Origin of the sequence: Kitasatospora sp. NPDC058184 (genome assembly GCF_042883725.1) — a bacterium.
Taxonomy (GTDB): Bacteria; Actinomycetota; Actinomycetes; order Streptomycetales; family Streptomycetaceae; genus Kitasatospora.
Window position 1 is genome coordinate 257,827 of sequence record NZ_JBHVVE010000007.1, and the last position, 56,320, is coordinate 314,146.

The following is a 56,320-nucleotide window of genomic DNA, read 5'->3' on the forward strand; positions in this document are numbered from 1 at the left end:
GTCGGGGATGGTCGTGCCGTTGTTGTCCTTGGCCGTGTCGTTGCCCCAGCGGGAGAGGTAGAACGCGGACACCCACTGGCCGCCGGGGCCGGAGTCCGGGTCGGTCTTCAGCCACCAGTGGTTGAAGGCGCTGCCGTTGGAGACCTCGCGGCCCCAGGCCTTGCAGTAGACGTAGTTGGTGCCCTGGTACAGCGTCCCGGTGCTGGTGGTGGAGGTCGGGGAGCCGTACACCGGCGCGTTGGCGAGGGTGTCCACCCAGTACTGGCCGCTGTTCGACGGGGGCGTGGTCGGCGGCGGGGTGGTGGAGCCGGGGCCGTACAGCCGGATGGCGCCGTAGTAGTCGCCGTGCGAGGAGAGCGCCGCCACCTGGACGTAGCCGCCGGAGTAGGGGGCCTCGACTATCCAGCCCTGCCCGAGGTACATCGCGACGTGGTGGATGGTGGAGGCGGTGTTGCCGAAGTACACCAGGTCGCCGGGGAGCAGCGGTGCGGTCCCGTCCGCCCGGTAGTAGCGGGCGACGGCGCGGGAGGTCGGCCACTGGGTCCGGGTGGTGCCGTTGATGACGTCGTCGCCGACCGCCAGGTCGTAGGCGTAGCGGACCATGCCGGAGCAGTCCAGGCCGCGGACGTTGCAGTCGTTGGGGGCGCCGTTGGCGGGGTCGCAGAGGCCGTACGTCGGGCCGGGCTGCGAGCCGTGGCCGCCGCCCCACGAGTACGGGGTGCCGATCAGCCCGCAGGCGGAGCGGACGGCGGCGGTCGCCTGCGGCGCCGCACCGGTGGAGAGCACCCCGCAGGCGGGCGCCGCCTCGGCCGCCCCGGCACCGGCGAAGAACACTCCGACCGACACCAGCAGCGACAGCAGGGCCGCCCACCGCAGCGGGGCGACCAGCCACCGCGACAGAACGTTTACGCGCGTAGTCATGGTCGCGAATACTTCCGGAGCCGCTGACTCCGGGTCAATGGTCCTGTCCCCCATACCTCCTGTGGTCCGCACACTTGCCGGTGTGCAGGTCACGGGCACGACTACCGGCAACAAGGGGGCAGCCCGGCGCGGACGTGCCGCAGCGGCCGCCGGGCCGGGCTGCTCGCCCCCGGGTGGCACCGGGGCGGGCCGTCACACCCCGGCGGCCAGGGCGGGCGTCGGGACGACCCAGAGCTCGGCGGGGCCGTTGATGATGGCGGACTCCAGCCGGGGCGGCGTCGGACGGGACGGGTCCAGGGCGCTGTCGGGGTAGGCGCCGAACAGGCCCTCCAGGGCCACCTCGGTCTCCAGCCGGGCGAGGGGCGCGCCGAGGCAGAAGTGCGGGCCGTAGCCGAAGGCCAGGTGCTCCTTGTCGGGGCGCGTCGGGTCGAAGTCGTCCGGCCGCTCCGGGTGGACCTCCGGGTCCCGGCCGGCCGCGCCGAAGCCGAGCAGGATCGGCTCGCCCCGCCGGATGACCACGCCCTCGCCCAGGTCGACGTCCTCCAGGGGGTAGCGGAGCGGGAGGTGCATCGCCGGGCTCTCGTAGCGCAGGGTCTCCTCGACGACGGCTTCCCAGCCGAGGGTGCCCGCGCGGACCTCGGCCAGGTGGCGGGGGTGGGCGAGGAGGGCCTGGACGGCGCTGGTGATGAGGTTGACCGCGGTCTCGTACCCGGCGCCGAGCATCAGGAAGAGGATGTCGCGGGACTCCTCCTCGCTGCGGCCGGTCCCGTCGCCGGTGTCGACGGCGGCCACGTCGCTGGCGAGGTCCGGGCCGGGGTCGCGCCGCTTGAGCGCCAGCAGCTCGGTCAGCACCACGTTGATCTCCGCGCGGGAGCGCGTCATCTGCTCGTTCGTGGCCGTCGTCGTCAGCAGGGTGTCCATCGCCGTGCCGATGGGCGGCCGCATGTCGGCGGGGACGCCGAAGAGGTCGCAGATCACCGTCATGGTCAGCGGGCGCGAGAGGGCGTGGCGCAGGTCCACGGCCTCGCCGGGGCCGAGCGTACGGAACGCGCCGACCAGGTCGGCGGTGGTCTTCTCGATGCCGGGCCGCAGCGCGGACACCCGGCGGGGCGCGAACGAGGGCGCCATCCGGCGCCGGGCCGAGCGGTGTTCGCCGCCGTAGAGGTTGAAGAAGTTCTGCTGGAACGCGATCGGCCCCATCGGCCAGCCCTCGGGCACCGAGGCCAGCCCGGGCCAGTGCCTGCGCGGGTCGCGGGAGATCCGCGGATCGCCGGTGAGGGCGCGGATCACCGAGCTGCGGGTCACGGACCAGGCGATGATGCCGCCGGGGAGTTCGACCCGCACGGCGGGTCCGGCGGAGCGGAGCTCGGCGTTCTGTCGGTGCGGGTCCCGGGCGGTCATGTCCAGCACCGGGCAGCGGCTGACGTCTGGATCTGGAGCCATGGTGTTGCTCCTCGGGATCTCTCGGGGTGCCCCGGGCGGGCCGTGCCGGGGCACGGTCCACCGTCTCCGGGGCCTGTGCTCCGTTGTAGAGGGGTACGGCGCGGCCGTCAACGGGGCCGCGGCCCGTCCGTGGCGTTCGGCGCCGGTCGCCGCGCCGGGTCTTTCCCCTTTTCCCGGGTGCGGCACGACATCACCGGCGCCCGGGGCGGGCCCGCCCATAAGGCATACGGGCATCGGGAACGCAAATCGGCGATATGCGGAACGGCGGAATGCGTAATGCGCCGTACGGTCGGCCGTCCTGGAATCGGCGGTAAGGCCATGGCTTCACCAGGTAAGTCAAGACTTACCTTCGGGGGGCTTTGACCGTATGGTGTGGCTCGAATCGAAGGAGTCCCCCGTGTCGAATACGAATGATCCCGTTGTGCGCGCGGTTGCGTCGGAGCGCAATTATGTGTCCTCCCTGTATGAATTCCTCACCGAGCGGCTTTCCGAGGCGCGAATGCACCGGGCGGGTCTGCTGAAGGCCCCGGCGGAAAGCGCCGGTGAGGCGTACGAGAGGGAAATCGCCGCCGATCGGTTGGGCAAGGAAATTGGCCGGCTGGAGGGCGCCGAAAAGGGTCTGGTATTCGGGCGGATCGACTGGGCGGACGGCACGGCCCTGCGCATCGGGCGGATCGGGCTGCACCGGGAGGAGGACGACCTGCCCCTACTCGTGGACTGGCGTGCGAACGCGGCGCGGCCGTTCTACGAGGCGACGCCGGTCCACCCGATGGGCCTGCGGCGGCGCCGGCACCTGCGCCTGGAGGAGCGCACGGTCGTCTCGGTGAGCGACGAGCTGCTGGACGGCAGCGCCCCGACCGAGGAGGACGTCGTGGGGGACGGCCCGCTGACCGAGGCGCTGTCGGCCCGGCGCACGGGCCGGATGGAGGCGGCCGTCGCCACGCTGCAGGCCGAGCAGGACGAGGTGGTCCGCTCCGCCCACCGCGGGGTGACCGTGGTGCAGGGCGGGCCGGGCACCGGAAAGACGGTGGTCGCCCTGCACCGGGCGGCCTACGTCCTGTACGCGTTCCCGCGCGCCGCGGAGGAGGGCGTCCTGGTGGTGGGCCCGAACGCCCGGTTCCTCGACTACATCTCCCAGGTCCTCCCCTCGCTCGGCGAGAACGACGTCGTCCTGGCGACCTGCCGGGAGCTGGCCGGAGTGTCGCCGGCCGCGGCGGACCGGTTCGACACGGCGCGGCTCAAGGGCGGCGCCGAGCTCGCCGACGCCCTGGCCGGCCTGCTGCGCGCCTACCAGGCCCCCGCCGGCGACTTCACCGTGCGGGTCGGGCGGGAGCCGGTCCACCTGTCCGCCGAGGAGGTCGCCACGGCACGCGACGCCGCCGCGGCGGCCGTACCGGGGCACAACCCCGCGCGCCAGGTGTTCAAGGAACTCCTGGTCGACGCCGTCACCGACGCGATGCAACGGGACATGGGCGACGTCCTGGAGCAGATCGACGCCGACACCGTCGCGATGACGGGCCTGGACCTCGACCGGTTCACGGGGGCCGGCCGGCACCGCGGCGAGGGCGCGGCCGACACGGGTCCGGCGCACGAGCTGGACCTGGACGCCCTCCGGGCCGATCTCCTCGCCGACGCCGGCCTCGACCGGGCGGTCGAGGCGCTGTGGCCGCGGCTGGCACCCGGCGACCTCGTGCGGGCGCTGCTGACGGACGCCGACGCCCTCGCGGAGCAGCTGCCCCGGCTGACCGCGCCGGAGCGGTCCCTGCTGCTGCGCGGTCCGGACGCCCCGTGGACCGACGCCGACGTGCCGCTGCTGGACGAGGCGGCGAGCCTGGTCGACGGCCCTCCGGAGCGGACGTACGGGCACGTGGTCGTCGACGAGGCGCAGGAACTGACCGCCATGCAGTGGCGGATGATCGTCCGCCGCTGCCCGGCGCGGGCGATGACGCTGGTCGGCGACTTCGCCCAGGCGGGCCCGGTCGCGACGGCACGTGACTGGAAGGAGGCGCTGGCCCCCCACGTCGGACCGCGGTTCAGGCTCCACGACCTGACCGTCAGCTACCGCACCACGCAGGAGATCCTGGAGAGCGTCCGGGGCCTGCTCGCGCGGATCGCCCCGGAGCAGAAGCCCACCCGGTCGCTGCGCGGCGGTGAGAGCCCCCGCACCGTGACCACGCCCCCGGGCGGGTTGGCCACCGCCGTCCTCCGGGAACTCCGGGCCCAGAGCGCCGCGCACCCGGGCGAGCTGCTGGGAGTGGTCTGCGCGGACACCAGGGTGGGCGAGCTGACGGCCCGGGGCATCGCCCACCATGCGCGCGTCGTGCCGGCCTCCGAGGCGCGCGGCCTGGAGTTCGACGGGGTCCTCGTCGTGGACCCGGAGGAGATCACTGCGGCCCGCCCCGGCGGGGAGCGGGACCTGTACGTGGCCCTGACCAGGGCCACCAAGCGCCTCTGCACGATCACCGTCCAGCCCGCCTGACGCGCCCCGGCGCCCGCGCCCGCGCCGTCGCCGCGGGCGCGCCCGGCGCGGGACGGACACCGGGGCGCGGCGTGGGCGGGGGACACCGGATCGCAGAAAACAAGCAAGCGTGATTGCTTTTTTCTGCGGGCGGTGCCACGCTGCTGGCGGTGGCGCCCGTCGAAGGGTGCGCCCAACTCACCGGCAGGGGAGGCGCATTGGTGCGCGACGGCGCGGTACTGCGGATCGGCAACGCCTCGGGGTTCTACGGGGACCGCTTCGCCGCGGTGCGGGAGATGCTCACCGGCGGGCCGCTGGACGTGCTCACCGGGGACTACCTGGCCGAGCTGACCATGCTGATCCTCGCCCGGGACCGGTTGAAGGACCCGTCGCTGGGCTACGCCCGGACCTTCCTGCGCCAGATGGAGGAGTGCCTCGGCCTGGCCCGCGAGCGCGACGTGAAGATCGTGGTCAACGCGGGCGGCCTCAACCCGGCCCGGCTCGCCGAGGAGCTGCGCGCGCTGGCCCGGCGGCTCGGCGTCGAGGCGGCCGTCGCCCACGTCGAGGGCGACGACCTGCTCCCGCGCCGGGCCGAACTCGGCCTGCCGGAGGGCCTGTTGGCCGCCAACGCCTACCTCGGCGGGTTCGGCATCGCCGCCTGCCTGAACGGCGGCGCCGACGTGGTGGTGACCGGCCGGGTGACGGACGCGGCGCTGGTCGTCGGCCCCGGGATCGCCCGCTTCGGCTGGACCCCGGAGGACCTGGACGCCCTGGCCGGCGCCGTGGTGGCCGGACACGTCCTGGAGTGCGGCGCCCAGGCGACCGGCGGCAACTACGCCTTCTTCCACGAGCACGACGTGACCCGCCCCGGCTTCCCGCTGGCCGAACTGCGCGCCGACGGCTCCAGTGTGATCACCAAGCACCTGGGCACCGGCGGCGCCGTCACCACCGGCACCGTCACCGCCCAACTCCTGTACGAGACCGGCGGACCGCGCTACCTCGGCCCGGACGTCACGGCCCGGCTGGACACCGTGCGGCTCACCGAGGAGGGGCCGGACCGGGTCCGGATCGACGGCGTGCGCGGCGAGGCCCCGCCGCCCACCCTGAAGGCGGGCCTCAACCGGCTCGGCGGCCACCTCAACGAGGTGGTGTACGTCCTCACCGGCCTGGACATCGAGGCCAAGGCCGCCCTGGTGCGGCGGCAGTTCGCCGACGCCCTGCCGCCCGCCGCCCGCCCCGCCGAACTGCGCTGGACCCTCGTCCGCACCGACCACCCGGACGCCGCCACCGAGGAGACCGCCTCCGCGCTGCTGCGGCTGACCGCCCGGGACCAGGACCCGGCCAAGGTCGGGCGCCAACTAGGCAAGGCCGCCGTCGAATCGGGGCTGTCCGGGTACCCGGGCTTCCACCTCACCGCCCCGCCCGGACCGGGCACGCCGTACGGGGTGTTCAGCGCCGTGTCCGTCGACCCGAAGGCCGTCGAGCACACCGCCGTCCTGCCGGACGGCCGCCGGATCGCCGTCCCGCCGGCGCCCGTCACCGGCTACGCGGCCCAACCCGACCGGCCCGAAGCCGAGTTGCCCGAACCGCTCCCCGAGGGCCCGACCCGGCGGGCCCCGCTCGGCCTGGTGGCCGGCGCCCGCAGCGGCGACAAGGGCGGGGACGCCAACCTCGGCGTCTGGGCCCGCTCCGAGGACGGCTGGCGCTGGCTGGCGCACGTCCTCACCGTGGAGAAGCTGCGCGAACTCCTGCCCGAGACCGAGGAGTTGACCGTCACCCGGCGCCTGCTGCCGAACCTGCGGGCGGTCAACTTCACCCTCACCGGCCTGCTCGGCGAGGGCGTCGCCGCCCGGCACCGCTTCGACCCGCAGGCCAAGGCCCTCGGGGAGTGGCTGCGCGCCCGCCACCTCGACATCCCGGAGGTCCTGCTGTGACCGTCCTGCCCACCCGCGTCGACCCGGCCGGGCCCGAGTACGCCGGGCACCGCGCCGCGATGGTCGCCAAGCTCGCCGAGCTCGACGCCGAGCACGCCAAGGCGCTGGCGGGCGGCGGCCCCCGGTACGTGGAGCGCCACCGCGGGCGCGGCAAGCTGCTGGCCCGCGAGCGGATCGAGCTGCTGGTCGACCCGGACTCCCCGTTCCTGGAGCTGTCCCCGCTGGCCGCCTGGGGGAGCGACTACCCGGTGGGCGCGGCCCTGGTCACCGGTATCGGGGTGGTCGAGGGCGTCGAGTGCGTGATCACCGCCAACGACCCGACGGTGCGCGGCGGCGCCAGCAACCCCTGGACCCTGCGCAAGGCCCTGCGGGCCAACGAGATCGCGCTGGAGAACCGCCTCCCGCTGGTCAACCTGGTCGAGTCCGGCGGCGCCGACCTGCCCAGCCAGAAGGAGATCTTCATCCCCGGCGGCGCCCTGTTCCGCGACCTCACCCGGCTCTCCGCCGCCGGAATCCCCACCGTGGCCGTGGTGTTCGGCAACTCGACGGCCGGCGGCGCCTACGTGCCCGGCATGTCCGACCACACCGTGCTGGTCAAGGAGCGCGCCAAGGTCTTCCTCGGCGGCCCGCCGCTGGTGCGGATGGCCACCGGCGAGGAGGCCGACGACGAGTCGCTCGGCGGCGCCGAGATGCACGCCCGGGTCTCCGGGCTGGCCGACCACGTCGCGGCGGACGAGGCGGACGCGCTGCGGATCGCCCGCCGGATCGTCGCCCGGCTCGACCACCGCAAGCCCGGCCCCGGCCCGGACCGGGGCGCCGAGCCGCCCAGGTACGACGAGGAGGAGCTGCTGGGCATCGTCCCGGGCGACCTCAAGGTGCCCTTCGACCCGCGCGAGGTGATCGCCCGGATCGTCGACGGCTCCGACTTCGACGAGTTCAAGCCGCTCTACGGCACCAGCCTGGCCACCGGCTGGGCCCGCCTGCACGGCTACCCGGTCGGCGTCCTGGCCAACGCCCAGGGCGTGCTGTTCAGCCAGGAGTCCCAGAAGGCCGCCCAGTTCATCCAGCTGGCGAACCGGCGGAACACCCCGCTGCTGTTCCTGCACAACACCACCGGCTACATGGTCGGCAAGGACTACGAGCAGGGCGGCATCATCAAGCACGGCGCGATGATGATCAACGCCGTCGCCAACTCCACCGTCCCGCACCTGTCCGTGCTGATGGGCGCCTCCTACGGGGCCGGCCACTACGGCATGTGCGGCCGGGCGTACGAACCGCGCTTCCTCTTCTCCTGGCCGAGCGCCAAGTCCGCCGTGATGGGCCCGCAGCAGCTCGCCGGGGTGCTGTCGATCGTCGCCCGGCAGTCGGCCGCGGCGAAGGGCCGGCCGTACGACGAGGACGCTGACGCGGCGATCCGGGCGATGGTCGAGCAGCAGATCGAGGCCGAGTCCCTGCCGGTGTTCCTGTCCGGCCGGCTCTACGACGACGGCGTCATCGACCCGCGTGACACCCGTACGGTGCTCGGCCTCTGCCTGTCCGCGATCCACAACGCCCCGGTCGAGGGCGCGCGTGGCTACGGCGTCTTCCGGATGTGAGGGACCCCAGACGATGATCACCAACCTGCTGGTCGCCAACCGGGGCGAGATCGCCCGCCGGGTCTTCCGGACCTGCCGGGAGCTCGGCATCGCGACCACCGCCGTCCACTCCGACCCGGACGCCGGCGCCCCGCACGTGCGCGAGGCCGACGCCGCCGTCCGGCTGCCCGGCGCCGCGCCCGCCGACACCTACCTCCGCGCCGACCTGCTCGTCCGCGCCGCGCTCGCCGCCGGGGCCGACGCCGTCCACCCCGGGTACGGATTCCTCTCCGAGAACGCCGACTTCGCGCGGGCCGTGCTGGACGCGGGCCTGGTCTGGGTCGGCCCGCCGCCCGCCGCGATCGCCGCGATGGGCTCCAAGACCGCCGCCAAACGGCTGATGGCCGAGGCCGGGGTGCCGGTGCTGGGCGCGCTCACCGAGCCCGCCGAGGCCGACCTGCCGCTGCTGGTCAAGGCCGCGGCGGGCGGCGGCGGGCGCGGCATGCGGGTCGTCCGGAGCCTGGCCGACCTCCCCGGCGAACTGGCCGCCGCCCGCGCGGAGGCGGCCAAGGCCTTCGGCTCGGACGAGGTGTTCTGCGAGCGCTACCTGCCCGCCGGGCGGCACGTCGAGGTCCAGCTGCTGGCCGACGCCCACGGCACCGTCTGGGCGGTCGGCGACCGGGACTGCTCGCTGCAGCGGCGGCACCAGAAGGTGATCGAGGAGGCCCCGGCCCCCGGCCTGCCGCCGGAGGTCCGCGCCGAGCTGCACGCGGCGGCCCGCGCCGCGGCCCGGGCGATCGGCTACACGGGCGCCGGCACCGCCGAGTTCCTGCTCGCCGGGGACGGCCGGTTCTTCTTCCTGGAGATGAACACCCGCCTCCAGGTCGAACACCCGGTCACCGAGGCCGTCACCGGCCTGGACCTGGTGGCCCTGCAACTCGCCGTCGCCGAGGGCGCCGAGCTGCCGCCCGGCCCCCCGGCCCCCGGCGGCCACGCGATCGAGGCCCGGCTCTACGCCGAGGACCCGGCCAAGGACTGGCAGCCGGCCACCGGCACCCTGCACCGGTTCGAACTGACGCTCCCGTACCAGGAGTTCACCTGCGTCGAAGCGGGCTCCGGCACCGGCCTCCGGCTGGACTCCGGCGTGGAGTCCGGCAGCGAGATCACCCCGCACTACGACGCGATGCTCGCCAAGGTGATCGCCTGGGGGCCCACCCGCGCGGCCGCCGCCCGCCGGCTCGCCGACGCGCTCGCCCGCGCCCGCGTCCACGGCCCGGCCACCAACCGGGAGCTGCTGGTCCGGGCGCTGCGCCACCCAGCCTTCCTGGCCGCGGACCTGCACACCGGCTTCCTGGCCGAGCACGCGGCCGACCTCACCGCCCCGGACACCAAGGGCGTCGACCGCGCCGCGCTGGCCGCCGCCCTCGCCGACGCCGCCGGCCGCCGCGGCGCGCTGCCCTCCGGCTGGCGCAACCTGCCCTCCCAGCCGCAGCTCAAGCGCTACCGGGCCGAGGACGGCACCGAGGCGGCCGTCCGCTACCGGCACACCCGCACCGGCCTGCTGGCCGAGGACCACCCGGACGTCGAGCTCGTCGAGGCCGCGCCGGACCGGGTCGTGCTGTCCGAGGGCGGGCTGCGCCGCACCTACCGCGTCGCCCGGTACGGCGACCGGGTGCACGTCGACACCCCGGCCGGCGGCACCGCGCTCACCGCCCTGCCGCGCTTCCCCGAACCCGTCGTCCGCACCGACCCCGGCGCGCTGCTCGCCCCGATGCCCGGCACCGTCGTCCGGGTCGCCGCCGCCGTCGGGGACACCGTCACCGCCGGCCGGCCGCTGCTGGTGCTGGAGGCGATGAAGATGGAGCACCGCGTCGTCGCCCCGGTCGACGGCACCCTCGTCGAACTGCGCGCCACCCCCGGCCGGCAGGTCGAAACCGGCACCCTGCTGGCCGTCGTCCGGCCCACCGAAGCCTGAGGAAGGACCCCGCATGTCCATCGGCAGTCAGCTCCTGGAGACCCCCGAACGCCAGACCCTGCGCCGGGCCGTCGGCGACCTCGGCCGCCGTTACGGCTCCGCCTACTACCTCGCCAAGGCCCGGGCCGGCGAGCCCGCCGACGAACTGTGGGCGGAGGCCGGCAAGGCCGGCTACCTCGGCGTCAACCTGCCCGCCGAGTACGGCGGCGGGGGCGGCGGCATCACCGACCTCGCCATCGTCCTGGAGGAGCTCGGCGCCGCCGGCTGCCCGCTGCTGATGCTGATCGTCTCCCCGGCGATCTGCGGCACCGTGATCGCCCGCTACGGCACCGCGGAGCAGCAGCGGCGCTGGCTGCCCGGCCTGGCCGACGGCAGCCGCAGGATGGCCTTCGGCATCACCGAACCGGACGCCGGCTCGAACTCGCACCGGATATCCACCGTCGCCCGCCGGGACGGCGAGGACTGGCTGCTGACCGGCCGCAAGGTCTTCGTCTCCGGCATCGACCACTCCGACGCGGTGCTGTTCGTGGCCCGCACCGAGGACGCACGGACCGGGAAGCTGAAGCCCTGCCTGTTCGTCGTCCCGCGCGACACCCCCGGCTTCGAGTACCGGGCGATCCCGATGGAACTCGTCGCCCCGGAGAAGCAGTTCCAGGTCTTCCTGGACGACGTCCGGCTGCCCGCCGACGCCCTGGTCGGCGACGAGAACGCGGGCCTGCTCCAGCTGTTCGCCGGTCTCAACCCCGAGCGCGTCCTCACCGCCGCCTTCTCGCTCGGCCTCGCCCGCCAGGCCCTCGGCAAGGCCGTCGAGTACGCGAAGACCCGCACCGTCTGGTCCACCCCGATCGGTGCCCACCAGGGCCTGGCCCACCCGCTGGCCCAGTGCGCGGTGGAGATCGAACTGGCCCGGCTGATGACCCAGAAGGCCGGCCTGCTCTACGACGCGGGCGAGGACCTCGCCGCCGGGGAGGCCGCCAACATGGCCAAGTACGCGGCGGGGGAGGCCGCCGCCCGGACGGTGGACCAGGCGGTGCAGACCCTCGGCGGCAACGGCCTGACCCAGGAGTACGGGCTGGGCGCGCTGCTGACCGCCACCCGGGTCGGCCGGGTCGCCCCGGTCAGCCGCGAGATGGTGCTCAACTACGTCGCCCAGCACACCCTCGGGCTGCCGAAGTCGTACTGAGCGGCCGCCGCCGGTGGTCCTGAGCGGCCGCCGCCGTACCCGCCACCCCGGTCGGCCACCCGTTCGGTGTCGCCCGCCAGGGTGGTGCCGGCGCAGGCCTTGACGTAGCCTTCGCCGCCGGGCGCGGCCGGCGCGGCAGGAGCGGGACGGGGCCGGACAGGGGCCCCACAGCGGGGAGTTCCGCGGGCGGGGCCGCTCCCGGAGGCGGGCGGCCGTGGTGCGCGCCCTCCGGTCGGGCGCCCCCCGGGAGCGACCGTGCCACGGATGGTCCATTACGGGTTCCCCACAATGGCCGAGCCAGGCCCCCTACTGTCCGTATGCTCCTGAACGCGCCCCGCACGGAACTGCTAGCCGGTTTTGTTGCTACGTCAACTTCCATACTGGAGGCCCACCTTGGTGTTCCGAAGCGAGTTCCCCGACGTTGCCGTGGTCGACCTGCCGATCCACGAGGCGGTGCTCGGCGCCGCGGCGAAGCACGGCGACCGCCCGGCCCTGATCGACGGCGTCACCGGCGAGACCACCAGCTACGCCCAACTCGCCGACGCCGTCGAGCGGGTGGCCGCCGGACTGGCCGAGACAGGCGTCCGCCGCGGCGACGTCGTCGCCCTCTTCAGCCCCAACTCGACCGCCTACCCGATGGCCTACTACGGCGCGACCAGGGCCGGCGCCACCGTCACCACCGTCTCGTCCTTCGCCACCCCCGCCGACCTCGCCGGCCAGCTGCGCGACAGCGGCGCCCGCTGGCTCGTCACCGTCTCCCGCTTCCTGCCGACCGCCCGTGCGGCCGCCGAACTCCTCGCCGAACAGGGCCGCCCGCTGGCCGAGACCGTCGTCCTGGACGGCGCCGAGGGCCACCGCTCGCTCGCCGACCTGCTGGCCGCCACCGGCCCCGCCCCCGAGGTCGCCATCGACCCGGGCGAGGACATCGCCGTGCTGCCCTACTCCAGCGGCACCACCGGCCTGCCCAAGGGCGTGATGCTCACCCACCGCTCGATCGCCACCAACCTCTCCCAGTGCGACGCCCTCTACCGCCCCGCCGAGGGCGAACGGGTCCTCGCCGTCCTGCCGTTCTTCCACATCTACGGACTGGCCGCGCTGCTCAACCAGCCGCTGCGCTGCGGCGCCACCGTGGTCGTGCTGCCCCGCTTCGACCTGGAGCAGTTCTGCCGCACCGTCCAGGAGCACCGGGTGCAGGCCCTGGTGGTGGCCCCGCCGATCGCCCTCGCGCTGGCCCGGCACCCCGTCGTCGAGCAGTACGACCTCTCCTCGGTCGAGTACCTGCTGTGCGCCGCCGCCCCGCTCGACCACGAACTCGCCGACGCCTGCGCCCGGCGCCTGGGCCTGCCGCACCTGCTCCAGGGCTACGGCATGACCGAGCTCTCCCCGGTCACCCACGTCGTCTCCCCGCGCGAGGGCGACCCCTCGCCCGGCTCGGTCGGCCGGATGGTCCCCTCCACCGAGCTGCGGATCACCGCCCTGGACGGCTCCGACGGCGACCTCGGGCCCGGCGAGCCCGGCGAGCTGCTGATCCGCGGCCCGCAGGTGATGAAGGGCTACTTCGGCCGCCCCTCCGAGACCGCCGCGGTGGTCGACGCCGAGGGGTGGCTGCACACCGGCGACGTCGGCTTCGTGGACGAACGCGGCTACCTGTACATCGTCGACCGGGTCAAGGAGCTGATCAAGTACAAGGGCTACCAGGTCGCCCCCGCCGAACTGGAGGCCGTCCTGCTCGGCCACCCGCAGATCACCGACGCCGCCGTGATCGGCGTCCCGGACGCCGAGGGCACCGAGTGCCCCAAGGCCTTCGTGGTCCGCGCCCCGGGCAGCACCCTGACCGCCGAGGAGGTCACCGGGTACGTCGCCGGACAGGTCGCCCCGTACAAGAAGGTCCGCCTGGTGGAGTTCGTCGACACCGTCCCCAAGTCCGCGGCCGGCAAGATCCTGCGCCGCGAACTGCGCGCCCGCGAGGCCGGGCGCGCCGCCGCCCGCTGACCGGCCGGGGCCGCCCCGGCGGCCGGGGACCGGGGCGCGTCTGTGAGGATCGTCCCGCCGCGCCCCGACCGGCACCCGCCGCGCCCCGACCGGAACAGGAACCGCCCGCCGCCATGACCAGCCACCCCGCCGCCCGCACCCCGCAGCAGGACCGCAGCCGAGCGACCAGGGCCCGGCTGCTCGCGGCGGCCGTGGACTGCCTGGCCGAGCTCGGCTGGCACGGCTCCACCGTCACCGTCGTCGCCGAACGGGCCGGGGTCTCCCGGGGCGCGGCCCAGCACCACTTCCCGACCCGCGAGGACCTCTTCACCGCGGCCGTCGAGCACGTCACCGCCGAGCGGCTGGCAGCCGTCCGCGCCCACGCGGACGAGCTGCCGACCGCCGGCCCCGACCGCACCGGGGCCGTGGTCGACATGATCGTGCGGCTCTACACCGGCCCGCTGTTCCGCGCCGCCCTGCACCTGTGGACCGCCGCCGCCACCGAGGAGGCGCTGCGCGAGCGGATCATCGCCCTGGAGGGCCACGTCGGCCGGGAGGCCCACCGGGCCGCCGTCGAGTTCCTGGACGCCGACGAGAGCCGCCCCGGGGTGCGCGAATCCGTGCAGGCCACGCTGGACCTCGCCCGCGGACTGGGCCTCGCCAACCTGCTCACCGACGACAGCCACCGACGTTCCGGCGTGATCCGGCAGTGGGCGGGCGTTCTGGAGAGTACGCTGCGGCCGGTACGCCCATGACGCCCGTACACCCGGAGCGACCGGACGCCCCCTGACCAAAGGGGTCGCCGGGCGGCCGATGTCCGTGCAGTCTGGAGAAGAATCCCGGCCGGCACCGACCGCGAGGCCCACCCGGCCGGGCACGAGCCGAACCGGGGTGCTGCCTGATCATGCACGGACACGAGTGGGACGCGACCGCCGCCGACCCGGCACCGGGCCGTGCCCCGGTACGTCCCGAGGGCGCGAACCCCGAAGGCCACCGGCTCGTCCCGCTCGCGACGGCGCTGCTCCAGGACGACGGACTGATCCTGCACTGGAGCGAGGACGCCGAGGCCCTGCTCGGCTACTCCGCCGAGGAGGCCGTCGGCAGCTACGCCGCCCAGCTGCTCACCGACGGGTCCGACCGCTCCGAGGTGCTCGGCCTCTTCCAGCGGATCATGACCGGCAGCGGCTGGTCCGGCGTCTTCCCGGTGCGCCACCGCGACGGCCACAAGGTCGAGCTGGAGTTCCGCACCTACCCGATAGCCGGCCCGGCCGGCACCCTGCTGCTGCTCGCCACCGCCTCCGACACCCGCGCCCTGCACGCCGTCGAGGCCGACCTCGCGGTCCTGGACGGCATCTTCGGCCGCTCGCCGATCGGCATGGCCGTCTACGACACCGGACTGCGCTACATCCGGATCAACGAGGCACTCGCCCGGATGAACGGGGTGCCCGTCGCCGCCCACCTCGGCCGCCGGATATCCGCCGTCCTGCCCGGCATCAACAGCGCCGAGATCGAGCAGATCATGCGCCAGGTGCTCAAGACCGGCAAGCCCGTCGTCGACGCCCGCTCGCACGGCCGGGTCCCCGGCGACCCCCGGCGGGACCGCGCCTGGTCCGCCTCCTACTTCCGGCTCGAGGACTCCACCGGCCGGATCTTCGGGGTCTGTTCCTCGATCATCGACGTCACCGAGCGCTTCCAGGCCGAGGCCCGCGCCGCCCGGGCCCAGGAACGGCTCGCCACCATCGCCGAGGCGACCGCCCGGATCGGCACCACCCTCGACCTCCAGCGCACCGCCGAGGAACTGATCGAGGCCGTCGTCCCCCGGTTCGCCGACTTCGCCACCGTCGACCTGCTGGAGCCGGTGCTGCGCGGCGCCGAGCCCACCGCGATCCCCTCCGACCGGAACGTCACGCTCCGCGCCGTCGCCGTCGGGGAGTCCTACGAGAGCGGCCTCGCGCACGCCGTGGACGTGGTCGGCGAGACCTCCGAGTACGCCCCCGACCGCAGCTACACCCAGTGCCTGCGCGCCGGGAAGCCGCTGCTGCGCACCCACGTGGACGAGGACGTGCTGCGCGGGCTGGTCTCCAGCGAGGACCGGGTGGCCCCCGGGATGGCGGCGGGCATCCACTCGTACCTGATGGTGCCGATCACCGCCCGGGGCATGGTGCTCGGCGGCTCCGAGTTCATCCGGATGCGCAACCCCGAGCCGTTCACCGCCGCCGACGTCGCCCTCGCCGAGGAACTGGTCGCCCGCACCGCGCTGGCCCTCGACAACGCCCGGCTCTACCGCCGCGAGCGGGAGACCGCCCTCACCCTCCAGCGCAGCCTGCTGCCGCAGGAGGTGCACCGCACCCTCGGCCTGGAGATCGCCTACCGCTACCTGCCCAGCAGCGTGGTCAGCGAGGTCGGCGGCGACTGGTTCGACGTGGTGCCGCTGTCCTGCGGGAGAGTCGCCCTGGTGGTCGGCGACGTGATGGGCCACGGCATCCGGGCCGCCGCCACGATGGGCCAGCTGCGCACCGTCGCCCGGACCCTCGCCACCCTCGACATGCCGCCGGAGCAGGTCCTCACCCGGCTGGACGAGACCGCCTCGGGAATCGGCGAGGGCCAGTTCGCCACCTGCATCTGCGCGGTGTACGACCCGCTGGAGCGCACCGTCCAGGTCGCCTCGGCCGGGCACCTGCCGCCGGTCCGGGTCGCCCCCGACGGCACCGCCGCCAGGGTGGACGTGCCGCCCGGGGTGCCGCTGGGCGTCGGCGGGGTGGCCTTCGAGTCGATCGAGTTCACCATCCCCGAGGGCGGCATGGTCACGCTCTACACCGACGGCCTGGTCGAGCGGCGCGGCGAGGACCTGGACACCGGGATCGACCGGCTCGCCAGCACCCTCTCCGGCCCCGGCCGGACCCTGGAGGAGAACTGCGACGCCGTCCTCGCGGCGCTGGTCACCGACGGCACCGAGGACGACATCGCGATGATCATGGCCCGGGTGCTGCCGCTGCCCGCCGACCGGGTCGCCACCCTGCCGCTGTCCGGCGGCGGCCGGCTGCCCGGCAGGGCCCGCCGCTTCACCCGCGCCACCCTGGAGGCCTGGGGCCTGGCCGCGCTCACCGACTACGCCGAACTGCTGGTCAGCGAGCTGGTCACGAACGCCCTGCTGCACGCCGACGCCCCGCGCCGGCTGCGGCTGTTCCGCGACCGGGTGCTCACCCTGGAGGTCGCCGACGCCGGCGGCCAGACCCCGCAGCTGCGCCCGTTCGCCGAGCAGGACGAGGGCGGGCGCGGGATGTTCCTGGTCAGCGAGCTGGCCCAGCGCTGGGGCAGCCGGCTCACCCGGGACGGCAAGGTGGTCTGGGCCGAGCTGGAGCTGCCGTTCGGGGTCTCGTAGGTCCCGTAAGGAACGGTGGTTCCGTACACGAGAACGGCCGTTCCCCCCGGGGGGAACGGCCGTTCTCGGTGCGCTGTTACGCCTTGACGCTCGGCTGCGCGGCCGACACGTCGACGGCGCCCTCCGGGCCGGTCCCGGCGCCCGTCTCCGCCCCGGCCGTCGGCTCGGACAGCCCGCGCAGCAGCCGCCAGGCCATCACGGCCGCGCCGACCAGCAGCGCGGCGGCCAGCAGCCCGGCGCTGTTCATGCCGTGGACGAAGGACTCCCGGGCGCTCGCCAGCAGCGGCTGGGCGAGCTCCGGGGACAGGCCCTGCGCCGTCTCGACGGCCGAGCCCAGCGATTCGCCCGCCCGGGCGGCGGCCGCCGGGTCCGTCCCGGCCGGGACCGCCAGCCCGTTCGCGTAGATCGAGCCGACCACCGAGCCCACCAGCGCGATGCCGAGCGCGGTGCCCAGCTCGTACGCCGTCTCCGAGACCGCCGAGGCGGCGCCGGCCTTGTCGGCGGGCGCGGCGTTCAGCACCAGGTCGGCGCCGAGCGTGTAGACCACGCCCTCGGCCGTCCCGACCAGCAGGAAGGAGGCGGCCAGCAGCAGGTAGGTGGTGTCCTGCTCCAGCCAGCCGAGCGCGCCCACGCCCAGACCCATCGCCAGCAGACAGGCCGTCAGCGCCTTGCGGGCACCGTAGCGGCGGGCGATCAGGGCGGTCAGCAGGCCGCCGACCACCGATCCCGCGAAGGCCGGCAGCTCGGCCAGGCCCGCCTGGAGCGGCTGGTAGCCGCGGACCAGCTGGAGGTACTGCGAGACCACGAAGATCACGCCGGAGAGCCCGATCAGGGAGATCAGCGAGGCCGACACGGCCGCGGTGAACCGCCGGTCGCGGAACAGTCGGACGTCGAGCAGCGGGGTCTCCAGCCGCAGCTGGCGGCGGACGAACACGAACAGCGCGGCGGTGCCCAGGACGAAGGCGACCGGCACGTCCCAGCGGTCCACGCCGTGCGCGGCGGCCTCCTTGACCGCGTACACCGCGCCGATCACGCCGGCCATCGACAGGACGACGCTCAGCACGTCCCAGCGGCCCGGCTTCGGGTCCTTGGACTCCGGCAGCAGCCAGGCTCCGAACACCAGCAGCAGGATCAGCACCGGGATGTTCAGCAGGAACACCGAACCCCACCAGAAGTGCTCCAGCAGCACCCCGCCGACCACCGGCCCGAGGGCGGCCCCGGCGGTGGCGGCCGCACCCCAGATGCCGATCGCGGTGGCCCGCTCCCGGTCGTCCGGGAAGAGGCCGCGGATCAGCGAGAGCGTGGAGGGCATGATCGTCGCCCCGGCCACGCCGAGCAGGGCGCGGGCCACGATCAGCCAGCCGGCGCTCGGCGCGTAGGCGGCCAGCAGCGAGGCGGCGCCGAACGCGGCGGAGCCGGCCAGCAGCAGCTTCTTGCGGCCGATCCGGTCGCTCAGGGCGCCCATGCTGACCAGCAGGCCGGCCAGCACGAAGGAGTAGGAGTCGCCGATCCAGAGCAGCTGGGTGCCGCTGGGGCGCAGCGTCTCGCTGATGGACGGGATGGCGAGGGAGAGGACGGTCGCGTCCAGGGCGACCACGGTCACGGCCAGGACGAGGACGGCGAGGCCGGTCCAGCGCTGGCGGGCGGTCAGGGTGTTCATGGTGTATCGGTGTCCGGCCTGTGGTCGGCGGTGCTGTGGATGGGAGTGTTGCGGTCGGCGGTGCCGACGTTGGCGGCGGCGGGGACGGGCGTCCGCGCGTCCGGTCTGCGCAGCGCGCCGCCGAGGAACAGCTCGGCGAGCGAGAAGGCGGCGTCGCGCGGGGCGAGCCGGCCGTCCTGGATGGACCAGCCGACGCCGGCCACCAGGTCGAAGAAGGCCTCGCTCAGCCAGGCGGCGCTCAGCTCGATGCGGAACACGCCCTGCTGCTGGCCGCGCAGGAAGAGCGCGTGCAGCCGGGCGATCTGGACCTCCCAGAGGTCGTTGATGTCGTCGTTCTCGTAGAGCTGGTTCTCTCCGGCCAGGAAGGCGCAGAGCATGGCGTCCGGCACGGAGGCGTCCACCAGGCGGCGCAGCGCGGCCTCGGCGTCGCCCTCTTCGACCTCGGCGGTGTCCAGCGCGGCGGCGAACCGGCGCAGCCCGAGCAGGCCGACCTCGCGGATCAGCGCGTCGCGCCCCGGGAAGAGCCGGTGCAGCGTGGCGCGGCTGATGCCGGCGGCGCGCGCGATCTCGTCCAGGTGGGCGGTCGGGCGGCGGGAGAGCACGCCGACGGCGGCTTCGAGGACGGTGTCGCGGTCGGTGGCCATGGACCGAGTCTAGTTCATATGAGACACCGATGTCTCATTCTTTTGTTCGAGCTCTCAGGTGAGGCGCAGACCCTCGGCACTCGGACAGCAAAAAACCGGGGACGGTGGGTGTACCGTCCCCGGTTCCGGGGTGCCTGTGCGGTGAGCCCTCGCGGGGCGGCGGCTCAGCTCTGGTTGTAGAAGCCGGTGTCGTCCATCGGGCGGTCGATCACCATGACCTCGACGTCGGCCGGGGTGAGCAGGAAGACCCTCCGGGCGATCCGCTCGATGCCGCCCCGGGTGCCGAAGATCAGCCCGGAGGCGAAGTCGACCATGCGCTTGGCCTCGGCCTCCGACATCTCGGTGAGGTCCATGACCACCGGGATGCTCGCCCGGATGTGCTCACCGACCGTCCGGGCCGCCTCGAAGCCCGTCGGCCGCAGGGAGACGATCTTCGTGGGCGCGGGGGCGGCCGGAACCGTCTCCTGATCGACCCACTCGTCGTCGTACACCGCGGCCGGGTAGTTCCCCGAGGGCATCAGCCACCCGTTGTGGTGCTCGTCGCGAAGTGCTCCCATGCCGCGCCTCCCTGCCTCGTCCCGTCCTGGTCCCCCGGGGGTGCGTGCCGTTCTTGACACGTCATCCACTCGTCGGAACTGTCCGAGTATCGCACTGTTCACCGGTCCCGTGCCCGCTCGCAACCCCCGTACGAGTCGTGCCGCGCCGGAAACCCGGGCGAACCCGGGCACTCCCACTGACGCGGCGCAGCGCCGTACGGTTGCGCGCGTTGACCTTATCGGTCGCGGTCACGGCGTAATTGACCTTCTGTCAACAATGCGGAAACGATTTCACCCGCGGTGTCACCCGCAGGGTCACTCGCCGGTCGATCCGTCGATCAATTCGCGCAGAAGATCCGCGTGGCCGTTGTGTCGGGCGTACTCCTCGATCATGTGGGTGAGGATCCAGCGCAGCGTCACGGGCTGACCGCGGCGCGGCTTCTTGCCGACGGTCTCCAGCGGCAGGCCGGCGGCGGCGCTGCGGGCGGCCTCGACCTCGGCGCGCCAGACGGCGAAGTCGGCCGCGACGTCGGCGGTGTCGACGTCGTCGAAGTCGCCGTCCTCGTTCTCCTTGGTCCAGAAGTGCCCCTCGGGGATCTCCTGGCCGAGCAGGACGGACTGGAACCAGTACTGCTCCACCTCGGCCATGTGCCGGACCAGGCCCAGCAGCGAGAGGTTGGACGGCGGGACGGAGCGCAGCCGCAGCTGGTCGTCCGTCAGGCCCTCGGTCTTCAGCGCGAGGGTGTGGCGGTGGTAGTCGAGGAAGGCGTGCAGGGTGGCGGCCTCGTCGGCCGTCATCGGCGGGTCCACCCGCGGGTCCGGTGCAGTCATGCGCGCCATCCTGGCCTCCGGCGGCGCACCGGCGCGAACGATTTTGTCCTGGTGGGCCGGTCTGAGGGGACGGAGCGGACGGACGGGCCGGGTTCAGCCGGCCGTCGCCCGGCGGCGGGTCCGGGCCGCCCGCCACAGGCCCACCACGCTGCCCAGCACCAGCAGCGCGATCACCCCCGCCGACAGCAGGAAGGCCGCCGAGCCCGGCCGGCCCGCGCTGGCCGCCGCCGTGACGTACACCGCCGTGGTCGGCACCACGCCGATCGCGGTGGCGAGCACGAAGGGCAGGAAGCGGACCCCGGAGAAGGCCGCGCCGTAGTTGGCCGCCTGGAACGGCATGCCGGGCAGCAGCCGCAGCACCAGCACGCTGCGGAAGCCCTGTTCGGTGAACCGCCGGTCCAGCGCCCCGAGCACCTTCCCGCGCAGGTACGGGCGGAGCGCCTCGCGGCCGAGGCCCCGGCCGAGCACGAAGGCCAGGGCGGCGCCGACCGTGGTGCCGAGCACCGCCAGCAGCACGCCCTGCTGGATGCCGAGCAGCAGCCCGGCCGCGGCGTTCAGGGCCGGCCGGGGCACGAAGGCGAGCGTCCCCACCGCGTAGACCAGGGCGAACAGCGGGCCGAACCAGTAGCCCGGCATCCGGTCCGCCAGCCCGCCGGACAGCAGCTCCGTCGGGCTCCACAGCAGGAGCGAGCCGGCCGCCGCCGCGAGCACCGCGACCAGCAGGGCGAACCGCCACCACGGGGAACGCGGCGCGACGGCGGGCACCTGCGGTGCGAGGGGCGGGACGGGAACGGCATCGGGCTCGAACACCGCCCGAGCCTAACCGGTCCCGGGCCCCGGCCCCGCCGCCGTCCACGCCCCGGTCCAAGGCCTGGGGCGGGGGCCGGGATCCGGGTTCAGCGCGGCCGGGCGAGGAAGCCCAGCAGGCGCTGCCACGCGTCCCGGGCCGCGTCGGCGTGGTCGACCGCGGCGAGCTCGAAGAAGTTGTGCGGCGCCCCCGGATAGGTGACGAAGGTGTGCGGGCAGCCGGCCGCGGTGAGCGCGGCGTCGAAGGCCTCGACGGCGGCGGCCGGGATGTGCTCGTCCGCACCGCCCCAGAGGGCGAGGACCGGGGCGGTCAGCTCCGCCGCGAGCTGGGTCGGCCCCGGGGCGCCGTGGATGACGTCCGGGTAGCCGTAGAAGCCGACCGCGCCGGCCAGGCCGAAGCGCGGCGCGGCCGTCCGGAAGGCTTGCCGGCCGCCGAAGCAGAAGCCGAGCGCGACCACCTCGGCGGGCCCGACGGCGCGCAGCCGTTCCAGCGCTGCGGTGATGTCGGCGTCCAAGCCGTCGGGGGTGAGCGCGAGCAGGTGGGGGAGCAGGTCCGGCAGTTCGCCGAATTCCGCCGGGCGCTTTTCCGGGAAGGCTCCGGCGGTGCGGCCGTAATAGTCGAGGACGAGCGCCGGGTGGCCCTGTTCGGCGAGCCGGGCGGCGGTCTGCCGGTAGAACGGGGAAAGGCCCCTGTTGTCCGGCAGGACGAGTACGCCGACTCCGGTGGCGACCTCCGGGCGGGCCAGGAAGGCGCCGAACCGGGTGCCGTCAGCCGAGGTCAGGGTCAGTGGGGTGGCCTCGGCCAGCGGCCACGGGGCGGGACCGGGGGCGGGCGGGGCGGCGTCCGGGTCGTAGCACACGGGGAATCCCTCTCGCGGAGCACGAAAACCGCCGGACGCGGCGCGCCCGGCGGTTCGAGACTTTAGCGGGGAATTCCCTCAGGAATTCACCATCATATCGTGGAGAGATCTTTTCCGGAAGGCTTTTCCGGTGACGTTGCGGTCACGTTCTCGCCGCCGGAATTCCGTTCGGCCAGCCGCAGCGCCCCGGCGCTCAGCAGCAGGGCGAAGGCGAGCGCGGTGACCAGTCCGAAGGAGACGGTCAGCGAGGTGGCCTGGGCGAGGGCGCCGATGACCGCGGGAGCGATCAGGCCGGAGGTGTAGGTGACGGTGGCGACGCCCGCGATGGCCTGGCTGGGGTTGCTGCCGATCCGGCCGGCCGCGGCGAAGGCGAGCGGGACGATCACCGCGATGCCGATGCCGAGGAGCGCGAACCCGGGGATGGCCAGCGCCGGGCTGTCGGCGGCGACCACCAGCAGGCCGCCGACGGTGGCCACGGCGCCGCCGACGCGGGTGGTGCGGACGGCGCCGAGCCGGCGGATCGCCGCGTCCCCGGCGAGCCGGCTGACCGCCATGGTGAGCGAGAAGGCGGTGTACGAGGCGGCGGCGACGGTGGCCGAGGCGCCGGTGACGTCCCGCAGGTAGACGCCGCTCCAGTCCATCGAGGCGCCCTCGGCGAAGACCGCGCAGAAGCCGACCAGCCCGATCACCAGCGAACTGCGCGGCGGCAGCGCGAACCTCGGAGGCTCCTCCGCGTCCTCGTGCGCCCGGATGTCGGGCAGGCCGCGGCAGACCGGCTGGGCGAGGGCGAGCAGGACCAGCGCGGTGGCGGCCAGCTGGAGCCGGGCGTCGAGGTCCAGGTGGGCGGCGAGGATGCCGAAGGCGGAGGCCAGCAGCCCGCCCGCGCTCCACATCCCGTGCAGTCCGGACATGATCGAGCGGCCGAGCCGCTCCTCGATCTCCACGCCCTGGGCGTTCATCGCGACGTCCGCCATCCCGGCTGCGGCGCCGTACACCAGCAGGGCCGCGCACAGCACCGGCAGCGAGGGGGCGAGCGCGGGCAGGGCGAGGGCCAGGCACCAGAGCGAGATCAGCCCGCGCACCGCGGCCCGGCCGCCGTAGCGGTGCACGAAGCGGCCGGCCAGCGGCATGGCGAGGGAGGAGCCGATGGCGGGCATGACCAGGGCCAGGCCGAGCTGGCCGGTGGAGAGGTCGAGGCGGTCCTGGAGCCACGGGATGCGGGTGACGAAGCTGCCGCTGACGGCCCCGTGCACGCAGAAGACCAGGGCGATGCCGGCCCGGGCCCGACGGGGTGCGCTCAGCGGTTCCGGCGGTGGCGGTGGTGGCGCGGTGGTCCCGTTCATGGGGTGTTCCCTCCCGGTCGCGCGGTGTGGGGCGCGACAGTGCCCTGTGACGGTCGATAAACTATCAGGAAGGGACCCTGATAGAAACACTCTGGAAGGATGATCCGCCATGACCATCGCGCGTACGGCCACGCCGAGCACCGCCCGGGCGATCAACGACCGGCTGGCACTCAACCTCCTGCTCGAACAGGGTCCGCTGACCGCGACCGAGCTGCGCGGCCTCACCGGCCTGTCCCGGCCGACCGTCGCCGACCTGCTCGAACGGCTCCAGCGCACCGGCCTGGTCGCCGTCGTCGGCGAGCGCGGGGAACAGCGGCGCGGCCCCAACGCCCGGCTCTACGCGCTGGTCGCCTCCCGGGCCCACCTCGCCGCCTTCGACGTCCGCTCCGGCGGCGTCAGCCTGGTCGTCGCCGACCTGGCCGGGCGCAGCCTGGCCACCGCCGAGGTCCCGGTCGAGGGGGACGGCGGGCCGGACACCGCCGGGGAGATCGTCGCGACCCTGCTGGAGACCGCGCGCGGCGCCGGCGTCGACCGGCTGCACACCGTCGCGGTCGGCGCCCCCGGGCTGGTCGACCCGGCCACCGGGCGGCTGCAGAGCACCGGCAAGCTCCCCGCCTGGCACGCCGAACTCCTCGCCGCGCTGCGGCGGCTGCCCGGTACCGAGGTGATCCTGGAGAACGAGGTCAACCTCGCCGGGCGGGCCGAGTACCGGGTCGGCGCCGCGCGCGACCGCGACACCTTCGTCCTGCTCTGGCTGGGCCACAGCGTCGGCGCCGCCGTGATCCTGGACGGGCGGCTGCGCCGGGGCTTCTCCGGCGGCACCGGCGAGATCTGCTTCCTGCCCGTCCCCGGCACCGTCGGCCTGCCCAGCGCCGACAGCTGCGAGGGCGGCTTCCACGGCCTGGTCGGCAGCGCCGCGATCTGCGCGCTGGCCCGCGCCCACGGGCTGCCCGCCGACCCGGCCGGGGACGCCCCCGCCGCCGAGGCCGCCGTCCGGGCCGCCCTCGCGGCCGGCGAGGCGGGCGGGGGCTTCCTGGACGAGCTGGCCGAGCGGATCGCGATCGGCGCGGCGGGCGTCTGCGTGGTGCTGGACCCCGGCTGCGTGGTGCTCGGCGGCGAGATAGGCCGGGCCGGCGGGCCGGAGCTGGCCGGCCGGGTCGAGCGGCGGCTGGCGCTGCTCTCCCCGCTGAGCACCGAGGTGCGGGCCGGTACGGCGGGCGGCGGCGCGGTGCTCGCCGGGGCGGTGCTCACCGCCGGGGACGCGGCACGGCGCGACCTCTTCGGCGAGCCATAAGGTATGCCGTGGGGCGGCCCTCACATGATCGTCCGTACCGCCGGTACGGCAGGATGGCGCGGGGGCGCCCGCCCCGAGAACCCGAACCACCGTCAGGAGACGCACATGGGCCAGCCCGAGGTGCCGGCCAACCCGTACCGCATCGGCGAGGCCGCGGCGCTGCTCGGCGTCAGCGCCGACACCATGCGGCGCTGGGTGGACGCCGGGCGGGTCGCCGCCGCGCGGGACGAGCACGGGCACCGGATCATCCCGGGGGCCGAACTCGCCGCCTTCGCCCGGGAGTTGGCCCGGCCGGAGAACGCCGAGTCGGAGGGCCGGCCGTCCTCGGCGCGCAACCGCTTCCCGGGGATCGTCACCGACGTGGTGCTGGGCGACGTGGCCGCGCAGGTGGAGATCCAGGCCGGGCCGTTCCGGGTGGTGTCCCTGATCAGCCGGGACTCGGCGGTGGAGCTCAACCTGGTCCCCGGTGCGCCCGCCACGGCGGTCATCAAGTCCACCAATGTGATGATCGAACGCCGCTAGCCGGTCCGGTGGATCCCCGCGGATCCCTCCGCAGCCCCCTGTAACCCCCTTCGTACGAGTCCCGGAACGAACCGAGAGGCGCCCGGATGCCACCCCCGCACCTGCCGACCACCCAGAGCGCCGTGCTCGCGATCGAGGCCGTGGCCGCCCGGCACGGCCGCACCGTCCGCGCCCAGCACGACATCGGCCGCGACCGGACCTTCGCCGGGCTGGTCGGCCCGGACGGTCCGGGCGGCTCGGGCGGCTCGCTCGGGGAGCTGGACGCCATCCCGCACGAGGCGCTGCTGGAGTTCGACGGCCGCCCCGCCGTCACCGTCCGGCTGTTCACCCACGACGAGGTCGCCGTGACCGTCGAGGGCATCGCCTTCGACGTCGACCGCGACCGCGTCCCCGGCTTCCTGAACGCCGTCTGGTCCGACCTGGTGCACGTCAAGGCGCGCACCTTCCCGCCGTCCACCACGCTGATCGTCACCGTCCCCGGGGAGCCGAGCCACCGCGAGGACATCGGCGTCCACAGCCTCACCCCCTGGCTCGCCGGAAGGATCCGATGAACGCCGCCGCCAAGCCGCTCGCCGCCAGAACGCTCGCCGCCAAGCCGCTGGCCGTCGCCCACCGGGGCGACCCGTACCGCTTCCGCGAGAACACCCTGCCCTCCGTCGAGTCCGCGCTCGCCGCCGGGGCCGACGCCGTCGAGGTGGACGTCCAGCTCACCCGCGACCGGGTGCCCGTCCTGCTGCACGACCGCACCCTGGAGCGGCTCTGGGGCGACGCGCGGTCGATCGACCGGGTCACCGCCGACCAGCTGGAGGAGCTGCGGCAGGGGCCGCTCGCCGTCCCCACCCTGGCCGAGGCGGTCAAGGCGGTGACGGCCGTCGAGGGCCGCCGGCTGCTGATCGACCTGGACGACGCGGGCCCGGCCGCCGCCGCCTGGTCGGTCGTCACCGGGCTCGGGGCCGAGGCGGCGGTCGCCTTCTGCGGCCCCACCGCCGCCATGCTCGCGGTGCGCGAACTGAGCCCGGACGCCGAGATCGCGCTCACCTGGAAGCAGCCCCGGATGCCGGTGCGCGCCCTGCTGGACGACCTGCGCCCGCGCTACCTCAACCCGCCGTTCGGCCTGGTCACCCCCGAGTTCACGGCCGCCGCGGCGGAGCGGGGGCTCGCCGTCTCCACCTGGACCGCCGACCTGCGCCGCACCATGCGCCGGCTGCGCGACACCGGGGTCGCCTCCATCACCTCCAACCGGATCGACGTCCTGCGCTCGGTGCTGGACGGCCGCCGCTGACCGGAGCGGTGCTCGGCCGGAGGGCGCCCGGGTCGCCCGTTCGGGTGCTCCCGGCCGATCCGCCGCGCGGCCCGTCGGAACCTCTGCTGAGCTGGGGCGGTTCGGAATCGTCGACGACCCCCGGCGGAGGTGGCCGTGTCCGTGGAGCGCGCGCCCGGCGAGCAGCGGCAGCCGGACGACCGCAGGCCGTACCTGATGCTGCCGCCCGGGCTGCGGCAGGCGGCGGCCTGGTCGGTGGCGGTGATCCTGCTGATCGCCGTCGCCTCGCTGGTGGTCTTCGCGCTGGTCGAACTGCGGGCCGCGACCGTGCCGTTCGTCCTGGCGCTGCTCGGGGCCTCGCTGCTCTACCCGGTGGTGCCGTGGCTGGTGGGCCGGGGCGTGAGCCGGAGTCTGGCGGCCGGGCTGACCTGCGTGGTGCTGGTGGTCGCGGTCAGCGGGGTGATCGCGCTGCTGGTCAACTCGCTGGTGCACAGCGCCCCGCAGATCGCCTCCTCGCTCCAGGAGGCCGGGCAGCGGCTGGCCGACTGGCTGGGCCCGCTGGGGGCGAAGATCCGGCACGGCCTGGACAACGCCAAGGGCGAGACCAACTCGCTGGTCTCCACCCTCACCAACGGCGTGCTCTCCGGGCTCGGCCTGCTCACCCAGCTGATCACCGGCGGGGTGCTGGCGCTGGCCCTGGTGTTCTTCTTCCTCCGGGACGGCCACCGCACCGGCGACGCCATCCGCTCCTACCTGCCCGAGCGCAGCGCCACGACGGTGATCGCCTGCGCGGAGCGGGCCTTCGACGCGATGGCCGGGTTCATGCGGGGCACCACCCTGATCGCGCTGATCGACGCGGGCTTCATCACCATCGGCCTGATCGCCCTCGGGGTGCCGGGCGCGCCCGGGCTCGGCGCGCTGGTCTTCATGGGCGCCTACATCCCCTTCGTCGGGGCCTTCCTGTCCGGCACGGTGGCCGTGCTGGTGGCGCTCGCCGACGGCGGGCTCGGTACGGCGCTCTGGGCGCTGGGCGTGGTGCTCGCGGTGCAGATGATCGAGGGCAACGTCCTCCAGCCGGTCATCCAGAGCCGGACGGTGGAGCTGCATCCGGCCACCATCATGGTCGCCGTGGTGGCCGGCTCGGGCATCGCCGGGATCATCGGCGCCCTGCTCGCGGTGCCGGTCTGCGCCGCCGTGATGGGCGTCATCTCGGTGCTGCGGGGGGACCCGGACGCGCGGGAGAAGTCGGTTGCCGGGCCGTGACCCGTTGTGCGAGCATCGCTAATGCGATTTGAGTCGCGATAGTGATGCGGAGGGGTTGCGTGGAACTGTTCGAGGTGGCCGAGGCGGGGGCCGGGCCGTACGGGGTGGCCGTGGGGCCCGACGGGGGCGTGTGGTTCACCCTGGTGCACACCGGGGAGATCGGGCGGCTGGCCGCGGACGGGACGGTCGAGCGCTTCGGCCTCGGCGCGCCGGAGTGCGGGCCCGCGGTGATCACGGCGGGGCCGGACGGGGCGCTCTGGTTCAGCCGGATGCGGGACCACCGGATCGGTCGGATCACGGTGGACGGGACGGCGACGTCCTACGCGCTGCCGACGGAGGAGGCCGGGCCGTACGGGATCGCCGCCGGGCCCGACGGGGCGCTCTGGTTCACCGAGCTGAACGCCGGCCGGATCGGGCGGATCACCGTGGCCGGTGAGGTCACGGAGTTCCCGCTGCCGCTCGCCGGGGCCTTCCCGTCGCTGATCACGGCCGGGCCGGACGGGGCGCTGTGGTGCACGCTCAACCAGGCCGACGCCGTCGCCCGGATCACCGTCGACGGCCGGGTGACCGTCCACGGGCTGCCCACCGGGGGCACCGCGCCGGTCGGCATCACCGCCGGGACGGACGGCGCGCTCTGGTACGTCGGCATCGGCGGCGGGCTGGTCGGGCGGATCACCGTGGACGGCGAGGTGACCGAGTACCCGCTGGCCGACCGCGCGGCCCGCCCGCACGCGATCGCGGCCGGGCCGGACGGCCGGCTCTGGTTCACCGAGTGGGGCGCCGGCCGGATCGGGGTGCTCGGCCCGGACGGGCGGCTCGGCGGCCACCCCCTCCCGGGCGGGGGCGCCGAGCCGCACGGCATCGTCGTCGCCCCGGACGGCGCGGTGTACGCGGCGCTGGAGCGCGGGCAGCTCGCCCGGCTGGACGGCGTGCCGGGCCAGGGCTGACGGCGCAGCAGCTCCTCCAGGCGCTCGCGGTCAGGGCTGACGCCGCAGCAGCTCCTCCAGGTCGGCGAGCAGGCCGAGGGCGGCGGCCCGGTCGGGGGCCGGCTCCGGGGCGGGGGAGCGTTCGGCGATCACCCGCAGGGCGGCGGCGGCCTGGCGGGCGAACATGGCCAGCAGGTCCAGCTCGGGCAGGCTGGCGCGGGCCTGCGGGGCCGGGTCCAGCACCTCCAGGACGCCGAGCACCCGGCTGCCGTGGGTGAGCGGGGCGGCCATCAGGGCGGTCGGGACGTACGCGGTGGACTCGGCGAAGTCCCGGTCGAAGGTGCGGTTGGCGCCCAGGTCGTCCACCACCATCGGCTCGCCCGAGGCGGCCACCCAGCCGGCGATCCCCCGGCCGGCCGGGAAGCGGCGGCCCACCAGCGACTCCTCGCCCCGGCCGGAGACGGCCTGGAAGACCAGCTCCCCGGCCGCCTCGTCGAGCAGGCACACCGAGCCGGCCTGGGCGCCGAAGATCGCCCGGGCGACGTCCACCACGGACTGGAGCAGCTCGCGGGCCAGCGGGTCGACGGCGGGGTCAGTGCTGAGGGTCATCGGGCGCCTCCGGGGTGGGGGTGGAAGGGACCTGGACGTTGGCCGCGGTGAGGTAGAGCGCGCTCTTCAGCTGGAAGGTGGTCAGCCTCGGCCGCCGGGACAGGATGCGGGCGCAGAGCCCGGCCACGTACGGGGTCGCGAAGCTGTTGCCGGTGGTGCGGATGGTGGCGCCGCCGAGCCAGGGCACCCGGACGTTCTGGCCGGGGGCGAAGAACTCCACCGGCGGCGCCGGGTTGTACAGGTGCAGCTCCGGGTCCTCCTCCTGGTGGCTGCCCACCGAGATGACCGAGGAGAAGCGCCACGGGTAGCTCTCCACCGGGGTGTTGTGGGCGGAGGCGACGATCGCGGTGCGGGCGAAGAAGGCGTCGTCGGCGATCGCGTGCAGCTGCTCCAGGAAGCGGGTCCGGGTGGTGGAGAGGCTGAGGTTGACCACGTCGAAGCCCTGCTCGACGGCCCAGCGCAGCCCGGCGATCAGCATGTCGCCGGTGCCGGTGAAGCGCTCGCCGAGGACCCGGACGCTGTAGAGCTCGCAGTCCGGGGCGGTGCGGCGGATGATGCCCGCGCAGGCGGTGCCGTGCCCGCAGGTGTCGCCGGCGCTGTCGGGGCGGACGGTCAGCTCCCGGGTGACCGGGTCCTTGACCACCGCCCAGGAGCCCTGCACCGGCCCGACCAGCGGGTGGTCGGGCTCGATCCCGGAGTCGACCACGCAGACCCGGACGCCCTTGCCGGTGCCCCCGGCGTCCGATGCCCCGGCGTCGGTGGCGACGGCGTCGGCGAGCACCGGGAGGTCGGCGGGGGTGCGGTCGCGCAGGCTCCAGGTGAGGCCGGCCGGGCCGCTCACCGGGTGCCCCCGAGCCGCTCGGCGCGCCGAACGCCCGGCAGGTGGCCCTTGGCGGCGAACCGGTCCCGGGCGGTGGCGGCGGCCGCCGCGGCCTCGGCGGGGCGGTCGAGCAGCAGCAGGGCGTGCGCCCGGTCGAGCGCGGTCAGCGCCTGGAGCAGCAGCGACTCGGTGGCCTCGGCGGCGGACAGGGCGGCGGCGGTCAGGTCCAGCGCCGGCGCGGCCTCGCCCCGGGCGGCGGCGAGCCGGCCGCGCAGCGCGTCCAGCTCGATCGCGAGCACCGGCGGCAGCGCGGCGACGGCGTCCGCGCCGTCCAGGTGCCGGGCGGCCTGGGCCGGGCGGTCGGTGTCCAGCAGGACCCGGGCGGTGGTCAGGGCGAGGCGCGGCAGCGGGGCGGCGCTGCCCTGGTGGCGGGCGATCTCGGCGGCGTCGGCGAGCAGGTCCAGCGCCTGGCCGCCCTGCCCGAGCGCGGCCGCCGCCTGGGCGGTCAGCGCGGGCAGCGCGATCATCGCCTCGGCCAGCGACAGCTCCCCGGCCAGGCCGTTGGCCTCGGCGAGCAGCAGCTCGGCCTCCTCGGGGCGGTCGCGCAGCGCCAGCAGGACGGCCAGCGGGCCGTTCAGCGCGACCCGGACGGTCCGCCGGCCGGTGCCGTGCTCGGCGAGCAGGGCGCGCAGCCGGAAGGTCGCGTTCGGGACGGGCTCGGGGCCGGCCAGCAGCGAGGCGGCCAGCGCGGCCAGCACGGCGGCCCGGTCCAGCTCGGCGTCGGTGCGGGAGACCTGGCCGAGCGCCCGGTCCAGCAGCTGTTCGGCCTCGGTGTGGCGGCCGGCCAGCAGGTGCTCCTCGGCCAGCCGCAGCCCGGCCCGGGCCTGGCCGAGGTCGTCCCCGGTGTCGGTGAACAGCGGCAGCACGGCGCGGGCGGTCGCGGCGGGCTGGTCCTGGCCGGGCGGCAGGCCGCGGGCGGCCAGCGCGAGCCGGGCGTGCGCGGCGTCCAGCGGGTCGGCGGCCGCGTCCCGCACCTGGGCGAGGACGGGCAGCGCCTCCTCGGCGCGGCCGAGCGCCAGCCGGGCCTCGCCGAGGCGGCGCAGCACCGGGCCGGTGGCGCGCTCGCCCGGGTAGTGCAGCCGCACCGCGCGCTCCAGCAGGTCGGTGGCGGCGGGCAGGTCGGCGCGGGCCAGCGCACCGGCCCCGGCGGTGCCGAGGGCGGTGGCCGCGCGGGTGCGCAGCACGTCGGTGCGGGTGTCCAGCAGGCCGAGTTCCAGCCGGTATCGGTGGGCGCGCTCCAGGTGGCCGCCGACGGCGGCGTCCCCGGTGGAGCGGACGGCCGGCAGGTCGGCGGCGCGCTCGTGGCGCTCGGCGCGGGCCCGCTTGGACATGGACTGGTAGACCGACTCCTGGACCAGGCCGCTGCTGAACCGGTAGCCGGTGCCGGTCGGTTCGACCAGCCGCAGCTCGGCCAGCCGGGCCAGCGCGGCGTGCAGCCGCGGCGGGGTGTCGTCGACCCAGGCGGACGGGCCGGCCGGCAGGCCGTCGATCGGGCCGGTGAAGACGTCGTCCTGCGGGTCGGCGAAGGCGTCCTGGTCGCTGCCGCCGTGGGCGAGTTCGGCGAGTTCGGCGGCGGTGAAGGCGCGGCCGAGGACGGCGGCGAGGTCGAGGGTGGCGCGCTCGTCGCGCTCCAGCCCGTCGATCTGGGCGCTGAGCAACGCCCGTCCGGTGGGCGGCAGTTCGTCGGTCAGTGCGGGGCCCTCGGTCTCGGTGAGGGCGGCCAGCAGCTCCTCCAGGTGCAGCGGGTTGCCCTCGGCGCGCTCCAGCAGCCGGGTGGGCACCGCGTCCTGGTGGGCGCTCAGCTCGGTCAACTGGGCGGCCAGCAGGGCGGATTCGTCCCAGGACAGGCCGCCGACCGGCAGTGTCGGCAGCTCCGGGCGGGCGGCCGGGAGCTCGGGGCGGGTCAGGCAGAGCAGCAGCACGGGGGCCGCGCCGAGTTCGGCGGCCAGCCGCTCGACGGCGTCCAGCAGCACCGGGCCGGCCCACTGGCAGTCGTCCAGGACCAGGACGGCCGGGCGCTCGACGGTGCGGCCGCGCAGGATCGCGGCCAGCAGCTCCAGCGAGCGGCCGGCGTCGATGCCCGGCGCCGTCGCCTCGTCCAGCCGGGCCAGCGCCTCGGCGGGGGCGGCGCCCTCGGGCTCGTCCAGCAGGGTTCGGACCGCCTCGGCGAGCGGCGCCAGCACGCCCTGCCCGCCGAAGCTGCGGCAGCGGGCGGTGCCGCAGCGCGCGGTGCGCCGGCCGACCCGCTCGCGCCAGTCGCGCACCAGCCGGGTCTTGCCGATGCCCGCCTCGCCGGCCACCAGCAGCAGCTCGGCCCCCTGGCCGCCCGCCACCCGGGCCAACGCGGTGTCCAGCAGGGCCAGTTCGCGCTCCCGGCCGACCAGTGGGACGTCGAAGCGGCGCAGCAGCTCAGGGTCGTCCTCGTCGAGGCCGACCAGGCGATAGGCGGTGACCGGCTCGGCCTTGCCCTTGAGGTGCAGCGGGCCGACCTCGTCCACCTGGGCGGCCGGGCCGGCCGCGCGCAGCGTCTGCGGGCCGATCAGCACCTGGCCGGGGGCGGCTCGGGTCTGCAGCCGGGCGGCGATGTTCACGGTCTCGCCGGAGATCAGCGCCTGGCGCGCCGAGGCGTCCGAACCCGCCACCACCTGGCCGGTGTTGACGCCGATCCGGACGTCCAGTCGGACGCCGAGGGTGGCGTCCAGCTCGGTGTTGAGGTCCTCCACGTCCTCCAGCATGGCGAGCGCGGCGGCCAGCGCCCGGTGGGCGTCGTCCTCGCGGATCACCGGGACGCCGAAGACGGCCATCACGGCGTCCCCGATGAACTTCTCCAGGGTGCCGCCGTGCGCCTCGATCCGGTGGTGCATCCGCTCGAAGTAGCGCAGGACCACCTCGCGCAGGGTCTCCGGGTCGAGCGCGCCGGACAGGGCGGTGGAGTCGACCAGGTCGCAGAAGACCACCGTGACCAGCTTGCGCTCCTCGGCGGCCAGGTCGAGGGCGGCGGCCCGGGGGGTGCCGCAGGAGGGGCAGAACTGGTCGTTAGTGCCGACGAGTTGGGCGCAGAGTGGGCAGGGCATGGTGGCCGTCCTTCGGTCGTCCTTCGCGGTGCGGGGCGTGCGCGGCGAAGCGGAACGGGTGTGCGCGGCGGGGCGGTTGGCGCGGCCCGGTGGTGCGGGCCGGCCGGTGGTGCGGGGCGTGCGCGGCGGGGCGGTGGTACGGGGGCGCGAGCGTTCCGGGCCAGGGTCGCGGGCGCGGCTTCGGGCCCGGTTCGGGAACGCCTGGTAGGCGGTATGGCCGCAGGTGGGACGGGGTGCGGCAGCCTCCCGGGCGGGCCCGCCCGGGGCCCGGCGGGCCGGCGCGGCCGCTCCGACCTGCGGCCATACCGGTTTCCAACCGGCCCCGAAGCCGGGCGCAGGCGGCTCGGGCCACGGTGGTCGGCAACGGCGGGCAGCCGCCCGCCGGAGCCGTAACCACCCCCGTGCGGAAGGGAGTTCGACCATGGCCGAGAACATGGAGCAGCAGAACGTCGGCGAGAGCGGCGAGGAGACCCCGGAGGTCGAGGCGCACGTCGCCAACATCCTGGACCTCCAGGCGATGAAGGTCCTGAGCGAGTCCTCGGACGGCCTCTGCTTCAGCCTGATCAGCTACGTCCACGGCGCCGAGACCACGGTCTGACCGGAGTCCGGACACCGGGCCGTGCGCGGGGGCGGACGCACCGCCGCCCCCGGCCGCCGACACCCGGTCGCCGGCCGCCGGTTCCCGGTCACTGGTTCACCGGCCACCGGTCACCGGCAATCGGTCACCGCAAGGCTTCCCGGGCGGTCCCGCCGAGACGGGGCCGCCCCGGCCCGATCCGCACCCCCGGGTGCCCCCGCCGACCACGGAGGACGGCCATGGACCCCACCCCGCTCTCCCGCAACCGGGACTTCCGGCTGCTCTGGGCCGGCGGCCTGCTGGCCTCCCTCGGCTCCCAACTCGCCTCGATCGCCCTGCCGTTGCTGGTCCTGCGGGAGACCGGGTCGGCGGCCCGGGCGGGCGCCATCGGCACCGTCTCGGTCGGCGCGCTGCTGATCACCACGCTGCCCGGCGGGGTGCTCGCCGACCGGATCGAGCGGCGCCGGCTGATGCGGATCTGCGACGTCCTCAGCCTGCTCGCGGTCGCCGCCCTGGTCGTCGCGGTGCTGCGCGGGCACACCCCGCTGCCGCTGGTCCTGCTGGTCGCCGCCGCCGGGGCGCTGATCTCCAGCGTCTACGGGCCAGCCGCCGGCGCCCTGCTGCGCGCGGTGGTGCCCACCGGGCAGGCCCGCGAGGCCTCCTCCCGGATGCAGGCGCGCGGCGCCGCCGCCCGGCTGGCCGGACCGCTCGGCGGCGGGGCGCTGTTCGCCTGGCACCCGGTGCTGCCGTTCCTCGCCGAGGGCGTCGGCCTGCTGCTGTCCACCGTCTGCGTGGCGCTGATCCGGACCCGCGCGAAGCCCGCCACGACGGGCGGACCGGCGTTCAGCCGGGCCGAACTGACCGCCGGACTGGCCTTCCTCTGGCACCGGCCCTACCTGCGCACCCTGCTGCTGGTCTTCGGCCTCGGGATGAACTTCGCGTTCAGCGCGCTGATGTTCACCACCCTGGCCGTCGCCTCCGACGGCGGCCGCTCCGGCCTCGGCGGCGGCACCGTCGTCTCCTGCACCGCGGCCGGCGCCCTGGCCGGGGCGCTGCTCGCCCCGAGGGTCGCCGCCCGGGCCCGCGACGGCAGCCTGGTCGCGCTCGCCTGCTGGGCCTGCGCGCTCACCGCCGGGGTGCTGGTGCTGACCAGGGCCCCGCTGGTGATCGGACTGCTCTGCGCCGTCTGCATGTGCCTGTCCACCGTCGCCAGCATCGGCTTCGTCTCCGGCATGCTGACCGCCGCGCCGCCCGACCGGATCGGCCGGGTGCAGAGCGCGGCCGGCTTCCTGTCCACCCTGGTCCAGCCGTTCGGCCCGCTGGTCGGCGGCGTCCTGCTCGGCTCGCTCGGCGGCACCCGGACCTTCGCCCTGCTGGCCCTCGCCATCGCGCTCTGCGCGGCCGTGGTCACCTGGGCGCCGCCGGTGCGGCGCGGACCGGTGCTCAGCCCCGCCGTCTGACGCACCGCCCGCCGAGGCGCCGCCCGCCGCCGCGCCGACGCACCGCCCGCTCCCGGACGACCCCGGAAGACTTCGGAACAGGAGGCCCACGATGGCCGACGTCCACGAGACCCAGCTCTACTGCCTCGCCGACCCGACGTACTACGACACCCCCGGACGGCTGCGGGACGGGGACAGCCGCTACCCGCTGGGCCTCGGCGAGCCGCCCGAGGGCTGGCGGCGGGAGCAGCGCGGGCTGTGGACGGTGCTGCGGCCCGACGGCGGCCGCCTGCCCGAGCAGGGCTGGAAGCTGCACGTGTCGGCGGCGCAGGACGGCGCCGAGCGGACGCTGGCCGTCGTCGCGGGGATCTGCACCGCCCGCCGGGTGGCGTTCAAGTTCCTGCGCAGCCCGGTGGCGCTGCGGGTGGCCAACGGCAAGTACGCGGGGCGCGGCGGCAGCGGCAAGTTCGTCACCGTCTACCCGGCCACGGACGGTGAGTTCCTCTCCCTGGCGGAGGAGTTGGCCGAGGCGCTGGCGGGCTTCCCCGGGCCGTACGTGCTCACCGACCTGCGGATCGGCGACGCCCCGGTGTACGCCCGCTACGGGGCCTTCGTCGAGCTGTGGTGCCGGGACGAGCAGGGCAGGTCCGTCCCGGCCCTGCGGGACCCGTCCGGCGCGCTGGTGCCGGACCCGCGCGAGCCGGCCTTCCGGCTGCCCGCCTGGGTCGAGCCGCCGGCGGCGCTGCGCCCGCACCTGGCCGCCCGGGAGGCGGCCGGCGGGGACCTGCCGTACCGGATCGTCGAGGTGCTCCAGGTCTCCAACGCGGGCGGGATCTACCTGGCCGAGAAGCACGGCACAGGCGAGCGGGTGGTGCTGCGCGAGGCCCGCCCGTACGCCGGGCTGGACGGCACCGGGACGGACGCCCTGACCCGGCTGCGGCGCGAGCGGTGGGCGCTGGAGCGGCTGGCCGGGCTGGCGTGCGTGCCCCGGCTGCACGAGGTGCGCACGGTGTGGGAGCACACCTTCCTGGTGCAGGAGCACATTGAGGGCGTCCAGCTGTTCGCCGAGGCGATCCGGCGCTACCCGCTGGTGCACCAGAACTGCACCGCCGAGCAGCGTGCCGCGTACGCGCGGTGGGTGGGCGGGGTGGTGGACGGGCTGGCGGAGGCGCTCGACGCCCTGCACGCGCGGGGCGTGCGGTTCGGGGACCTCCACCCGGCCAACGTGGTGCTCCGGCCGGACGGGTCGGTGGTGCTGGTGGACTTCGAGTACGCGGCCGAGCTGGACGACCGGCGGGTGCCGACGGCCGGTGCCGCCGGGCAGCACGTCCCGCCCGGGCTGGGCGGCGCCGAGGCCGACCGCTACCTGCTGTGGGCCACCTGGCTGATGCTGCTGATGCCGGTGATGGAGCTCGCCGACTGCGACCCGGGCAAGCTCCCGGCGCTGGAACGGCGGGCGCGGGAGTGGTTCGGACTGGGACCGGAGGAGGGGCCGGTGCGGCCCGCGGCGGTGGCACGGGTGGAGTCGGCGAGCGAGCGGCGCGGCCGGGAGCTGCTGGCCGGGCCCTCGCTCGACCCGGTGTGCCGGGAGCTGGTCGCGGGCATCCACGCGGGCGCCACCCCGGACCGCCCGGACCGGCTCTTCCCCGGGGACGTGGCCGGCTTCGCCGACGGCGGGACGGGCGTGTCGCACGGCGCGGCCGGGGTGCTGTACGCGCTGCACCGCGCCGGGGCCGACTGGCCGCAGGAGTACGCGGACTGGCTGGTCGCGGCGGTGCGCCGGCGGGCCGACCGCCCGGCCGCCGGCGGGCTGTACGACGGGCCGCTCGGCATCGCGCTGGCGCTGGCCCGGATCGGCCGGACGGAGGCGGCCGAGGAGCTGGCCGGGCGCGCCCGTACCGCCCTCCCGGCGCGCGCGGCGGGCCTGTTCGGCGGCCGGGCCGGCGCGGCGCTGGCCCGGCTGCGGCTGGCGGACGCGCTGGACAGCCCCCGGGAGCTGGCCCACGCGCTGGACGACGCACGGGAGTTGGCCGCGGTGCTGGGCGGCGGGCCGGTGCCCGGGCTGGACGAGCCCGCGGCCGCCGGGCTGCTGTACGGGCTGGCGGGCGTCGCGCTGCTCCAGCTGCGGCTGTACCGGCGGACCGGGGAGCGGTGGCTGCTGGACTCCGGGCGGGTGGCGCTGGAGCGGGCGGTGGCGCGGTGCGTCCGGGTGCCCGACGGGTCCGCGCAGGTGCTGGAGTCCGGGCGCAGGCTGGCCTACCTGGACCGGGGCAGCAGCGGGATCGCGCTGGTGCTGCGGGAGTACCTGGAGCACGGCGAACTGCCGGGCGGGGAGGCCTTCCTGGCCGACGTGCGGAAGGTCTGCGCGCCCGGGTTCATCCGGGAGCCGGGGCTGTTCCGGGGCCGGGTCGGGCTGACGCTGGCGCTGGACCGGCTGGGCGGGGCGCCGGCCCGGGAGGCGGTGCTCGGCCAGGTGGGCAGGCTCCAGTGGCACCTGGTGGCCCGGCCGGAGGGGCTGCTGGTGCCGGGGATGCGGCTGCGGCGCTTCTCGGCGGACCTGCACACGGGCGCGGCCGGGGTGCTGCTGGCGCTGTCCGGGCTGACGGAGGGGCGCGGGGCGGAGCGGGCGGACGTGCTGGACCTGCTGACCCTGGGGTGAGCGGGGCCTGGGGCTGTCACACGGGTTCCGGGGACCGCGCGGGCGCCGCGACGGCGGCGTGCGGTGCCTCGACGGTCTCCGGTGCCCCGACAGCGGTCCGCATCGCCCGCTCCCGGGCGTGCAGATGGGTGAGCCGGGGCAGGGCGTACAGCGCGGCGTGGGCGGTGACCTCGCCGGTGGGAGAGGTGACCGCCCCGGTGTCGGTGAGCGCCTCCAGGGTGCGCAGGGCGAGCCGCTCGGGCCGGCCGAGGGCGGCGGCGGCCTCCGGGAGGGTGAAGAGCAGGGCGAGCGGCAGGGCGGCGAGCCGGGCCAGGGCGAGCCGGCCCTGGTCGGTGAGGTCGCGCCAGCCGGAGTCCAGCCGGGCCCGGACGGTGACGTCCCCGGCGACCAGTTCGTCCAGGGCGTCCGCCGGGTCCTCCAGCCGGGCCGCGTACTCGGCCAGCGGGAGGTGGCGCAGCACGGCCAGCCGGGTGCCCGCGACCCGTACGGCGAGCGGCAGCAGCCCGCAGGCGGCCGCGATCCGGGCGGCGGCGGCGCGGTCGGCGCCGGTCCGGCCGGTGCCGACGATGCGGCCGAGGAGGTCCAGGGCCTCGGCGGGGGCGAGCGGCGGGACGGCGATGCGGCGCACCGAGGCGAGGCCGGCCAGCTGGCCGCGGGAGGTGACCAGCACGGCGCTCGGGCCGAAGCCCGGCAGCAGCTCGCGGACCACGGCCTCGCCGGGGGCGTCGTCCAGGACCAGCAGCAGGCGGCGGCCGGCGAGCGAGGCACGCCAGAGCGCGGCGGCCCGGGCGATGTCGGCCGGGGCGGTGTCGGCCCGGGCGGTGTCGTGGTGGGCCGGGGCGGCGGGGCCGGGGCCGGTCCGGTCGGCCCCGGCCGGTGCGGCGCCCGGGCGGCCGGTGAGGGCGGCGAGTTCGGCGAGCACCTCGGGCAGCGGGCGGGCGGCACCGTCCTCGGTGCGCAGCCGGACCAGTACCCGGCCGTCCGGGAAGCGGTCGGCGAGCAGGTGGCCGGCGTGTACGGCGAGCGCGGTCTTGCCGCTGCCGGCCGGACCGGTGAGCACCGCGACGCGTCCGCCGCCGGAGCCCAACTCGTCGACGAGCTGGCGTAGTTCGTCGGTTCTCCCGGTGAAGTCGGCGGTGTCGGCGGGCAGCAGGGAGCCGCCCGGGCCGGTGCCGCGGTCCGGGCGGGCGGCGGTGGGCAGGGAGCGGCCGCGGGCCAGCAGTTCGCGGTAGCGGGCGGTCAGCGTGGGGCTCGGCTCCAGGCCCAACTCGCGGGCGAGCAGCTGGCGGTGGGTGTCGTAGACGGCGAGCGCCTCGGCCTGCCGGCCGGAGAGGTGGAGGGCGTTCATCCGGGCGGCCTGGAGGCGCTCGCGCAGCGGGTGGCGCTCGGCGAGTTCGGCCAGGTCCTCGGCGACGGCGCCGGCGTTGCCGAGCTCCAACTCGGTCTCCGCCCAGTCCTCGTGGACGCCCAGGCAGCGGGCCTCCAGCCGGTCCGCCTCCGCCGCGACGGCGGGGGAGCGGCGCAGGTCGGCGAGCGGCGGGCCCTGCCAGAGGTCGAGGGCCTGGCGCAGCAGCCGGGCGGCGGGGGCGAGCGCCCCGCCGTCGGCGGCGGCCCGGCCGGCCCGGGCGAGGGCCCGGAACCGGAGCAGGTCCAGCTCGGGCTCGGCGGCCCGCAGCAGGTAGCCGGCGGCCGAGTGCGACAGCCGGTCGGGCCCCTCCTCGCGGCCGAGCAGGGTGCGCAGGGTGCAGATGTAGACCTGGAGGTTCTTCCGGGCGGTGCGCGGCGGCTCCTCGGGCCAGACCGCGTCGGTGAGCAGGTCGACCGGGACGGCGGTGTTGGCGCGGCTCAGCAGGACGGCCAGGACCAGCCGCTGCTTCAGCGGGCCGAGGGCCAGCGGGCGGCCGCCGGCCTCGCCGGTGAGCGGGCCGAGGACGGCGAAGCGCAGCCGGGTGGGGGTGGCGGGCTGGGCCAGGGGCATCGGCGTACCTCCGGGGCGTGGGCGGCGGCAGTGCGGCGGTGTAGCAGGTGGTGGGGGCCGTGCGGTGGTGGGCGCAGGCTACTTGACGGCCGATCGGCGCTGAAGGCCACGGAATCGACCGGCTTCGGTCACAGCGGCCGCACAACCGGGGCGCCGGAAGCTGGGATCGACGGGGGGTTTCGTACGGCTGTGCGGACGGCGTTCCGGCAGGTCGGGCCGGGTGGCGGGGGCCGGCCGGGCCGGGCGGACGGACGGCGCGCGGGGCGCCGCCGGACGGGTGCGCGGGGCGGTGGGGAGGGGCGCGTTCCGGCGGTTCTCGACCGGGGCTCAGCGCCGCGGCGAGCGCGGCCCGAGCGGGCGGCGCGGTCGCGGGAGGCGGCCCGACGGCCGGTCAGGAGGCCGCGGGTGAGCGGACGGCAGGCGGTGGGCGAGCGGACAGGAGGTCCCGGTCGCGCGGTCGGGAGGTCCCGGTCGGGGGCCGGGAACTCGGGCCCAGCGGCCCCGGACGGGCGGGCCGAAGGGCCCTGGGGTGCGGAGGCGGCCTGTTCGGATCATGGAGCGCCACCCATTCGCACGACGTTCCGAAGGAGTGCGTCCTTGAGCGCCACCCAGGCACAGGGCGACCCCACCTCACCGCCGACGACCCTCCCCGCAGGGGCGGTCAGGGCCAGGAGGCCCGGTTCGGCCCTGGTCAGACTGCTGACCACCACCGACCACAAGACGATCGGCACCATGTACCTGGTGTCCTCGTTCGCGTTCTTCCTGATCGGCGGCATCCTCGCCCTGGTCATGCGCGCCGAACTCGCCCGGCCCGGAACGCAGATCCTCTCCAACGAGCAGTTCAACCAGGCGTTCACCATGCATGGCTCGGTGATGCTGCTGCTGTTCGCGATGCCGCTGTTCACCGGCTTCGCCAACTGGATCATGCCGCTCCAGCTCGGCGCGCCGGACGTCGCCTTCCCGCGGCTGAACATGCTGTCCTACTGGCTGTTCATGTTCGGCTCGCTGATCGCCGCGGCCGGCTTCGCGACCCCGCAGGGCGCCGCCGACTTCGGCTGGTTCCTCTACGCGCCGCTGTCCGACGCGATCCACTCGCCCGGCGTCGGCGCCGACATGTGGATCATGGGCGTGACGCTGTCCGGCTTCGGCAGTATCTTCGGCGCCGTCAACTTCATCACCACCATCATCTGCATGCGCGCGCCCGGAATGACCATGTTCCGGATGTCCATCTTCTGCTGGAACGTGCTGCTGACCTCGGTGCTGGTGCTGCTGGTCTTCCCGGTGCTGGCCGCCGCGCTGCTGGCGCTGGAGTGCGACCGCAAGTTCGGCTCGCACGTCTTCGACCCGGCCAACGGCGGGGCGATGCTCTGGCAACACCTGTTCTGGTTCTTCGGCCATCCCGAGGTGTACATCCTGGCGCTGCCGTTCTTCGGCATCGTCTCGGAGGTCATCCCGGTGTTCAGCCGCAAGCCGATGTTCGGCTACTCCGGCCTGATCGCGGCCACCATCGCGATCGCCGGCCTGTCGGTGACGGTGTGGGCGCACCACATGTACGTCACCGGGCAGGTCCTGCTGCCGTTCTTCTCCTTCATGACCTTCCTGATCGCCGTCCCGACCGGGGTGAAGTTCTTCAACTGGGTCGGCACCATGTGGAGGGGCTCACTGAGTTTCGAGACCCCGATGCTCTGGACGGTCGGCTTCCTGGTCACCTTCCTCTTCGGCGGCCTGACCGGCGTGCTGCTCGCGGCCCCGCCGATCGACTTCCACGTCTCCGACTCGTACTTCGTGGTCGCGCACTTCCACTACACGCTGTTCGGCACCGTGGTCTACGCGATGTTCGCCGGCTTCCACTTCTGGTGGCCGAAGATGACCGGCAAGAAGCTCGACGAGCGGCTCGGCCGGATCACCTTCTGGACCCTGACCGTCGGCTTCCACGCGACCTTCCTGGTCCAGCACTGGCTGGGCGCCCAGGGCATGCCGCGCCGCTACGCCGACTACCTGGCCTCGGACGGCTTCACCACCCTGAACACCGTCTCGACCATCGGCTCGTTCCTGCTCGGCCTGTCGATCCTGCCGTTCCTCTACAACGTCTGGAAGACCGCCAAGTACGGCGAGAAGGTCACCGAGGACGACCCGTGGGGCTGGGGCCGCTCGCTGGAGTGGGCGACCTCCTGCCCACCGCCTCGGCACAACTTCGTCAAGCTGCCGCGGATCCGCTCCGAATCCCCGGCCTTCGACCTCCACCACCCGGACATCGCGGCCCGGGACGTCCTGGAGCACAGCGGCAAGCCCGCCACGCACCTGGGCGACGTGGAGCCGGCGAAGTACGACCGGCCGCTGAGCCGGGCCGACCGGGCGCGGGTGGCGTCCGCCACCGCCGACTCGCCCTCCTCGGACGGCTGAGTCCGCCCCCCGAACGCCGTCCCCGCCCGCGTCGCTGCCCCCGGGCGGGCGGGGACGGCCCCGTCCGCTCCGCTCCTCACCCTCCTCACCAACCCCTTCGTGACCAGGAAGGCCGGGTCGTGAACCACACCGTTCTCGCCATCGGCACCGCCGCCCTCACCGCGAGCGGCTGTGTCTGGTACCTGCCCGCCATCGCCGACCTCCAGGCCGGCGCCGACCGGCCCCGCTCCACCCGTACGGCCGCCGCGGCCTGCGTGCTCTGGTGGGCCGGGCTCGCGCTCGCGGGCGGGCTGCTGCTCGTCCTGTCGGACTGGCGGCCCGCCGCCCAGATCGCGCTCGCCGGACTGGTGGGCGGCGCGGCGCTGCGGGTGCGGGCCCTGGTGGACCGCCGCCGGGAGGTACGGGAGACGGCGGTCCGCTGGGCCGCCCTGGACGCGGGGCCCGCCCCGCGCTCCAACCGGCCGCCGGCGCTGGCCCTGGCGGGCTGGCTGGTGGTCGGTGTGGCCGTCGCCCTGCTCGGAGCGGCGGCCATCCTGCTGTCCGGCGGCGGCGAGGTCGTGCCCCGGGTGGTGCTCGCGGCGGTCAGCGGCGCGGGCGTCGCGCTCGCCTTCCTGCTGATGGGGCTGGGGAACGTCCGGCGGCAGGGGCGCTGAGGGCACCCGGACCGGCCCGGTCGAGGTCGGGGCCCGTACGGGTCCTGCGGCCCGGTCCGAATGGGGCCGTTGGGCCCTGGGCCCGCGGCCGGTCGCGGGGGGATGATGCCCTGGGCCCCGCTGGGAGTGTGCGGGGGTGACGAAGGTGGAGCCGCGTGATGGCGACCAAGACGGAGGGTGCCGAGGCCTCGGCACCGGTCCGGGTGTTCCTGCTGGACGACCACGAGGTGGTGCGCCGCGGGGTGCACGACCTGCTGGACGGCGAGCCGGACCTGGAGGTGGTCGGCGAGGCGGCGACGGCCGAGCAGGCGCTCGTCCGGGTGCCGGCCCTGCGGCCCGACGTGGCCGTGCTGGACGTCCGGCTGGGCGACGGCGACGGCGTCTCGGTCTGCCGTGAGCTGCGCTCGCGGATGCCCGGGCTGGCCTGCCTGATGCTGACCTCCTTCGACGACGAGGAGGCGCTGCTGGACGCCGTGATGGCGGGCGCCGCCGGGTACGTGCTCAAGCAGATCAGCGGGACCGACCTGGTCGCCGCCGTCCGCACCGTCGCCTCCGGGCGCTCGATGCTCGACCCCGGCGCCGCGACCCGGCTGCTGAACCGCCTGCGCAGCGACGCCGAGCCCGCCCAGCCGGTCACCACCGGACCGGGCCTGACCGTGCGCGAGCAGGAGGTCCTCGAACTCATCGGCGAGGGCCTGACCAACCGGCAGATCGGCGAGCGGCTCTACCTCGCCGAGAAGACCGTCAAGAACCACGTCTCGCGGCTGCTCGCCAAGCTCGGCGTCGAGCGCCGGGTGCAGGCCGCCCTGATCGCCACCGAGCTGCGCCAGGCCTCCGCCGCCCCGCAGCCCTCCGTGCTGCGCTCCGGCCGGTACTGATCCCGGGCCCTGCCCGGCGGGTCCTCCGGGTCCTGCCGGGCAGGGCCGTGGGGCCCGGGGCCGACGACCCGCCGGGCGGGGCCCTCGCCGGGCCCCGCCGGGACCATCGGCCCTCGCGGCCCGGCCCGGGCCCGGGCGAGCATCGCTCGCATGAACCGCGACCACGTCCCGTCTCCCCGACCCGTCCCGTCCCCCCGGCCTGTTCCGTCCCCCCGGCCCGTCCCGCACGACCGCCCCGTCCCGGCCGACCGTCCCGACCTTCCGGAACTGCGCGAACTCGACCGGAAGCGGTCGCTGGAGCTGCTGGCCCGGGCCGAGGTCGGCAGGGTGGTCTACACGGTGGACGCCCTCCCGGCCGTCCTGCCGGTGCCGTTCCGGCTGGCCCCCGGCGGCGTGCTGCTCTCGGCCCCGGCCGGCTCCGAACTGGCCCGGGCGGTGGACGGCGCCGTGATCGCCTTCGAGGCCGACGAGGTGGACGGCCGGGACGGCTCCGGCTGGTTCGTCACCGTCCTCGGCCGCGCCCAGGTCCGCCCGGCCACCAGGGCGGCCGACCCGGGTGGCACGGTCCGCATCCGCATCCGCCCGGAACTCGTCATCGGCCGCTGCCTGGCCTGAAAGGGCCTACGGGCCCAGCAACGCCCCGGCGGTGCGCAGGAGTTCGGCGTCCGCCGCCGCGTCCGCGGTGCCGGCCAGGCCGGAGCGGAAGAGCGAGGCGCCCTCGATCAGCATCACGAACACCCGGGCGCGGGACCGCCGTTCCTCCTCCGTCAGGGCCGGGCGGCGTTCGGCGAGGAAGCAGGCGACCAGCTCCTGGTAGCGGTCGTAGAAGGCCCGGACGGCGGCGGCCACCGAGGGGTCGCGGGCGGCCAGCGCCCACAGTTCGGCGAACAGGTGGACCAGGCGCATGTCCTGCTGCTCGGCGAGCAGTTCGCGGAGCAGGGCGTCCTCGTCGCGGCCCGGGTCGAGCAGCGGCGTGAGCCGTTCCACCGAGCGGGCGAGGACGCGCTCCAGTACGGCGGCCACCAGCTCGGCGTGGGTCGGGAAGTAGTGCTGGAGGTGCCCGAGGCGGACGCCCGCGGCGGCGGCCACCGCCCGCATGGACAGCTCGCCGCTGCCCGTGGTGACCAGCAACTCCTCCGCCGTGTCGAGCAGTTGCTCCCGCTTCTGGGCACCCTTGCCGCTCAGGCCCCGGACGCTGCTCATGCCGCCGCCTCCGTGCCGCGCGCTCCGTCGGCCGCGGTGACCGTGACGGTGACGCCGAGGGCCGCCAGGTCCTCCAGCACCCGCCCGGGGCGCGGGGTCTGCTCCGGGAAGGCCACCCCGGCGGGCGGCGGGGCGCCGTCCGTGCCGAGCGCCCGGCGCAGCGCCAGCAGGGCGCCGACGGCGGTGAGTCTGGCCTGGCCGGCCCGGTCCTCGACGGTGGCGGTGAGGGTGCGTCCGCCGGAGGTGACGTCGGTGCGCAGCAGGGCGGTGCCGCCCTCGCCGGGGGAGTAGAGCAGGGCGCGGCGGGCCGGCTCCCAGCGGTCACCGCGGCCCCAGCGGAAGAAGCCGGCGTGCCGGGCCGCGAGCAGGGCGGTGGTGGAGGAGCGCGAGCTGAAGCCGATCCGGGTGGCGGCGGTGGTGGTGCCCAGGGTGAGCGGGAGGGTGAACTGCTCGGGGGTGTCGATCCCGGCGACCAGCGTCGGGGCGTCGCCGATGCGGACGGTCCGCGGGCGGCTGAGCGGCACGACGGAGCGGCGCCGGCCGTCCTGCACCACCTCGTAGTCGAGCCCCAGGCGGTCCATGAACTCGACCGAGTCGGCGCCGGCCCGGTCCGCGAGGTCCCAGCGGATGGCGGTCTCGATCCGCTCGGCCCCGCCCAGCCGGTCCGCCAGGGCGGCGGCGACCAGGCTGGTCACCCCGCCCATCCAGGCCGAGGAGAGCAGCACCGGGGCGGTCGGGCGCAGCAGGGCGGCGAGCGTGGCGGCCCGCTGGAGCCGGGCGGTCCAGCGGGTGACGTCCACGTACGGGACGCCCGCGCGGACGGCGGCCCGCAGCACCCGGTCGTCCGGGTCGTTGACCACCCCGACCACCGCCCGTACGGCGGCGGTGAACGGCTCGGGGTCGGCGAGGTCCCAGCGGCGGGCGGTGGCGTCGTCCAGTTCGGCGGCGAGGGCGCCGCCGCGCTGCTCGGAGCGGCCGGTGAGCAGCAGCGGCCAGGAGGGGGAGGCGAGCCGGGCGAGTTCGGTGCCGACGGTGCCGTAGCCGCCGACCAGCAGGACGGGGCCGTCGGGGTTGTGACGGAGGCGGTCGGAGGGGAAGGTGGGGTGCACGGGGATGCCGCCGGAAACGGGTTCGGTGCTCATGGAGACAAATATAGGTCACACGACCTAAAATTGTCGTCATGACTGAATCCACTGTTACCGGTTCCACCGATGACCTGTGCTTCTTCGACAGCGGCCACGGCCGCCTCGCCTACCTCGACGCCGGTACGGGCGAGCCGCTGGTGCTGCTGCACGGCGGCCTGCTGGACCACCGGAGCTGGGCGGACCAGCTCCCCGCCCTGCTGCCCGCGTACCGGGTGATCGCGTTGGACACCCGCGGCCACGGCGCCTCCGACAACGCGAGCCGGCCGTTCCGGCCCGCCGACGACCTGGCGGCCCTGCTGCGCCACCTCGGCCTCGGCCCGCTGACGGTGATCGGGCTGTCCATGGGCGGGACGATCGCCCTCGACCTGGCGCTCGAACACCCGGAGCTGGTCCGCGCGTTGGTGATCAGCGGCAACGGCACCAGCGAGTCCGAGTTCACCGACCCGTGGCTCGGCGAACTCGCCGCCGACCAGACCGCGGCCCTCGCCGAGGGCGACGGCGAGGGCTGGATCGACTCCTTCACCCGGCTCGCCTCAGGGCCGCACCGCCGCCTGGACGAGGTCGACCCGGAGGTGGTGCGCCGGCTCAAGGAGATGACCCGGAACACCATTTCCAAGCACACCCCCGACGACCCCCAGTACCTGGTGCCGGTCACCGACACCTGGAAGCGGCTGACCGGGATCACCGTCCCGCTGCTGGCGATCAACGGCGGCATCGACTCGGCCGACCACGTCAACCTGGCCGAACGGGTCGTCCGCACCGTCGTCGACGGCCGCGCGGTGACCGTCGAGGGCACCGGGCACTACCCGAACATGGAGCGGCCGGCGGAGTTCAACGCCCACCTGCTCGCCTTCCTGGGCGCCCTGCGGGGCTGACCGCCCCGCGGGGAGCAGGCCTCAGGACCCGACCGGGGCCTCCCATGCCAGCCGGGTGCCGCCGCCCTCGGCCGGGTCGACGGTGAACGAGCCGCCGACCCGGTCGGCGCGTTCAGCCAGGTTGCGCAGCCCGCTGCGCCGCCCGCCCTCGGGCACGCCGACGCCGTCGTCCGTCACGGTCAGCGCCACCCGCCCGGCCAGCGCGCGCAGCGTCACCTCGACCCGGGACGCCCCGGCGTGCCGGGCGGCGTTGCTGAGCGCCTCGGCGAGGACCGCGACCACGTGCCCGGCCAGCTCCTGCGGCACGTCGGTGTCCAGCAGGCCCTCCATGCTCAGCCGGGGCGCGAAGCCGAGCGGCCCCTGGGCCTCGGTGACCACCCGGGTGGCCCGGGCGCGCAGGCCGCGGTCCGGCTCGCTGTGGGCGCGCAGGCCGAAGATGGTCGAGCGGATGATCTTGATGGTCTCGTCCAGGTCGGCCACCGCCCGGGCCACCCGGTCCGCCGCGGCCTGGCTCTCGATCAGCCGGCCCGCGCTCTGCAGCGTCATCCCGGTCGCGAACAGCCGCTGGATCGCCAGGTCGTGCAGGTCCCGGGCGATCCGGTCACGGTCCTCCAGCAGGTTCAACTGCTCGGCGTCGCGCCGCCGTTCGGCCAGCTCCAGGGCCAGCGCGGCCTGGTCGGCGAAGCCCAGCAGCGGGCCCGTCTCCTCCGGCCCGAAGGCCGGCTGCCCCTGCGCCCGGGCCAGCAGCAGCACGCCCCGCCCGTACCCGGCACCGGTGCCCAGCGGCACGGCCACCGCCGCGCCCAGCCCGTCGAAGCGGCCCGCCGGACCGGCCGGGAAACGGGTGTCGGAGGCCAGCTCGTCACTGGTGGCCGGCGAACCGGAGGCGTACGCGGCGCCGGACAGCGTGCCGTCCACCGGCACCGTCACCCCCAGCCGCGCGGAGGGATCGGCGCCGAGTGCCACCTCCACCGTCAGCTCCTCGGCCCGCTCTTCCGGGCCGGCCAGCGCCACCGAGACGTCCGCCAGCTCGGCGCCGGAGATCTCCCGGGCCCGGCGGGCGATCAGCTCGACCACCTCCAGCCGCGGCGCCCCCGACAGCAGGCTGCGGGTGATCTCGGTGCTCGCCCGCAGCCAGCGCTGGCGCAGCTGCGCCTCCTCGTACAGCCGGGCGTTGTCGATCGCCACCCCGGCCGCGACCGCCAGGGTCGAGATCACCGCCTCGTCGTCCTCGTCGAAGTCCAGCCCGCCGCGCTTGTCGGTCAGGTAGAGGTTGCCGAACACCTCGCCGTGCACCCGCACCGGCACCCCCAGGAAGGTGTGCATCGGCGGGTGGTTCGCCGGGAAGCCGGCCGAGGCCGGGTGGTCGGACAGCACCGGGCAGCGCAGCGGCCGCGGCTCGCGGATCAGCTCGCCCAGGATGCCCCGGCCCGACGGCGGCGGGCCGATCTCGGCGATCTCCTCCTCGCTCAGGCCCACCGTCAGGAACTGCGACAGGGTGTGCCCGTCCGGCCCGATCACGCCGAGCGCCCCGTACCGGGCGTCCACCAGGTCGGCGGCGGCCTCCACGATCCGGTGCAGCGCCTGCGCCAGGTCCAGCTCACGCCCGACCGCCAGCACCGCCTCCAACAGGCTGTGCACCCGGTTCTGCGTGCCGCGCGCCGCGTCGATCCGCCACTGGAGCTCCTCCAGCAGCTCGTCCAGGCGCAGCCGTGGCATCCGCGCGCCGCCACCCGCCGCGCCGCCGTCCGCTCCGCCCACCGCTGTCCTCCTCGTCGTCCTGCCCTGACCAGCCCGTCCACCGTCCGGACGCACCCCGCCCACCGTCCGGACGGCCCCCGCCGCCCGACCCGACTCGGGTGCCGTCCGACCAGCGGGATTGCCGTGTTCAAGGTAGTGCCCCGGTGTCGGTGGCCGGGACGGCGGGGTCGGCCGTAGGCTCCGTCGGGCGGGCCTTTCGTCCCGTCGCGGAGGGTCCTGCGGCCTCTGCCGCCGGGCCGTGTGCGGGTGCCAGGGTGGGGGAGGAGCGGACGGGGCGTCAGAGCGCACCGCGGCCCGCACCGAACCGCCGAGCGTCGACAGCGTGTCGACAGTGTGGAGGAAGAGACATGACGTCAACCGTGCTGGCCGGGGTCGACGGGTCGCCGCAGAGCACCGCGGCCGTTCACTGGGCCGCCGCCGAGGCGGTGCGCCGGGGCGCCTCGCTGCGCCTGGTGCACGCCTGGCCGTGGCTGACCGACGGGGTGTCCTCCTTCGCCGAGTCGGACGACCTGCCCGAGGCCGTCCGCCGCACCCTGGCCGAGGCCGCCGAGGACGTCCGCGGCCTGCACCCGGACCTGACCGTGGAGACCGACGCCGTCCTGGACGCGCCGGTGGACGGTCTGCTGGCCGCCGCCGCGGAGGCGGAGCTGCTGGTGCTCGGCTCGCGCGGCCGCGGCGGCTTCACCGGGCTGCTGCTGGGCTCGGTCAGCATCTCGGTGGCCGGGCGCAGCACCGTGCCGCTGGTCGTGGTGCGCGAGGCCGGAACGGCGGGCGAGAGCGGCAAGGGCGAGGTGGTGGTCGGCGTCGACGCCCACACCCCGGAGCCGGAGGTGCTCGACTTCGCCTTCCGGGCGGCGGCCCTGCGCGGCGCCCGGGTCCGGGCGGTGCACGGCTGGGACCTGCCGCCGGTGTTCGGCTACGCGGGCGGCGCCGTCCCGGCCGCCGAGCTCGGCCAGCTGGAGGCGCTGGAGGCCGAGCTGCTCTCGCTCGCCCTGGCCGGAGCGCGCGAGCGGTACCCGGACGTCGAGGTGGTCGAGGACGTGCAGCTCGGGGCCGCCCGCGCCCTGGTCGAGGCCTCCGCGGGCGCCGCGCTGGTGGTGGTCGGCCGGGGCCGCCGCCCGATCGAGTTCGGCCCCCGGCTCGGCCGGGTCGCGCACGCCGTCCTGCACCACGCCGAGGCTCCCGTCGCGGTCGTCCCGCACGGGTGACGGACGCCCGTCCGGTGGATCCGCCCCCGTCCCGATCCACCGGACGGGCCTGTGCCCGCCAAGGCCCCCCGCCCGGCCGTCGTGAGGACGGGCCCAAGGGCCCTGTCGTCCGCGCGGCCGGGCGCGCACGCTCGGAAGCAGCGGGACCTCCGGGCCCGCCCTGACCTCGCGGTTGATGCCGAAGCCCAGCGGCTGAAGGAGTGGATCGCCATGACGCTCGACCCGGCTCTCACCCAGATGCTCAGCGCGGCCGACCTGCGCCTGCTCGCCGCCGCCGGCGGCGCGGCGCCGTCGCTGCACAACAGCCAGCCCTGGCGGTTCGTGCCGACGCCGGACGGGCGCGGGCTCGCCGTGTACGCCGACACCGATCGTTCCGTACCGCTGGCCGACCCGGCCGGCGCCGCCGTGCACATCGCGGTCGGCGCGGCCGTGTTCAACCTGCGGGTGGCGGCCGGGCGGCTGGACCGGGAACCGCTGGTCCGGCTGCTGCCGGACGTCGCCGAGCCCGGGCTGCTCGCCGTGCTCGACCTCTCCCGCCCGGCCGTCGCGGAGGCGCCCTTCGGTCGCGACCTCTACCCCGCCATCGCTGCCCGGCACTCCAGCCGCGAGCCCTTCACCCAGCGCGACGTGCCCGAGGCGGTGATCGGCGAGCTGATGGCCGCCGCCCGGGAGGAGGGCGTCACCCTGGCCGCGCTGGAGGAGGAGGGCGTACGGCGGGTGCAGGAGCTCACCGCCGACGCCGAGCGCCGCAACGCCGCCGACCCGGCCAGGGCCGCCGAGTCCCGCGCCTGGCTGCGGCCCGACGACGGCACCGCCGAGGACGGCATCCCGCGGTCGGCGCTCGGCCCGCAGGACCACGACGCCCGGGTGCCGATGCGCGAGTTCGGCGGCCGCCCGCCGGAGGCCCCCGAGCAGCCGCCCTCGCAGCGCTTCGAGGCGCTGCCCCAGCTGTGCACCCTCAGCACCCGCGGCGACGGCCCGCCGGACTGGCTGCGCACCGGGCAGGCGCTGGAGCGGGTCTGGCTGCTGGCCACGCTGCGCGGCGTCCGGCTCACGGTCTGGCACCAGGCGATCGAGTGGCCGGACACCCGCTGGGCGCTGCGCGACCCGGCCGCCGGGCCGGGCCACGTCCAGCTGGTCCTGCGGGCCGGGTACGGCCCGCCCGGGGCGGCCACCCCGCGCCGGGCGGTCGAGGAGACGCTCGGGGAGCGGCCTTCCTGAGCCGATGAGGTCAGGGCGTGTCCCGCGGACCGGAAGGGTCCGCGGGACACGCCCTGACGTTTTCAGCGCGCCCGTTCAGCGCGGCCGTTCGGCCGCCGGCAGCACCTGGGCGGCGAGCCGCAGCGGCGGGCTGTGCCGGAAGGTGAGGGTGAACTCCACCCACTGGCCGGCCCGCAGCGGCGGCGGGTCGGCGATCATCAGGTCCGCGTCCTCCGGGGTCATCCGCAGCTCGCCGCGGCCCGGCACCGGCAGCGCCGGGGCCGGCTCCCAGCGGCCCGCCGCGCCCTGGTGCAGGTGCCGCTTCAGGGTGATCCGGCCGCCGAACTCCCAGCTGGCACCGGTCAGTTCGTCCGGTATGTCGCCCGGGTTGCGGATCGTGAAGAAGGCCGCCGTGGCGGAGGCCGCGCCGGCCGTCGGCAGCAGCACCCAGCCCGGTCCGGCCTCCACCGGGCGGTCACGGCCGGCCCCGCCGAACGCCGTCCACCCGGTGAGCAGGACCAGGGCCAGCGCCGCCGCGCCGACCGGCGGGCCGACCGCCCCGAGACGCTGCCAGGCCTTCACCGTCGTCCTCCCTTGCGCTGTCCCCGTCCCTGCCCCTGTCCCTGGCCCCTGCGCTGTCCCCGCCCCGGTTCCCAGGTGCGCAGCCGCAGGCTGTTGCCCACCACGAGCAGCGAGCTGAGCGACATGGCGACCGCCGCCAGCATCGGGTTGAGCAGTCCGACCGCGGCCAGCGGGATCAGCACCAGGTTGTAGCCGAAGGCCCAGAGCAGGTTGGCCCGGATGGTCGCCAGGGTCTGCCGGGCCAGCCGTACGGCGTCCACCACCGCCTCGATGTCGCCGCGCACCAGGGTCAGCCCGGCCGCGCCGATCGCGGCGTCGCTGCCGGAGGCCAGCGCCACCCCGAGGTCCGCCGAGGCCAGTGCCACCGCGTCGTTGACGCCGTCGCCGACCACCGCGACCGTCCGTCCGGCGGCGCGCAGTTCGGCCACCACCTCGGCCTTGCGCTCGGGGGAGGCCGAGGAGTGCACCCGCTCGATGCCCAGCTCGGCGGCCACCGCCCGGGCGGCGCCGGGGCCGTCCCCGGTCAGCAGTACGGTCTCCAGGCCCAGTCCGCGCAGCCGGTGCAGGGCCCGCCAGCTCCCCGAGCGCACCGTGTCGCCGACCGCCAGGACGGCCGCCGGCCGCTCGTCCAGCTCGACCACGACGGCCGTGCGGCCCGCCTCCCCGGCCTGCGCCACCGCCTCGGCCAGGGCCGGCGGCAGCGCGGCGTCGTCCGGCCGCCCGACCCGGACGGCCCGGCCCTCGACCGTCCCGGACACCCCGAGCCCGGTGGCGGCCGCGAAGCCGGTCACGGCCGGCAGCGGCCCGCAGCGCTCGCGGGCCGCCGCCGCGACGGCCTGGCCGATCGGGTGTTCGGAGCGGTGCTCGACCGCGCCGGCCAATCGCAGGGCCTCGTCCTGCGTGGGACCGTCCGCGGTGGTGACGGCGGTCAGTTCCATCCGGCCGGTGGTCAGCGTCCCGGTCTTGTCCATCACCACCGTGTCCACCCGGCGCAGGCTCTCCAGCACCTCCGGGCCGCGCACCAGCACGCCCAGCTCCGCGCCCCGCCCGGTCGCCGCCAGCAGCGCCGTCGGCGTGGCCAGCCCGAGCGCGCACGGGCAGGCCACCACCAGCACCGCGACCGCCGCCGTCACCGCCGCCTGCGGGGCCGCGCCCGCGCCCAGCCAGAAGCCCAGCACGCTCGCCGCGACCGCCAGCACGCAGGGCACGAACACCCCGGCCACCGCGTCCGCCAGCCGCTGCGCCCGCGCCTTGCCGGCCTGGGCCTCCGCCACCAGCGCGGTGATCCGGGCCAGTTGGGTGTCCGCGCCGACCGCCGTGGCCCGCACCACCAGGGCGCCGCCCACGTTCACCGTCGCGCCCGCCACCCGGTCCCCGGGGCCGACCTCGACCGGCACGCTCTCCCCGGTCAGCAGGCTCAGGTCGAGCGCCGAACCCCCGTCGACCACCACCCCGTCGGTGGCCACCCGTTCGCCCGGCCGCACCACGAACTCCTGCCCGGGAAGCAGCAGTTCGATCGGCACCAGGCGCTCCTCGCCGTCCGCCCCCCGCAGGCACACCTGCTTGGCGCCCAGCTCGGCCAGCGCCCGCAGCGCGGACCCGCTGCGCCGCCGCACCCGGCCCTCCAGCAGCCGCCCGGCCAGCACGAACAGCGGCACGCCGACCGCCGCCTCCAGGTACACGTGCGCGGTGCCGCCGCCGTCGGCGGTCAGCGAGAACGGCATCCGCATGTCCGGATCGCCCGCCCCGCCGAGGAACAGCGCGTACGCGGACCAGCCGAAGGAGGCCACCACACCCAGGCTGACCAGGGTGTCCATGGTCGCCGCCGCGTGCCGCAGCCCCCGCAGGGCGCGGAGGTGGAACCCGGCCGACCCCCAGGTCACCACCGGGACGGCGAGCGCGAAGCAGACCCACTGCCAGGCGGTGAACTGCGCCGACGGCACCATCGACAGCACCAGCACCGGGACGGCCAGCAGGGCGGTGACCAGCAGCCGCCACCGCTCGTCCGGCTCCTCCGCTGCCACCCCGACCGGCGCCCCGGCGGGCAGCGGCTCGGCGGTGTAGCCCGCCCGCTCGACCGCCGCCACCAGGTCCGCGACCGGCACCCCGGCCGGGTGCAGCACCCGGGCCCGTCCGGTCGCCAGGTTCACCCCGGCCGTCACCCCGTCGATCCGGGCCAGCCGCTTCTCCACCCGGCCCACGCACGCCGCGCAGGTCATCCCGCCGACCGCCAGATCGGTGGCGACCACGGGCTCGGCGACGGCGCTCACCGCATCCCGCCCATGCCGTGCCCGTCCATCCCGGGCGACCCGCCGCCCCCGCTACTGGGCCGCAACCCGGGCGCGACCGGGCCGACCTGGCGCCCCACCCCGTAGGCCACCACGAACACCACCACCAGCAGCAGGACGAACCCCGCCAGCACACTCAACGGCCGGACTCCCGGCGACTTCGCACTCACCCCCCAGCAGTCGGACGGGCGACGCGGTTGGTTCCCGTACGTTCCGGAACCGGTTCCCGTACGTTCCCGAACCGGCGGTGCCAGGCCGCTCCGCCGGGCGGCGCCCCGGCGGGTGTCCCTTGTCGGTGGGGCGTCGTAGGTTTGCTCCGCACGCCGAACACCGGGCGTGCGGACCGAGGAACACCGAAGGGGGAACCAGCGATGAAGCGTACGGGGAAGCACGGCTTCGCGGCGGTGGCCGGGGCGATGGGGGCGGTGCTCGCCCTCGCCGGGACGGCGGTGGCGCAGCCGGCCGGGAGCGGGGCCGAGGCGCCCGCCGCGGTTCCCGGCCAGCCGGGGACGGGCGAGATCCTGCCGCACCCGGGGCCGGAGGGGCTGATCTGGATACCGGACTGGATCGGCGACGGCGGCGCCGTGACGGCCTCGGTGAACCCGTCGCAGCCGTTCACGTTCACGCTCGGCTGCCGGGGCGGCGGCTCGGTGGACGTGCACATCGGCGGTGCGGCGCCGGTCGACTTCACGGTCCAGTGCCCGGTCGACTCCACCGGCGTCGGCTCGGTGGAGGTCCCCGCCCGCCCGGGCCGGGATCTGCTGTTCACCGCGCACACCTCGGACCCGTCGATCCACTGGGGCATGTACGCCACCCAGGCCGACTAGACATATCGCAGGGCTACGGCCGAACGCTGCGCGGCCCGATGGCGGTGGCACCCGACACGCCGACCCGGGCCCGCAGTTCGCGGTCGGCGGTGGCGACCAGGCAGGTGCGGGCGGGGTCTCGGGTCTTCTCGGCCCGGACCAGCTCCACGATCCGGTCGTCGCCGCTGCCGCTCGCCGCCACCACCCGTACTCCGGGCACGCCGTCCACCCCCCGGGCCGCGCCCTCGACGACCAGCACCACCTCCAACGGGCCGGGGTGCTCCGGCACGCCCCGCTCGGCGACGGCCACCAGCGCGTCCCGCAGCCGCTCGGCGGCGCCCCGCCGGTCGCGCCACCAGCCGTCCGGCACCGATCCGACCACGTTCGCGCCGTCCACCACCAGCAGCGGGAGCGGCCCGGCCTCGTTCTCGTCCATGGCCGCCAGCCTGCCACGCCGCCAGGCCGGGTTCCGCGGTGCCCGGTCGGAGCCGCGCCGCTCGGCCGAACCGGCGACGCGGGCGGCATGTCCGGTGCCGCCTGAGCGCCGGTCCCGGGCGGCTCGGGTAGGCAACGGGCCCATGGACACACGCATCGACGAGATCGCCGAACGCATCTACCGGATCTCGACCTTCGTCCCGGAGATCGCCCCGCCCGCCGGGTTCACCTTCAACCAGTTCCTGGTCGACGCCGAGGAGCCGCTGATCTTCCACACCGGGATGCGCTCGTTGTTCCCGGCGGTGTCCGAGGCGGTCGGCCGGGTGCTGCCGGTGGAGCGGCTGCGGTGGGTGACCTTCGGGCACGTCGAGGCGGACGAGTGCGGGGCGATGAACGAGTTCCTCGCCGCGGCCCCGCACGCGCGGGTCGCGCACAACACGCTCGGCTGCCTGGTCTCGCTGAACGACCTGGCCGACCGCCCGCCGGTGCCGATGGACGACGGCGAGGTGCTGGACCTCGGCGGGCGCCAGGTGCGCCGCCGGGTGCGCAACATCAACACCGCGCACGTGCCGCACGGCTGGGAGGCGCGGGTGCTGTTCGAGGAGCAGACCCGCACCCTGTTCTGCGGCGACCTGTTCACCCACCTCGGCAACGGGCCCGCCGTCACCGACGCCGACCTGGTCGAATCGGCCCTGGAATCCGAGGGGCTGTTCCGCCAGACCTCCTGCCTGACGGCCGCCGCGACCGCGCTGCGCTCTCTCGCCGAGCTGCGCCCGCGCACCCTGGCGGTGATGCACGGCTCGTCCTTCCACGGCGACGGCGCGGCCGCGCTGACCGCCCTGGCGGACGGGCTGGAGGAGCGGTTCGGGCCGGAGTCGG

45 protein-coding genes and 1 pseudogene (1 of these 46 cut by a window edge) are annotated in these 56,320 nt (G+C 75.7%); 26 read left to right on the forward strand and 20 right to left on the reverse strand.

Features of this window, described 5'->3' with window-relative positions:
- Together ACFVXH_RS16115 and ACFVXH_RS16120 are read right to left on the reverse strand one after the other, a co-directional pair.
- The coding region (locus tag ACFVXH_RS16115; protein ID WP_387823968.1) for a C40 family peptidase at positions 1-921 on the reverse strand (921 nt) is incomplete at its 3' end.
- 192 nt (positions 922-1,113) lie between these two features.
- Complete coding sequence (locus ACFVXH_RS16120; protein WP_387823971.1) at positions 1,114-2,364, reverse strand: cytochrome P450; 1,251 nt, start codon at positions 2,362-2,364, stop codon at positions 1,114-1,116.
- Positions 2,365-2,863: 499 nt separating this feature from the next.
- Between ACFVXH_RS16120 and ACFVXH_RS16125 the strand changes: the two genes are divergently transcribed.
- The 8 genes from ACFVXH_RS16125 (at position 2,864) to ACFVXH_RS16160 (ending at position 16,841) form a co-directional block, all read left to right on the forward strand.
- On the forward strand, positions 2,864-4,843 hold the full coding sequence (locus ACFVXH_RS16125; protein ID WP_387824263.1) for a HelD family protein: 1,980 nt from the start codon (positions 2,864-2,866) through the stop codon (positions 4,841-4,843).
- A 200-nt stretch (positions 4,844-5,043) separates the two neighbouring features.
- The gene (locus ACFVXH_RS16130) at positions 5,044-6,756 is read left to right on the forward strand and encodes an acyclic terpene utilization AtuA family protein (protein WP_387823974.1); all 1,713 of its coding nucleotides are present in this window, start codon (positions 5,044-5,046) and stop codon (positions 6,754-6,756) included.
- Positions 6,753-8,351, forward strand: coding sequence for an acyl-CoA carboxylase subunit beta (locus tag ACFVXH_RS16135; protein ID WP_049650431.1), 1,599 nt, complete (start codon positions 6,753-6,755; stop codon positions 8,349-8,351). Before ACFVXH_RS16130 ends, ACFVXH_RS16135 begins: the two co-directional genes overlap by 4 nt.
- A gap of 13 nt (positions 8,352-8,364) precedes the next feature.
- Positions 8,365-10,305 carry an acetyl/propionyl/methylcrotonyl-CoA carboxylase subunit alpha gene (locus ACFVXH_RS16140; protein ID WP_387823977.1) on the forward strand — a complete coding sequence of 647 codons (1,941 nt, stop codon included), beginning with the start codon at positions 8,365-8,367 and terminating at the stop codon, positions 10,303-10,305.
- Positions 10,306-10,318: 13 nt separating this feature from the next.
- Positions 10,319-11,488, forward strand: coding sequence for an acyl-CoA dehydrogenase family protein (locus ACFVXH_RS16145; protein ID WP_049659699.1), 1,170 nt, complete (start codon positions 10,319-10,321; stop codon positions 11,486-11,488).
- Positions 11,489-11,881: 393 nt separating this feature from the next.
- A complete protein-coding gene (locus tag ACFVXH_RS16150; RefSeq protein WP_387823980.1) occupies positions 11,882-13,480 on the forward strand; it encodes a 4-coumarate--CoA ligase family protein in 1,599 nt (532 codons plus the stop codon).
- Positions 13,481-13,593: 113 nt separating this feature from the next.
- Positions 13,594-14,214 (forward strand): TetR/AcrR family transcriptional regulator, encoded by a 621-nt coding sequence (locus ACFVXH_RS16155; protein ID WP_049655195.1) that lies wholly within the window; start codon positions 13,594-13,596, stop codon positions 14,212-14,214.
- A 149-nt stretch (positions 14,215-14,363) separates the two neighbouring features.
- Positions 14,364-16,841 carry a SpoIIE family protein phosphatase gene (locus ACFVXH_RS16160; protein ID WP_074003730.1) on the forward strand — a complete coding sequence of 826 codons (2,478 nt, stop codon included), beginning with the start codon at positions 14,364-14,366 and terminating at the stop codon, positions 16,839-16,841.
- A 76-nt stretch (positions 16,842-16,917) separates the two neighbouring features.
- Here ACFVXH_RS16160 and ACFVXH_RS16165 read toward each other — a convergent pair whose 3' ends face one another.
- The 7 genes and pseudogenes from ACFVXH_RS16165 to ACFVXH_RS16195 all read right to left on the reverse strand — a co-directional run bounded on the left by ACFVXH_RS16165 (position 16,918) and on the right by ACFVXH_RS16195 (position 23,522).
- Positions 16,918-18,501 (reverse strand): MFS transporter, encoded by a 1,584-nt coding sequence (locus ACFVXH_RS16165; protein ID WP_380739562.1) that lies wholly within the window; start codon positions 18,499-18,501, stop codon positions 16,918-16,920.
- A gap of 107 nt (positions 18,502-18,608) precedes the next feature.
- Positions 18,609-19,145, reverse strand: a pseudogene (locus ACFVXH_RS16170) (TetR/AcrR family transcriptional regulator); the annotation flags it as partial.
- 164 nt (positions 19,146-19,309) lie between these two features.
- Entirely contained in the window at positions 19,310-19,702 is a 393-nt protein-coding gene (locus ACFVXH_RS16175; RefSeq protein ID WP_053112231.1) for a cell division protein SepF, read from the reverse strand.
- 294 nt (positions 19,703-19,996) lie between these two features.
- On the reverse strand, positions 19,997-20,521 hold the full coding sequence (locus ACFVXH_RS16180) for a DinB family protein (RefSeq protein ID WP_380739564.1): 525 nt from the start codon (positions 20,519-20,521) through the stop codon (positions 19,997-19,999).
- Positions 20,522-20,605: 84 nt separating this feature from the next.
- Entirely contained in the window at positions 20,606-21,322 is a 717-nt protein-coding gene (locus ACFVXH_RS16185) for a TVP38/TMEM64 family protein (RefSeq protein WP_259316442.1), read from the reverse strand.
- 86 nt (positions 21,323-21,408) lie between these two features.
- Positions 21,409-22,179 (reverse strand): dienelactone hydrolase family protein, encoded by a 771-nt coding sequence (locus ACFVXH_RS16190; RefSeq protein ID WP_387823987.1) that lies wholly within the window; start codon positions 22,177-22,179, stop codon positions 21,409-21,411.
- A 92-nt stretch (positions 22,180-22,271) separates the two neighbouring features.
- Positions 22,272-23,522 (reverse strand): MFS transporter, encoded by a 1,251-nt coding sequence (locus ACFVXH_RS16195; protein WP_387823990.1) that lies wholly within the window; start codon positions 23,520-23,522, stop codon positions 22,272-22,274.
- Between the two features lie 109 nt (positions 23,523-23,631).
- Here ACFVXH_RS16195 and ACFVXH_RS16200 point away from each other — a divergent pair, with 109 nt between their 5' ends.
- From ACFVXH_RS16200 to ACFVXH_RS16225, 6 genes are all read left to right on the forward strand, one after another.
- Positions 23,632-24,816: an ROK family transcriptional regulator gene (locus tag ACFVXH_RS16200; RefSeq protein ID WP_387823993.1), complete on the forward strand. Its 1,185-nt coding sequence runs from the start codon at positions 23,632-23,634 to the stop codon at positions 24,814-24,816.
- A gap of 105 nt (positions 24,817-24,921) precedes the next feature.
- Positions 24,922-25,338, forward strand: a complete 417-nt coding sequence (locus tag ACFVXH_RS16205; protein WP_387823996.1) for a molybdopterin-binding protein — start codon at positions 24,922-24,924, stop codon at positions 25,336-25,338.
- Between the two features lie 86 nt (positions 25,339-25,424).
- Positions 25,425-25,889, forward strand: coding sequence for a hypothetical protein (locus ACFVXH_RS16210; protein WP_380739570.1), 465 nt, complete (start codon positions 25,425-25,427; stop codon positions 25,887-25,889).
- A complete protein-coding gene (locus ACFVXH_RS16215; RefSeq protein ID WP_387823999.1) occupies positions 25,886-26,620 on the forward strand; it encodes a glycerophosphodiester phosphodiesterase in 735 nt (244 codons plus the stop codon). Before ACFVXH_RS16210 ends, ACFVXH_RS16215 begins: the two co-directional genes overlap by 4 nt.
- 135 nt (positions 26,621-26,755) lie before the next feature.
- Positions 26,756-27,862 carry an AI-2E family transporter gene (locus ACFVXH_RS16220; RefSeq protein WP_234348675.1) on the forward strand — a complete coding sequence of 369 codons (1,107 nt, stop codon included), beginning with the start codon at positions 26,756-26,758 and terminating at the stop codon, positions 27,860-27,862.
- A 44-nt stretch (positions 27,863-27,906) separates the two neighbouring features.
- Positions 27,907-28,809, forward strand: a complete 903-nt coding sequence (locus tag ACFVXH_RS16225; RefSeq protein ID WP_387824266.1) for a virginiamycin B lyase — start codon at positions 27,907-27,909, stop codon at positions 28,807-28,809.
- A 30-nt stretch (positions 28,810-28,839) separates the two neighbouring features.
- Here ACFVXH_RS16225 and ACFVXH_RS16230 read toward each other — a convergent pair whose 3' ends face one another.
- Genes ACFVXH_RS16230 through ACFVXH_RS16240 form a run of 3 tightly spaced genes read right to left on the reverse strand, consistent with a single transcriptional unit; the run spans position 28,840 to position 33,351 of the window.
- Complete coding sequence (locus ACFVXH_RS16230; RefSeq protein WP_049661076.1) at positions 28,840-29,397, reverse strand: GAF domain-containing protein; 558 nt, start codon at positions 29,395-29,397, stop codon at positions 28,840-28,842.
- Positions 29,381-30,238 (reverse strand): S8 family serine peptidase, encoded by an 858-nt coding sequence (locus tag ACFVXH_RS16235; RefSeq protein ID WP_387824002.1) that lies wholly within the window; start codon positions 30,236-30,238, stop codon positions 29,381-29,383. The genes ACFVXH_RS16230 and ACFVXH_RS16235 overlap by 17 nt, the downstream gene beginning before the upstream one ends.
- Positions 30,235-33,351 carry an adenylate/guanylate cyclase domain-containing protein gene (locus tag ACFVXH_RS16240; protein ID WP_387824005.1) on the reverse strand — a complete coding sequence of 1,039 codons (3,117 nt, stop codon included), beginning with the start codon at positions 33,349-33,351 and terminating at the stop codon, positions 30,235-30,237. Before ACFVXH_RS16240 ends, ACFVXH_RS16235 begins: the two co-directional genes overlap by 4 nt.
- A 421-nt stretch (positions 33,352-33,772) precedes the next feature.
- Here ACFVXH_RS16240 and ACFVXH_RS16245 point away from each other — a divergent pair, with 421 nt between their 5' ends.
- From ACFVXH_RS16245 to lanKC, 3 genes are all read left to right on the forward strand, one after another.
- Positions 33,773-33,949, forward strand: coding sequence for a hypothetical protein (locus ACFVXH_RS16245; protein WP_158077737.1), 177 nt, complete (start codon positions 33,773-33,775; stop codon positions 33,947-33,949).
- Between the two features lie 218 nt (positions 33,950-34,167).
- A complete protein-coding gene (locus ACFVXH_RS16250; RefSeq protein WP_387824008.1) occupies positions 34,168-35,388 on the forward strand; it encodes an MFS transporter in 1,221 nt (406 codons plus the stop codon).
- Between the two features lie 91 nt (positions 35,389-35,479).
- Complete coding sequence (gene lanKC, locus ACFVXH_RS16255; protein ID WP_387824011.1) at positions 35,480-38,026, forward strand: class III lanthionine synthetase LanKC; 2,547 nt, start codon at positions 35,480-35,482, stop codon at positions 38,024-38,026.
- 16 nt (positions 38,027-38,042) lie between these two features.
- Here the strand turns inward: lanKC and ACFVXH_RS16260 are convergent, their stop codons facing one another.
- A complete protein-coding gene (locus ACFVXH_RS16260; RefSeq protein WP_387824014.1) occupies positions 38,043-40,004 on the reverse strand; it encodes a BTAD domain-containing putative transcriptional regulator in 1,962 nt (653 codons plus the stop codon).
- Positions 40,005-40,601: 597 nt separating this feature from the next.
- Here ACFVXH_RS16260 and ctaD point away from each other — a divergent pair.
- The 4 genes from ctaD to ACFVXH_RS16280 all read left to right on the forward strand — a co-directional run bounded on the left by ctaD (position 40,602) and on the right by ACFVXH_RS16280 (position 44,553).
- On the forward strand, positions 40,602-42,407 hold the full coding sequence (gene ctaD / locus ACFVXH_RS16265; protein ID WP_387824017.1) for a cytochrome c oxidase subunit I: 1,806 nt from the start codon (positions 40,602-40,604) through the stop codon (positions 42,405-42,407).
- A gap of 119 nt (positions 42,408-42,526) precedes the next feature.
- Positions 42,527-43,060, forward strand: a complete 534-nt coding sequence (locus tag ACFVXH_RS16270) for a hypothetical protein (RefSeq protein ID WP_387824020.1) — start codon at positions 42,527-42,529, stop codon at positions 43,058-43,060.
- Positions 43,061-43,218: 158 nt separating this feature from the next.
- A complete protein-coding gene (locus tag ACFVXH_RS16275; protein WP_074003716.1) occupies positions 43,219-43,938 on the forward strand; it encodes a response regulator transcription factor in 720 nt (239 codons plus the stop codon).
- Between the two features lie 150 nt (positions 43,939-44,088).
- Entirely contained in the window at positions 44,089-44,553 is a 465-nt protein-coding gene (locus ACFVXH_RS16280; RefSeq protein WP_387824023.1) for a pyridoxamine 5'-phosphate oxidase family protein, read from the forward strand.
- A gap of 6 nt (positions 44,554-44,559) precedes the next feature.
- Here the strand turns inward: ACFVXH_RS16280 and ACFVXH_RS16285 are convergent, their stop codons facing one another.
- Together ACFVXH_RS16285 and ACFVXH_RS16290 are read right to left on the reverse strand one after the other, a co-directional pair.
- Positions 44,560-45,141: a TetR/AcrR family transcriptional regulator gene (locus ACFVXH_RS16285; protein ID WP_387824026.1), complete on the reverse strand. Its 582-nt coding sequence runs from the start codon at positions 45,139-45,141 to the stop codon at positions 44,560-44,562.
- Positions 45,138-46,283, reverse strand: a complete 1,146-nt coding sequence (locus ACFVXH_RS16290; RefSeq protein ID WP_049659242.1) for a saccharopine dehydrogenase — start codon at positions 46,281-46,283, stop codon at positions 45,138-45,140. The genes ACFVXH_RS16285 and ACFVXH_RS16290 overlap by 4 nt, the downstream gene beginning before the upstream one ends.
- 38 nt (positions 46,284-46,321) lie before the next feature.
- On the opposite strand from ACFVXH_RS16290, the gene ACFVXH_RS16295 reads away from it, so the two are divergent.
- On the forward strand, positions 46,322-47,161 hold the full coding sequence (locus ACFVXH_RS16295) for an alpha/beta fold hydrolase (RefSeq protein ID WP_049659241.1): 840 nt from the start codon (positions 46,322-46,324) through the stop codon (positions 47,159-47,161).
- A 21-nt stretch (positions 47,162-47,182) separates the two neighbouring features.
- Here ACFVXH_RS16295 and ACFVXH_RS16300 read toward each other — a convergent pair whose 3' ends face one another.
- Entirely contained in the window at positions 47,183-48,880 is a 1,698-nt protein-coding gene (locus ACFVXH_RS16300; RefSeq protein WP_074003842.1) for a GAF domain-containing protein, read from the reverse strand.
- A gap of 389 nt (positions 48,881-49,269) precedes the next feature.
- Between ACFVXH_RS16300 and ACFVXH_RS16305 the strand changes: the two genes are divergently transcribed.
- Both ACFVXH_RS16305 and ACFVXH_RS16310 read left to right on the forward strand, forming a co-directional pair.
- Positions 49,270-50,130 carry a universal stress protein gene (locus ACFVXH_RS16305; RefSeq protein WP_380778261.1) on the forward strand — a complete coding sequence of 287 codons (861 nt, stop codon included), beginning with the start codon at positions 49,270-49,272 and terminating at the stop codon, positions 50,128-50,130.
- 210 nt (positions 50,131-50,340) lie between these two features.
- A complete protein-coding gene (locus ACFVXH_RS16310; protein ID WP_387824031.1) occupies positions 50,341-51,351 on the forward strand; it encodes an Acg family FMN-binding oxidoreductase in 1,011 nt (336 codons plus the stop codon).
- A gap of 75 nt (positions 51,352-51,426) precedes the next feature.
- Here the strand turns inward: ACFVXH_RS16310 and ACFVXH_RS16315 are convergent, their stop codons facing one another.
- The 3 genes from ACFVXH_RS16315 to ACFVXH_RS16325 are packed head-to-tail and all read right to left on the reverse strand — an operon-like array spanning position 51,427 to position 54,340.
- Entirely contained in the window at positions 51,427-51,912 is a 486-nt protein-coding gene (locus ACFVXH_RS16315) for a copper chaperone PCu(A)C (protein ID WP_380781124.1), read from the reverse strand.
- A complete protein-coding gene (locus ACFVXH_RS16320; RefSeq protein WP_387824035.1) occupies positions 51,909-54,182 on the reverse strand; it encodes a heavy metal translocating P-type ATPase in 2,274 nt (757 codons plus the stop codon). Before ACFVXH_RS16320 ends, ACFVXH_RS16315 begins: the two co-directional genes overlap by 4 nt.
- Positions 54,179-54,340, reverse strand: a complete 162-nt coding sequence (locus ACFVXH_RS16325) for a hypothetical protein (protein ID WP_380781129.1) — start codon at positions 54,338-54,340, stop codon at positions 54,179-54,181. The genes ACFVXH_RS16320 and ACFVXH_RS16325 overlap by 4 nt, the downstream gene beginning before the upstream one ends.
- A gap of 231 nt (positions 54,341-54,571) precedes the next feature.
- On the opposite strand from ACFVXH_RS16325, the gene ACFVXH_RS16330 reads away from it, so the two are divergent.
- Positions 54,572-55,027, forward strand: coding sequence for a hypothetical protein (locus ACFVXH_RS16330; protein ID WP_387824037.1), 456 nt, complete (start codon positions 54,572-54,574; stop codon positions 55,025-55,027).
- A 13-nt stretch (positions 55,028-55,040) separates the two neighbouring features.
- Here ACFVXH_RS16330 and ACFVXH_RS16335 read toward each other — a convergent pair whose 3' ends face one another.
- Positions 55,041-55,442, reverse strand: coding sequence for an NTP pyrophosphohydrolase (locus tag ACFVXH_RS16335; RefSeq protein ID WP_117486644.1), 402 nt, complete (start codon positions 55,440-55,442; stop codon positions 55,041-55,043).
- A 142-nt stretch (positions 55,443-55,584) separates the two neighbouring features.
- Here ACFVXH_RS16335 and ACFVXH_RS16340 point away from each other — a divergent pair, with 142 nt between their 5' ends.
- Positions 55,585-56,320, forward strand: the 5' portion of a protein-coding gene (locus ACFVXH_RS16340; protein ID WP_375873666.1) for an MBL fold metallo-hydrolase. It continues 44 nt past the right edge of the window; 736 of the gene's 780 nt are visible here — the first part of the coding sequence; its start codon is at positions 55,585-55,587; its stop codon lies beyond the right edge, outside the window.

Bases quoted from the DNA above. Each gene is read 5' to 3' on its own strand.
- ACFVXH_RS16120 (WP_387823971.1), bottom strand. From the start codon at position 2,364: ATGGCTCCAGATCCAGACGTCAGCCGCTGCCCGGTGCTGGACATGACC.
- ACFVXH_RS16125 (WP_387824263.1), top strand. From the start codon at position 2,864: ATGCACCGGGCGGGTCTGCTGAAGGCCCCGGCGGAAAGCGCCGGTGAG.
- ACFVXH_RS16140 (WP_387823977.1), top strand. From the start codon at position 8,365: ATGATCACCAACCTGCTGGTCGCCAACCGGGGCGAGATCGCCCGCCGG.
- ACFVXH_RS16145 (WP_049659699.1), top strand. From the start codon at position 10,319: ATGTCCATCGGCAGTCAGCTCCTGGAGACCCCCGAACGCCAGACCCTG.
- ACFVXH_RS16155 (WP_049655195.1), top strand. From the start codon at position 13,594: ATGACCAGCCACCCCGCCGCCCGCACCCCGCAGCAGGACCGCAGCCGA.
- ACFVXH_RS16160 (WP_074003730.1), top strand. From the start codon at position 14,364: ATGCACGGACACGAGTGGGACGCGACCGCCGCCGACCCGGCACCGGGC.
- ACFVXH_RS16165 (WP_380739562.1), bottom strand. From the start codon at position 18,501: ATGAACACCCTGACCGCCCGCCAGCGCTGGACCGGCCTCGCCGTCCTC.
- ACFVXH_RS16175 (WP_053112231.1), bottom strand. From the start codon at position 19,702: ATGGGAGCACTTCGCGACGAGCACCACAACGGGTGGCTGATGCCCTCG.
- ACFVXH_RS16180 (WP_380739564.1), bottom strand. From the start codon at position 20,521: ATGGCGCGCATGACTGCACCGGACCCGCGGGTGGACCCGCCGATGACG.
- ACFVXH_RS16195 (WP_387823990.1), bottom strand. From the start codon at position 23,522: ATGAACGGGACCACCGCGCCACCACCGCCACCGCCGGAACCGCTGAGC.
- ACFVXH_RS16200 (WP_387823993.1), top strand. From the start codon at position 23,632: ATGACCATCGCGCGTACGGCCACGCCGAGCACCGCCCGGGCGATCAAC.
- ACFVXH_RS16205 (WP_387823996.1), top strand. From the start codon at position 24,922: ATGGGCCAGCCCGAGGTGCCGGCCAACCCGTACCGCATCGGCGAGGCC.
- ACFVXH_RS16210 (WP_380739570.1), top strand. From the start codon at position 25,425: ATGCCACCCCCGCACCTGCCGACCACCCAGAGCGCCGTGCTCGCGATC.
- ACFVXH_RS16215 (WP_387823999.1), top strand. From the start codon at position 25,886: ATGAACGCCGCCGCCAAGCCGCTCGCCGCCAGAACGCTCGCCGCCAAG.
- ACFVXH_RS16225 (WP_387824266.1), top strand. From the start codon at position 27,907: ATGCGGAGGGGTTGCGTGGAACTGTTCGAGGTGGCCGAGGCGGGGGCC.
- ACFVXH_RS16230 (WP_049661076.1), bottom strand. From the start codon at position 29,397: ATGACCCTCAGCACTGACCCCGCCGTCGACCCGCTGGCCCGCGAGCTG.
- ACFVXH_RS16240 (WP_387824005.1), bottom strand. From the start codon at position 33,351: ATGCCCTGCCCACTCTGCGCCCAACTCGTCGGCACTAACGACCAGTTC.
- ACFVXH_RS16245 (WP_158077737.1), top strand. From the start codon at position 33,773: ATGGCCGAGAACATGGAGCAGCAGAACGTCGGCGAGAGCGGCGAGGAG.
- ACFVXH_RS16250 (WP_387824008.1), top strand. From the start codon at position 34,168: ATGGACCCCACCCCGCTCTCCCGCAACCGGGACTTCCGGCTGCTCTGG.
- lanKC (WP_387824011.1), top strand. From the start codon at position 35,480: ATGGCCGACGTCCACGAGACCCAGCTCTACTGCCTCGCCGACCCGACG.
- ACFVXH_RS16260 (WP_387824014.1), bottom strand. From the start codon at position 40,004: ATGCCCCTGGCCCAGCCCGCCACCCCCACCCGGCTGCGCTTCGCCGTC.
- ACFVXH_RS16275 (WP_074003716.1), top strand. From the start codon at position 43,219: ATGGCGACCAAGACGGAGGGTGCCGAGGCCTCGGCACCGGTCCGGGTG.
- ACFVXH_RS16280 (WP_387824023.1), top strand. From the start codon at position 44,089: ATGAACCGCGACCACGTCCCGTCTCCCCGACCCGTCCCGTCCCCCCGG.
- ACFVXH_RS16285 (WP_387824026.1), bottom strand. From the start codon at position 45,141: ATGAGCAGCGTCCGGGGCCTGAGCGGCAAGGGTGCCCAGAAGCGGGAG.
- ACFVXH_RS16290 (WP_049659242.1), bottom strand. From the start codon at position 46,283: ATGAGCACCGAACCCGTTTCCGGCGGCATCCCCGTGCACCCCACCTTC.
- ACFVXH_RS16295 (WP_049659241.1), top strand. From the start codon at position 46,322: ATGACTGAATCCACTGTTACCGGTTCCACCGATGACCTGTGCTTCTTC.
- ACFVXH_RS16300 (WP_074003842.1), bottom strand. From the start codon at position 48,880: ATGCCACGGCTGCGCCTGGACGAGCTGCTGGAGGAGCTCCAGTGGCGG.
- ACFVXH_RS16305 (WP_380778261.1), top strand. From the start codon at position 49,270: ATGACGTCAACCGTGCTGGCCGGGGTCGACGGGTCGCCGCAGAGCACC.
- ACFVXH_RS16310 (WP_387824031.1), top strand. From the start codon at position 50,341: ATGACGCTCGACCCGGCTCTCACCCAGATGCTCAGCGCGGCCGACCTG.
- ACFVXH_RS16330 (WP_387824037.1), top strand. From the start codon at position 54,572: ATGAAGCGTACGGGGAAGCACGGCTTCGCGGCGGTGGCCGGGGCGATG.
- ACFVXH_RS16335 (WP_117486644.1), bottom strand. From the start codon at position 55,442: ATGGACGAGAACGAGGCCGGGCCGCTCCCGCTGCTGGTGGTGGACGGC.